The 53080-nt window shown below is 44.5% G+C and carries 51 protein-coding genes, 1 pseudogene and 1 CRISPR repeat array; of the genes and pseudogenes, 22 read left to right on the top strand and 30 right to left on the bottom strand.

Going from position 1 to position 53080, the window contains the following annotated elements:
* Window positions 1-294 precede the first annotated feature (294 nt).
* From JGK16_RS12700 to rsmH, 3 genes are all read right to left on the bottom strand, one after another.
* Entirely contained in the window at window positions 295-717 is a 423-nt protein-coding gene (locus tag JGK16_RS12700; protein ID WP_293150468.1) for an anti-sigma regulatory factor, read from the bottom strand.
* A gap of 877 nt (window positions 718-1594) precedes the next feature.
* On the bottom strand, window positions 1595-3268 hold the full coding sequence (locus tag JGK16_RS12695; RefSeq protein ID WP_293180644.1) for a SpoIIE family protein phosphatase: 1674 nt from the start codon (window positions 3266-3268) through the stop codon (window positions 1595-1597).
* 354 nt (window positions 3269-3622) lie between these two features.
* On the bottom strand, window positions 3623-4525 hold the full coding sequence (gene rsmH, locus JGK16_RS12690; RefSeq protein WP_293190700.1) for a 16S rRNA (cytosine(1402)-N(4))-methyltransferase RsmH: 903 nt from the start codon (window positions 4523-4525) through the stop codon (window positions 3623-3625).
* A 228-nt stretch (window positions 4526-4753) separates the two neighbouring features.
* Between rsmH and JGK16_RS12685 the strand changes: the two genes are divergently transcribed.
* Window positions 4754-5938: an NAD(P)H-quinone oxidoreductase subunit H gene (locus JGK16_RS12685; protein ID WP_293122540.1), complete on the top strand. Its 1185-nt coding sequence runs from the start codon at window positions 4754-4756 to the stop codon at window positions 5936-5938.
* A gap of 94 nt (window positions 5939-6032) precedes the next feature.
* Here JGK16_RS12685 and JGK16_RS12680 read toward each other — a convergent pair whose 3' ends face one another.
* Entirely contained in the window at window positions 6033-6704 is a 672-nt protein-coding gene (locus JGK16_RS12680) for a hypothetical protein (protein WP_293180638.1), read from the bottom strand.
* A gap of 247 nt (window positions 6705-6951) precedes the next feature.
* Here JGK16_RS12680 and JGK16_RS12675 point away from each other — a divergent pair, with 247 nt between their 5' ends.
* The gene (locus JGK16_RS12675) at window positions 6952-8166 is read left to right on the top strand and encodes a class I SAM-dependent methyltransferase (RefSeq protein ID WP_293180635.1); all 1215 of its coding nucleotides are present in this window, start codon (window positions 6952-6954) and stop codon (window positions 8164-8166) included.
* A gap of 265 nt (window positions 8167-8431) precedes the next feature.
* Here the strand turns inward: JGK16_RS12675 and JGK16_RS12670 are convergent, their stop codons facing one another.
* The 9 genes from JGK16_RS12670 to JGK16_RS12630 form a co-directional block, all read right to left on the bottom strand.
* Window positions 8432-9073 carry a transglutaminase family protein gene (locus tag JGK16_RS12670; RefSeq protein WP_293180632.1) on the bottom strand — a complete coding sequence of 214 codons (642 nt, stop codon included), beginning with the start codon at window positions 9071-9073 and terminating at the stop codon, window positions 8432-8434.
* Complete coding sequence (locus JGK16_RS12665) at window positions 9036-9593, bottom strand: O-acetyl-ADP-ribose deacetylase (RefSeq protein ID WP_293190699.1); 558 nt, start codon at window positions 9591-9593, stop codon at window positions 9036-9038. The genes JGK16_RS12670 and JGK16_RS12665 overlap by 38 nt, the downstream gene beginning before the upstream one ends.
* An 85-nt stretch (window positions 9594-9678) precedes the next feature.
* Entirely contained in the window at window positions 9679-10536 is an 858-nt protein-coding gene (locus JGK16_RS12660; protein WP_293190698.1) for a hypothetical protein, read from the bottom strand.
* Window positions 10537-10697: 161 nt separating this feature from the next.
* A complete protein-coding gene (locus tag JGK16_RS12655) occupies window positions 10698-10976 on the bottom strand; it encodes a type II toxin-antitoxin system PemK/MazF family toxin (RefSeq protein ID WP_293190696.1) in 279 nt (92 codons plus the stop codon).
* The gene (locus JGK16_RS12650) at window positions 10970-11218 is read right to left on the bottom strand and encodes an AbrB/MazE/SpoVT family DNA-binding domain-containing protein (protein WP_293190694.1); all 249 of its coding nucleotides are present in this window, start codon (window positions 11216-11218) and stop codon (window positions 10970-10972) included. Before JGK16_RS12650 ends, JGK16_RS12655 begins: the two co-directional genes overlap by 7 nt.
* 195 nt (window positions 11219-11413) lie before the next feature.
* Entirely contained in the window at window positions 11414-11638 is a 225-nt protein-coding gene (locus JGK16_RS12645) for a hypothetical protein (RefSeq protein WP_293180617.1), read from the bottom strand.
* Between the two features lie 22 nt (window positions 11639-11660).
* Entirely contained in the window at window positions 11661-11843 is a 183-nt protein-coding gene (locus JGK16_RS12640) for a type II toxin-antitoxin system RelE/ParE family toxin (RefSeq protein WP_293180794.1), read from the bottom strand.
* Window positions 11791-11961: a type II toxin-antitoxin system RelE/ParE family toxin gene (locus JGK16_RS12635; protein WP_293180614.1), complete on the bottom strand. Its 171-nt coding sequence runs from the start codon at window positions 11959-11961 to the stop codon at window positions 11791-11793. The genes JGK16_RS12640 and JGK16_RS12635 overlap by 53 nt, the downstream gene beginning before the upstream one ends.
* Complete coding sequence (locus tag JGK16_RS12630; protein ID WP_293190692.1) at window positions 11958-12212, bottom strand: hypothetical protein; 255 nt, start codon at window positions 12210-12212, stop codon at window positions 11958-11960. The genes JGK16_RS12635 and JGK16_RS12630 overlap by 4 nt, the downstream gene beginning before the upstream one ends.
* Before the next feature lie 380 nt (window positions 12213-12592).
* Here JGK16_RS12630 and JGK16_RS12625 point away from each other — a divergent pair, with 380 nt between their 5' ends.
* On the top strand, window positions 12593-14146 hold the full coding sequence (locus JGK16_RS12625; protein ID WP_293190690.1) for a radical SAM protein: 1554 nt from the start codon (window positions 12593-12595) through the stop codon (window positions 14144-14146).
* A gap of 93 nt (window positions 14147-14239) precedes the next feature.
* Here JGK16_RS12625 and JGK16_RS12620 read toward each other — a convergent pair whose 3' ends face one another.
* The 8 genes and pseudogenes from JGK16_RS12620 to JGK16_RS12585 form a co-directional block, all read right to left on the bottom strand.
* On the bottom strand, window positions 14240-14437 hold the full coding sequence (locus tag JGK16_RS12620; protein WP_293190688.1) for a hypothetical protein: 198 nt from the start codon (window positions 14435-14437) through the stop codon (window positions 14240-14242).
* The gene (locus JGK16_RS12615; protein WP_293190686.1) at window positions 14434-14808 is read right to left on the bottom strand and encodes a type II toxin-antitoxin system RelE/ParE family toxin; all 375 of its coding nucleotides are present in this window, start codon (window positions 14806-14808) and stop codon (window positions 14434-14436) included. Before JGK16_RS12615 ends, JGK16_RS12620 begins: the two co-directional genes overlap by 4 nt.
* A complete protein-coding gene (locus JGK16_RS12610; RefSeq protein ID WP_293190684.1) occupies window positions 14798-15082 on the bottom strand; it encodes a hypothetical protein in 285 nt (94 codons plus the stop codon). Before JGK16_RS12610 ends, JGK16_RS12615 begins: the two co-directional genes overlap by 11 nt.
* Before the next feature lie 92 nt (window positions 15083-15174).
* Window positions 15175-15519, bottom strand: a complete 345-nt coding sequence (locus JGK16_RS12605; protein WP_293190682.1) for a XisI protein — start codon at window positions 15517-15519, stop codon at window positions 15175-15177.
* Window positions 15520-15622: 103 nt separating this feature from the next.
* A complete protein-coding gene (locus JGK16_RS12600; RefSeq protein WP_293190681.1) occupies window positions 15623-16675 on the bottom strand; it encodes a DUF4435 domain-containing protein in 1053 nt (350 codons plus the stop codon).
* A 1-nt stretch (window position 16676) separates the two neighbouring features.
* Complete coding sequence (locus tag JGK16_RS12595) at window positions 16677-18098, bottom strand: AAA family ATPase (protein ID WP_293190680.1); 1422 nt, start codon at window positions 18096-18098, stop codon at window positions 16677-16679.
* A 171-nt stretch (window positions 18099-18269) separates the two neighbouring features.
* Window positions 18270-22865 carry a glutamate synthase large subunit gene (gltB, locus tag JGK16_RS12590; protein WP_293190679.1) on the bottom strand — a complete coding sequence of 1532 codons (4596 nt, stop codon included), beginning with the start codon at window positions 22863-22865 and terminating at the stop codon, window positions 18270-18272.
* 305 nt (window positions 22866-23170) lie between these two features.
* A pseudogene (locus JGK16_RS12585) lies at window positions 23171-24437 on the bottom strand (IS701 family transposase).
* On the opposite strand from JGK16_RS12585, the gene JGK16_RS12580 reads away from it, so the two are divergent.
* From JGK16_RS12580 to JGK16_RS12570, 3 genes are all read left to right on the top strand, one after another.
* The gene (locus JGK16_RS12580) at window positions 24436-25188 is read left to right on the top strand and encodes a glutathione S-transferase family protein (protein ID WP_293185624.1); all 753 of its coding nucleotides are present in this window, start codon (window positions 24436-24438) and stop codon (window positions 25186-25188) included. The pseudogene JGK16_RS12585 and the gene JGK16_RS12580 overlap by 2 nt on opposite strands.
* A gap of 126 nt (window positions 25189-25314) precedes the next feature.
* Entirely contained in the window at window positions 25315-26037 is a 723-nt protein-coding gene (sfsA, locus tag JGK16_RS12575) for a DNA/RNA nuclease SfsA (RefSeq protein WP_293190702.1), read from the top strand.
* A 59-nt stretch (window positions 26038-26096) separates the two neighbouring features.
* Window positions 26097-26306 (top strand): hypothetical protein, encoded by a 210-nt coding sequence (locus JGK16_RS12570; RefSeq protein ID WP_293185622.1) that lies wholly within the window; start codon window positions 26097-26099, stop codon window positions 26304-26306.
* Between the two features lie 173 nt (window positions 26307-26479).
* On the opposite strand, the gene ald is transcribed toward JGK16_RS12570, so the two are convergent.
* Complete coding sequence (ald, locus tag JGK16_RS12565) at window positions 26480-27568, bottom strand: alanine dehydrogenase (protein ID WP_293190677.1); 1089 nt, start codon at window positions 27566-27568, stop codon at window positions 26480-26482.
* 103 nt (window positions 27569-27671) lie between these two features.
* Window positions 27672-28517, bottom strand: coding sequence for a class I SAM-dependent methyltransferase (locus JGK16_RS12560; RefSeq protein WP_293185619.1), 846 nt, complete (start codon window positions 28515-28517; stop codon window positions 27672-27674).
* A gap of 108 nt (window positions 28518-28625) precedes the next feature.
* Between JGK16_RS12560 and JGK16_RS12555 the strand changes: the two genes are divergently transcribed.
* The 5 genes from JGK16_RS12555 (at window position 28626) to JGK16_RS12535 (ending at window position 33065) form a co-directional block, all read left to right on the top strand.
* Window positions 28626-30221 carry a DEAD/DEAH box helicase family protein gene (locus JGK16_RS12555; RefSeq protein ID WP_293185618.1) on the top strand — a complete coding sequence of 532 codons (1596 nt, stop codon included), beginning with the start codon at window positions 28626-28628 and terminating at the stop codon, window positions 30219-30221.
* A gap of 96 nt (window positions 30222-30317) precedes the next feature.
* Window positions 30318-31532 (top strand): DUF790 family protein, encoded by a 1215-nt coding sequence (locus JGK16_RS12550; RefSeq protein ID WP_293185617.1) that lies wholly within the window; start codon window positions 30318-30320, stop codon window positions 31530-31532.
* Window positions 31533-31716: 184 nt separating this feature from the next.
* Window positions 31717-32436 carry a DUF2786 domain-containing protein gene (locus JGK16_RS12545; RefSeq protein ID WP_293185616.1) on the top strand — a complete coding sequence of 240 codons (720 nt, stop codon included), beginning with the start codon at window positions 31717-31719 and terminating at the stop codon, window positions 32434-32436.
* A gap of 69 nt (window positions 32437-32505) precedes the next feature.
* A complete protein-coding gene (locus JGK16_RS12540; RefSeq protein WP_293185615.1) occupies window positions 32506-32706 on the top strand; it encodes a DUF2281 domain-containing protein in 201 nt (66 codons plus the stop codon).
* Window positions 32700-33065 (top strand): type II toxin-antitoxin system PemK/MazF family toxin, encoded by a 366-nt coding sequence (locus JGK16_RS12535; protein WP_293185613.1) that lies wholly within the window; start codon window positions 32700-32702, stop codon window positions 33063-33065. Before JGK16_RS12540 ends, JGK16_RS12535 begins: the two co-directional genes overlap by 7 nt.
* 60 nt (window positions 33066-33125) lie before the next feature.
* Here the strand turns inward: JGK16_RS12535 and JGK16_RS12530 are convergent, their stop codons facing one another.
* A complete protein-coding gene (locus JGK16_RS12530) occupies window positions 33126-34373 on the bottom strand; it encodes a tetratricopeptide repeat protein (protein WP_293185611.1) in 1248 nt (415 codons plus the stop codon).
* Window positions 34374-34381: 8 nt separating this feature from the next.
* Window positions 34382-35758, bottom strand: coding sequence for an ATP-binding protein (locus tag JGK16_RS12525; RefSeq protein ID WP_293185609.1), 1377 nt, complete (start codon window positions 35756-35758; stop codon window positions 34382-34384).
* 212 nt (window positions 35759-35970) lie between these two features.
* Between JGK16_RS12525 and JGK16_RS12520 the strand changes: the two genes are divergently transcribed.
* Window positions 35971-36126, top strand: a complete 156-nt coding sequence (locus tag JGK16_RS12520; protein ID WP_293185607.1) for a hypothetical protein — start codon at window positions 35971-35973, stop codon at window positions 36124-36126.
* A gap of 162 nt (window positions 36127-36288) precedes the next feature.
* On the opposite strand, the gene JGK16_RS12515 is transcribed toward JGK16_RS12520, so the two are convergent.
* From JGK16_RS12515 to JGK16_RS12495, 5 genes are all read right to left on the bottom strand, one after another.
* Window positions 36289-36849, bottom strand: coding sequence for a Uma2 family endonuclease (locus JGK16_RS12515; protein WP_293190675.1), 561 nt, complete (start codon window positions 36847-36849; stop codon window positions 36289-36291).
* Between the two features lie 252 nt (window positions 36850-37101).
* Window positions 37102-37818 (bottom strand): GUN4 domain-containing protein, encoded by a 717-nt coding sequence (locus JGK16_RS12510; RefSeq protein WP_293190673.1) that lies wholly within the window; start codon window positions 37816-37818, stop codon window positions 37102-37104.
* Window positions 37819-38051: 233 nt separating this feature from the next.
* The gene (locus JGK16_RS12505; protein ID WP_293185604.1) at window positions 38052-38624 is read right to left on the bottom strand and encodes a hypothetical protein; all 573 of its coding nucleotides are present in this window, start codon (window positions 38622-38624) and stop codon (window positions 38052-38054) included.
* A gap of 274 nt (window positions 38625-38898) precedes the next feature.
* A complete protein-coding gene (locus JGK16_RS12500; protein WP_293185603.1) occupies window positions 38899-39108 on the bottom strand; it encodes a hypothetical protein in 210 nt (69 codons plus the stop codon).
* Window positions 39109-39622: 514 nt separating this feature from the next.
* A complete protein-coding gene (locus JGK16_RS12495; RefSeq protein WP_293185601.1) occupies window positions 39623-39805 on the bottom strand; it encodes a hypothetical protein in 183 nt (60 codons plus the stop codon).
* A 390-nt stretch (window positions 39806-40195) separates the two neighbouring features.
* Between JGK16_RS12495 and JGK16_RS12490 the strand changes: the two genes are divergently transcribed.
* From JGK16_RS12490 to cas2, 10 genes are all read left to right on the top strand, one after another.
* Entirely contained in the window at window positions 40196-42826 is a 2631-nt protein-coding gene (locus tag JGK16_RS12490) for an AAA-like domain-containing protein (protein ID WP_293190671.1), read from the top strand.
* A gap of 83 nt (window positions 42827-42909) precedes the next feature.
* Window positions 42910-43248, top strand: coding sequence for a DUF433 domain-containing protein (locus JGK16_RS12485; protein ID WP_293185598.1), 339 nt, complete (start codon window positions 42910-42912; stop codon window positions 43246-43248).
* Window positions 43245-43607 (top strand): DUF5615 family PIN-like protein, encoded by a 363-nt coding sequence (locus JGK16_RS12480; protein ID WP_293185597.1) that lies wholly within the window; start codon window positions 43245-43247, stop codon window positions 43605-43607. Before JGK16_RS12485 ends, JGK16_RS12480 begins: the two co-directional genes overlap by 4 nt.
* Window positions 43608-43703: 96 nt before the next feature.
* Window positions 43704-44327 (top strand): Holliday junction branch migration protein RuvA, encoded by a 624-nt coding sequence (ruvA, locus tag JGK16_RS12475; protein ID WP_293185596.1) that lies wholly within the window; start codon window positions 43704-43706, stop codon window positions 44325-44327.
* Between the two features lie 296 nt (window positions 44328-44623).
* The gene (gene rpsO / locus JGK16_RS12470) at window positions 44624-44893 is read left to right on the top strand and encodes a 30S ribosomal protein S15 (protein ID WP_293134126.1); all 270 of its coding nucleotides are present in this window, start codon (window positions 44624-44626) and stop codon (window positions 44891-44893) included.
* 170 nt (window positions 44894-45063) lie between these two features.
* Complete coding sequence (locus JGK16_RS12465) at window positions 45064-45540, top strand: PAM68 family protein (RefSeq protein WP_293185595.1); 477 nt, start codon at window positions 45064-45066, stop codon at window positions 45538-45540.
* A gap of 221 nt (window positions 45541-45761) precedes the next feature.
* Window positions 45762-46277, top strand: a complete 516-nt coding sequence (locus tag JGK16_RS12460) for a helix-turn-helix domain-containing protein (RefSeq protein ID WP_293185594.1) — start codon at window positions 45762-45764, stop codon at window positions 46275-46277.
* The gene (locus JGK16_RS12455; RefSeq protein WP_293185593.1) at window positions 46278-47132 is read left to right on the top strand and encodes a transposase; all 855 of its coding nucleotides are present in this window, start codon (window positions 46278-46280) and stop codon (window positions 47130-47132) included. It abuts the gene before it with no gap.
* Window positions 47133-47470: 338 nt separating this feature from the next.
* Window positions 47471-48055, top strand: coding sequence for a CRISPR-associated endonuclease Cas1 (cas1, locus tag JGK16_RS12450; protein ID WP_293203132.1), 585 nt, complete (start codon window positions 47471-47473; stop codon window positions 48053-48055).
* A 143-nt stretch (window positions 48056-48198) separates the two neighbouring features.
* Window positions 48199-48480 (top strand): CRISPR-associated endonuclease Cas2, encoded by a 282-nt coding sequence (gene cas2 / locus JGK16_RS12445; protein ID WP_293185592.1) that lies wholly within the window; start codon window positions 48199-48201, stop codon window positions 48478-48480.
* A gap of 368 nt (window positions 48481-48848) precedes the next feature.
* Window positions 48849-52901: a CRISPR direct-repeat array (repeat unit 36 nt; unit sequence GTCGCAATTCACTTTTCCCCGCAAGGGGATTGAAAC).
* Window positions 52902-53080 lie beyond the last annotated feature (179 nt).

Genomic DNA, 53080 nt, shown 5'->3' with positions numbered 1-53080 from the left:
AAAAAGCCTCAAATGATTGCAGAGCAATTATTTGAGGTTTTGAGAATTCTGAATTCTTTTGAAATTAAATCCGATCGAATATCTGCGGAATGTGGGTTAGAGTCTGGTTAGAGAGGGACGAGATTGCAAGAAAAAGTGGCTGTCACCGCACGGTGCGACAGACAACCACTAGAATCAAAAACATTGTCAATCACTAATGACTAATGACTAATGACTAAACGGTGCGACAGACAACCACTAGAATCAAAAACATTGTCAATCACTAATGACTAATGACTAATGACTAATGACTAATTAAGATTTTTCCGGCAAACTCGCTTCCAACTTCAGACAGTTACGACCGTCTAATTGCAAAGTGTAGTCCACCCGATCCATAAGTCGGCTCATAATCAGCCAGCCATAGCCACTTTCTTGTTTAGCTTCCGGCCTCGGGGGACTGTAAGTATCCATTTCGTAACCTTTACCGTAATCCCAAATTTCTAAACCAATATCCCGATTTTTTAAATTCAAGCGAATTAAAACTGGCAGATTGGGTTGATCTTTGTGAGCATGGCGGATCACGTTAGAATAGGCTTCTGCTAACACCAAGCGCAAACGATTCGACTGACGCGGCCAATCGACGTGCTCTCCTAGCTCAACTTCCAAACTGCTCAGCAACCAATTTTCAACTATTGTTAAAAACCGCAAGTCGCTTGGCACATGAAGCTCAGTATTCATAAAAAAATCCCGTAAGTTTGAAAACCCTGTGTCTTCAGACCAGGTTTGACACTCGAGCGGGCTAAAGCCGCTGAGATTCTACTGACAGAATTAGACAAAGGGTGTGACCTAAATCTAATCTCGTTACGACCGTCAAGCGCCGTCTACTTAGTCACTCATCGTCAAGCGATAGTTACTAGCTAATGATTGTTGTTTCTAATGCTTTCAGAATCCATCACACTTGCCAAGACGCGGTACGCTCGACATCCTGCCATTATTAGCTCTTTTTGTGTTGCCTCTCACTCTTGCGTACTAAGTTGCAGGGATTTCTCCGATACTAGGATGTTTCAACACGTAGATGTTTTTGTTCTTACTCACAATCTAAATTGTATCATACTACGAAGAACACGGGGACTAAAGTCCTCCGCGTCGCTTTCCTAGGAAGGACTAAAGTCTCTGAGTTTCCCGCATCCCGTATTAGTTTTATGAAACATGACGCACCAAATTTATCTGGCGTTAATATTTGCCGCTACATAGAGGATACTCAATGGCGGGCGATCGATGCAATACAATTTTTTTGAAAGCCTCGATCGCAAAGCATCAGTTAAAAGTTAGGCATTTACCCCGCCCAAAAAACGGATACCGTGCCACTTACCACCGTCGTGGAGAGATCCAAATTTTAGAGGAAAGTTCAAGCTCCCGCGATTGAATGCGAGAGTCAAATCTCAAATCTCAAATCTCAAATCGACTGACGCGCTAGTTCTGTAACTTTTGCCGTTAGCGAAGCTTGCAGAAGAGCATCGCCCGCGTTCTCTGTATTAATCTGTAGGCCCTAAACTGACGGCTGGAGTTTTTGAGACCCAAAGCCCCCGACTCTTCGTCGGCATGACTGACAGATTCAGAGAACCTCCAGAGAGAGTATGGTTTGGTCGTCTTCCTGAACGGGATTGTCAGCTCGGATGTAAGCCAACAAATTGTCCAAGTTGAAAGAACCAGGCTCTTGAATCAAAAGTTGCCAAAGCCCTTCTTGTTGTAGCATAGAACGGGTTTCTTCGCCCCCTGCGACCGCCTTAGTGGTCACGCTAGCTTCAGTAATCCCGTCACTTGTCAGCAGAAATACATCTCCTGACTTTAATTCGATCGCACCAGCTTTACCTTTCCAGACTGGCAATATCCCCAAGGGAATACCGCGAGCTTTGAGGAAATTCGGCTCTGCTGGCGTTGCACCGCTAGCTGCTTGAGCTTTCACCTCTGAGTTAGACCAAACGATCGGATAAATGTGACCAGCATTAGCAAAAGCCAGGTGTCCTGTTGACGGAGTGTAACGAGCTACAACCATTGTAATAAAATGGTTGTTGCCGATCAGATCGTCAGCCATACTGCTGTTCATATTCTGCATCACTCTCTCGGGTTCGGGAGAAACTTCTTGAGAAAGTTCGCGCCGCATCACCGAAATCGCGCTAGCCATAAATAGAGCAGCCGGAACACCCTTACCGGAAACATCTCCCACAGCTATCCAAATATCCCCTTGAGAGTGGACGTAGACCTCAAAAAAGTCGCCGCCAACTTCCCGCGCGGGATAGCAACAAGCTTGCACCCTGACAGTTTCAAAATCCGGCCAACTTTGGCGCAACAAGTTTGTTTGGATTTGGCGGGCCACCTCCAACTCGTTTTGCATCTGATTGGCTAAATCCAGAGTGCGCTGATAGAGCTTAGCTTGAGACAGGGCGAGAGCAGCTTGAGCTGCTACACCTTCTATTAACTCTATCTCTTCTCCCGACCAAGGGTTAGTGCCACCTTGCTGACACAGGGCTAGTACCGCCAGCAAGTCTTGCTGATAAGTTAGGGGCACAGCAATCTCAACCGAGTTACCGTCAGCCCCACTGTTGGCGCTGACTTGAGTTTGGCGGCTGGCTACGGCTTGAACCAGCAAATTTTCATCAAAAGAAAAGCTGCTAGGTTCGGCGTTTTGGGCTTGGTAGGGAAAGGTACTGGGTAATAGTCGATCGACCTCTACCGGCCGCAGCATACAATAGTTGGCCTCAAAAGTTTGACCTACGGTTTGAACAATAGTTTGTACCATACTAGAGTAATCTAGCGACCCGCGAATCACGCCCATCACCTCATTAAACAGAGATTCCTTGCGTAAAGCGCGGCGCAGTGCAACGCTGCGCTGCTTGTAGTATTTGTAAGTTTCTGACGCTTGATTGATAACTGATTTGAGCTCTTCAGGATTCCACGGTTTGGTGATGTACTTGAAAACTTGACCTGCATTAATTGCTTCTACCAAGTCTTCAACATCGGTGTATCCTGTCAGCAGAATCCGAATCGTATCAGGAAAGCGATCGACTGTTTTCCCCAAGAACTCGGTACCATTCATTTCTGGCATCCGCTGGTCAGATATAATCACCGCCATCTCGCCCTGTTCGTCTAGAACGGACAGGGCGCTGAGGGCGCTATCTGCTTTGTAAACCTGAAAATCGCGTCGAAACGTCCGGTACAGCAAATCCAAGTTGTCGGGTTCGTCATCGACTACCATTAGTTTCAGTTTGCTTCCATCTCCCCGACTCATGCTATTCCCTACTCCTAGGCGAATTAATCAGGTCTAAAACTAGCTTGTCAAGTACCCTTGGCTGATTGGGCCGAGCCGAATCAGGATCAGGGGTTCGGGTTTCATAGGTCAGTGCCATGTTAGTGATACCACAAGGAAGTTCGGAACTTGCATCCGGTCGCGGCCTGACCAGAAAGAATTGGTTTAAAGCCCCAAGGTTGAGCGGGAGAAATTAAAATCAGACTATTCATTACTCCAATCCTCGGACTTCCTTCTTAGAGGTCGCCCTCAACTGTCAACTGTCAACTGTCAACTGTCAACTGAACAGACCTCGCCGCCTTTGAGAGCTCGTCCTTTATTCCCGTTACAGCCGAATCAAGTTAATTTTTCTGCCAGTCTGAGCTTAGCAGAACGAGAGCGGGGATTTCTAGCTAGTTCGTCGGATTGTGGCACGATCGGCTTTTTTGTCAGTACCTGCAAACACTCTGTTGCTCTCAACTGGTGCTTAACCGGCCTGTCTTCGAGACTGTGAAAAGTAATAATTCCAATTCTCCCACCGGGTTTTAACCATTTAGGCGCTTGGTTGAGGAAAGTGTCTAAAGACGCTAGTTCGGAGTTGACAGCTATCCTTAAAGCTTGGAAAGTGCGGGTGGCGGGATGGATTCTACCGTTGCGCTGCTTGGGTGGGAAGGTAGAGGCGATCGCACCTGCGAGCTCTGTAGTAGTTTCAAAAGGACGCGATTGCACAATCCGCCTCGCGATGCGCCGCGACAGTCGTTCCTCGCCGTACCTGTAAATAATATCTGCTAGTTTAACTTCTTCCCAGTGATTGATAATCTCTTCTGCGGTCAAAGATTGCTGCTGGTTCATACGCATATCTAGTTGAGCTGGATGGCGAAAACTAAAGCCTCGTTCCGGTGTATCGAACTGAGCAGAGCTAACGCCCAAGTCTGCTATAATACCATCAAATTTGGCATCAGGAGACTGATATTGGGCAAAATTGCCGTGCCAAAACTCGACGGGCGAGTTGGCAAATCGGGATTGGCAAAAACGGATGGCTTCTGTATCGCGATCGATCGCCACCACCGTCACATCAGGGGCCGCCGCCAAAATCAAACTCGTGTGTCCGCCGCCCCCAAGCGTCGCATCCAAATAGCGCCCGCCGGCACGCACAGCTAAACCCGCAATTAACTCACTTCCCAAAACAGGAACGTGATAGGTGTCAACACTGACATCCGATCCAGGGGTATCCTTTTCAGATAGCTCGATATCCTTCATAATCTATAAAAGTGAAACAAAAATCAACAATAGTCAGTTGTCAGTTGTCAGTTGTCAGTTGTCAGTTGTCAGTTGTCAGTTGTCAGTTGTCAGTTGTTCTCAGTTCCTAGTTAGAAAGTTTTTTTGCTAATGAGCAATGACCTGTTTGAGCAATTACCACTGACCAATGCCCAATGCCCAATGACCAATTACCAATGACCAATTACCTATTACCAATTACCTATTATTATGTCAAGAATTGAGACTAGAACCGAACCAATGGTGCTCAACATGGGCCCGCACCACCCATCCATGCACGGCGTACTCCGGTTAATTGTCACCCTGGACGGCGAAGACGTAGTGGACTGCGAGCCTGTTTTGGGCTATCTACACCGCGGCATGGAAAAAATTGCCGAAAACCGCACCAACGTGATGTACGTCCCCTACGTGAGCCGCTGGGACTACGCTGCGGGGATGTTTAACGAAGCGGTGACAGTCAATGCACCGGAAAAGTTAGCGAATATAGCTGTGCCCAAACGGGCGAGTTACATTCGGGTAATCATGCTGGAGTTGAACCGGATTGCTAACCACTTGATGTGGGTGGGGCCGTTTTTGGCAGACGTGGGCGCGCAAACTCCCTTTTTCTACACTATGCGCGATCGCGAACCAATTCTCGACTTGTGGGAAGCAGCCACCGGCTACCGCATGGTAAACAACAACTACTTCCGCATCGGCGGAGTCGCAGCAGATTTACCCTACGGTTGGGTAGACAAATGCGAAGATTTCTGCGATTACTTCCTTCCCAAAATTGACGAATACGAACGTTTAATTACCAACAATCCGATCTTCCGCCGCCGGATTGAAGGACTGGGTACGATTTCCCGCGCCGAAGCGATTAACTGGGGACTATCCGGGCCGATGTTGCGGGGTTCCGGCGTGAATTGGGATTTGCGGAAAGTTGACCATTACGAATGTTACGACGACTTCGACTGGGAAGTTTGCACCGAAGCTGCGGGCGATTGTTTAGCCCGCTACTTAGTCCGAATTCGGGAAATGCGCGAGTCAGTTAAAATTCTCTATCAAGCTTTGAAAGCACTCCCCGGCGGCCCTTACGAAAACTTGGAAGCCAAGCGCTTAGAAAGCGGGCCAAAATCTGAGTGGAACAGTTTCGACTATCAGTTTATTGGCAAAAAAGTAGCGCCAACTTTCAAGATTCCTAAGGGCGAACATTACGTGCGTGTTGAAAGCGGCAAGGGTGAGTTGGGAATCTATATTATCGGCGATGACAGCGTGTTTCCTTGGCGCTGGAAGATTCGCGCTGCGGATTTCAATAATTTGCAGATTTTGCCCCACATCGTGCGCGGTGTAAAGATTGCGGACTTGGTGGCGATTCTGGGCAGTATCGATATTATCATGGGTTCTGTCGATCGCTAGATGAAAAAGGGCGATCGTATTTTTGGGCTATTTGCTAAAAAGTGCGATCTCCCTTTTTTTGAATCCTCGATCGGCTACTATAAACTATGGAATCTCAACAATAAAAATCATAGCTAAAAATTACTTGAGATCCGCACTGCGTGCAAATATACTCACTAATATCCTCATCTACTCTTAACCAGCGCAAGTTTGTGCTGTTGCAGTAGGGGCAATACTCAGTTACAGATAAACTTTCAGGGGGGATACACTGCCATTTTGGTAAATTAACAGCTACCTCTGACTCTAGGGAAGTTAATGTATTAACAGGTAAACTCCATACCCTATCTAGTAATTCATTGACTTTGAAACTTAATTCATTAACATTTTCAATCCACAAATAGCCGCAGCGGACAGCACGACAGATCGAAACGTTTCTCTCTTCTTCAATAAATATAGAGTTTCCCTTGGGATCGATCGCCTCGCATTTCCACAATGTTAATACTATAGGAACTTCTTGTGAGTAATTCACTATCAAAGCCGGGATATCGTTTAGTTGATGTTCTGTAAAACAAGCCACCCATATATCGCCGGCAATTCTCTTGCATCTTTCTAAAGAAACGCAATTTTTCAAGAAATTATCGAAGGCGATGATATCTTTGTCTACTTCATCGTGACCTAAGTAATTATTGCGTCTTTTTGTGTCTGCAAGATCGAAGATAACTAAATAAGCTGGTAATAATAACTCGCTGGATTTTTTGAACTCTTCTAAAAATGAATCTCTCGACATACAGAAGGATTATATTTAAAAGCTAAGGCTAGCTTATCACAGCGAGCGAAAATTGCCAATCTCAAATCTCAATTTTGCGATCGGCGTCAAAATGATATAATAAATTTTGAAAAATAGAGATGTTACAGAATGAATGCCAAATTTATGAACATCAAAATTTCTCTCTTTTCTCTTCCTCTGTGTCCTCTGCGCCCTCTGCGGTTAAAAAATCTTTATTTCCTCAATAAAATAACATCAACTATAAACTATGACAGTCCAGCAATTAGATATTAACGATAGCAACCCCGAACTCTGCGCTTTAATCAGCGAAAGAATTGCCGCCAGTCCCCAGCAGCGCATTACCTTTGCGGAATATATGGATTTGGCACTATATCACCCGCAGTATGGTTACTATAATGGCGATCGACCGAACATCGGCAAACAAGGCGATTTTATCACGTCGCCTCATTGGAGTGCAGATTTTGCTGAGGTTTTGGGCGAGCAATTTGTGGAAATGTGGCAAATTCTCGGCAAACCTCATCCTTTTACTATAGTAGAAATGGGTGCGGGGCGGGGAACCTTTGCCACACATTTACTGCAATACCTGCAACGACAACATCCCGATTTATTTAAAATATTAGAATACATTATTGTTGAGATTTCCCCTGTACAGCAAGCGGTGCAGCAGCAAAACTTAGCTGAATTTAAAATAGTCAAGTGGTGCAAGTGGGATGAAATAGCTAATAACTCGATTGTCGGATGCTTCTTTTCTAACGAGTTAGTAGATGCTTTTCCAGTCCATCAATTTATCATCGAACAAGGGCAACTTCGGGAAATTTACGTTACCGCAAACGAAGAAAAAAACGAACAATCTGGAAGCAAGTTTATTGAAGTAGTAGGCGAGCTTTCAAATCCTAAGATTGCCGAATATTTTGATTTAGTAGGAATTGATTTATCGGCAAGTGTCTATGGGGATGGTTATCGCAGTGAAGTTAATTTAGCAGCTTTAGAGTGGATAAAAACAGTTGCAGAAAAATTGCAGCGCGGTTATTTGTTGACAATTGATTACGGCCATCCGGCGCACCGCTATTACAATCCGAGACGCACAGAGGGAACGCTGCAATGTTATTACCGCCACCGCTATCACAGCAATCCTTATATTAATGTGGGGTGGCAGGATTTAACGGCCCATGCTGATTTTACGGCGCTGGAAAAACAAGGTGAATTGTGCGGTTTGGAGATGATGGGTTTTACTCAGCAGGCTTGGTTTTTGATGGTGTTGGGTGTGGGCGATAGAATTGCTTCTCTATCTGCAAATGATGCACAAGTATTGGATTTGGCAACATTTTTACGCAGGCGGGAAGCGCTGTATCAATTGATCGATCAGATGGGTTTGGGGGGGTTTGGGGTTTTGGTGCAGTGTAAGGGGCTGAGTGAGGAGGAGAAAGGGGAAAAGCTTAAAGGCTTGAGAGTGCCAGATTAGCTATGTAGATTAGTTTTCTAAGTTGATATTTGGACTTGATTAGGTTACAAAATTATTGATTCACAGTCTAACTAATACTGTTTTATAATTTTCGGAAAATCGACCTTGACAACCCCGGATCAACGTGAAAAAGCTTCTCCAAAGCCTCAGCTTGTTGCTGAGGAATGAGAATAGCTTACAATTTTTATTGTTCTTGTGGGATGGGCGTCCCGCCCGTCTAGAAAGGACGGGCGGGACGCCCATCCCACAAATATGTGTAAATTATTTAATTCACTATCCTGAGTGATTTCCAGTCGATCGCAAGGCCGTATTTCTGTGCGGAGTCGAGAGAAACGTCTGGAAGATTGAGCAGCAGTTTATCCCATGTACTGTGATTTTGTAAAGCCTCTACAACTACTCGCAGCGGCTCAGATAAAATGGTTTGAAAGTCTGCTTCTTCAGGAAACTGAATTTTAAATGCTAATTGCTCTTGAGGAGGTGTGAATTGAGCATTAACATTGTCGCGATTTCCTCTTGCATCAACGCGATACCAACCTACATCTGGCAAATAAACTGCATTGAAACCGTGCAAGGTGTAGGGCGCACCTTTGTCATCAAAGCTCAATCTTTGGTAGCAAAAACCTGCGGGAATGTTGTTGGCCCTCAGCAATGCTGCTAATAGGTGACTTTTGGCAAAACAATAACCTGTTTTGTGCTTTAGTACATCGGATGCTCGACAGGTGACGGGATTCATCTGATAGTCGTAGCTGTGGCGAATTTCGTCTCTAACCCACTCAAAACTAGATTGGGCGATCGCCTCTGATGTATGATGTTGTGATGCTATCTTGTTCGCGAGTGCTAAAATTGCGGGATGATCGCGATCTATAATGTCAGTCGCTGCTAAATAGGTTTTGATTTCTGGAATCATTTTTCTGATAGCCTTTCTGCCTGAGAACTGCTACAATCTTCTCATAAACCTGATGATTCTCCCAATCGAAGCAGCAAAAAGTTATGTTTTGAGGAGCGCCGTTTTTTTGCATTTCTTCGTAGCAGATTTTGACTGCAATCTCACCTGCTAAATCCTTAGGATATTTGTAAATGCCGGTGCTAATGCAAGGAAATGCGATACTCTCGAACTTTTGCTCGATCGCGATTTCCATACATTTGCGGTAACATTGGGCTAAGAGTTCGGGTTCTCCGCAGTCGCCTCCTTGCCATACGGGGCCTACGGTGTGGATGATGAAGCGCGCAGGTAAGCGATATCCTTTTGTGAGTTTAGCATCCCCGGTTTTGCATCCTCGGAGCGATCGACATTCGTCAACAAGTTCCGGGCCTGCTGCTTTGTGGATTGCGCCATCTACTCCACCACCTCCAAGCAAACTGGTATTTGCAGCATTGACGATCGCGTCTACTTTCAGTTGTGTGATGTTGCCTAAAATAACTTGCATAAAAATAATTAAGCTTTAAAAGTCCATACCTATAATGATACAGAGAGAGTGGGTGCGATCGCAAAATGAACAATTTGGAATCGCATCAAATCCCAGATTCAGTACAAGCTAGATTCAAATCATCAATCAACCCCAATCGTTGCGCCCACTCTGTTAAGTAACCCCGATCCAAATTATCAGATTGGACTTTCAGAATTCCCAAAACATCATTCCATTGTTTTTGAGACTTAGATTGTTGCCGCCAGAGCAGTTTTGCCAACACAATATCTTCAGGAGAAGCAATCCAAAATAGTTCTACACCAGCTTCGTCAAGCGCTTCTAATCGTCGTCTTGCCATTTTTGAGCGATCGAACTCAGTATCAGAATTCAGCACGATATCGGCGTTTAATACGGAAGTCATGTGAGTGACACTCAACACCATCCCTCTGCCCTTTTGAATATCTTCTACCGAACCCGGAGGGCAGTAAAAACCAGCCGTTTCTAGTGCTTCAACTAATCGAAAAATATTGTCCCGGATCAATTCAATTACTAAATCTAAATCCCGTGTCGTTCTAGGATCGCCATAGACAGAAGCGGCAACGCCTCCTGTAATATAATAAGGAATAGATAATGTTTGAAAAATTGGGTGCAACAGTCGGGCGATGTGGCTGGGATCTTGCGTCCACATAGACGGTTCACTGGTGGGGGTTAAAATTGGCAGCCATTTGCTACGTAAGATCGATCGGGCAAATCGCTCTTTGTAAGTTGAGGGACAAGCTTTTTTCATGCCGCGCAAGCTAACAGTTTTTGCCCAACGATTTAATTTTACCCCTATTTGCCAGCGTTGGGAATTGGTGAGTTGTCGCAGTAGGTAGAAATCAATTGCATCAGCTTCAGGAGTTTTATCATCTGACTGGGGACGATATCCAGGTTTGATGGATATTTTCGGTATGGATTGAATCATTTTGCTTGTTGATTTCCCTAGTTCTATACATGATATCAGTTAACAAGTCTAACCACATAATTGCCGTATTCTTGATGATCAACTACTCATCAAGAATCATATTTTCAAACAAAATAGGTTCAATTCTCTTCAAGACTTCCTTAACTAAATCTTCTGGACATTCACCGATCGAACTTGCTTGCCTTGCGCGATAATCTTGCATAACGTAGTTGATCTGTCATAATTACACCTGTCACCGCTTCACCTTCTGGAATGGGAACATAAAACGGATTTTTTCGTTGTGTGGTGCTAATCGGACAGACAAACACAAACCCCATTTTTTGGTTAAATTTAGTTTGACTCACAACCAGTGCAGGTCGAGTACCCATTTGTTCGTGTCCGGCTTGAGGATCGAAATTGAGGCGAATAAAATGACCTCGTTCGGGGATGTAGTTTACCAAACTTCTTCTCCTTCTGGTTTCCCCCAAGAGATTTCTTCGCTGGGTTCTATTTCGCCTGCCAATAGTTCATCTAGGGTATATTTGGAAATTTTCTGATTTACAGGCTCTATGACCATTTTTCCATTTTCTATACTGCAAATTACGGAATCATCTGCTTTCAGATTGAACAATTTTACAATATAGTCTGGTATTGGCAAAGCTAAGGAATTACCCAAGTTGCTGAGGTGTATTTTTGCTGTCATACATTTGCGATTTTAATGCTCAGGTTTATCTATTATAACCGCTAGATAAGGTTGGGCGCGATCGGGCGCAGGGGTTCAGAAACCGGGTTTCTTCGTAAAATCTCGTGGGGAGGCGTCAATTGTCGCAGAAACCCGGTTTCTTGGATTTCGCGGGGGGACTCAGAAACGGGGTTTCTTCACAAACCTAGTCAACTATTAAAGTTGAAACAAGGGGAGGGTTTGTCCGGTAATTGCCTCATGGAAGCCTTGCTGAATCCCTTCGAGGACTGTTTCAATGGGGTCATCATCAGGATCGATGTCAGTATCTTCCGGTACTAAAACAATAATCCTAACGTGGCTGTGGTTGGCAAAAGCAAGGGGGCGATCGATACAAAGCATTCCTCGATCGTCAATTTTTCCAGTAGTTTCAATCGCTTTCATAATATCAGAAACTCGATACAGTTCACTCAGAGAATAAATCTTCTAAATCTCGGTAGCCGCTAACAACCCGCAGAACTTCAATTCCTGCTTCGATCGCACTGTAGAAAATTAGGTAATCATCGATCGGAAAACTCCGTACATTTTCCATTAACTCATCCCGATTGCGTCCCAGAAGGAGGAAACTTCGAGAGAGTTTGACACTTATTGTTAATTCTGTCCAGAAAGCTTTCTGCTGCATCAAAACCGCTGCGATCGGCAATATAGTCCATAATGTTTTCTATATCCCGACTTGCCGGAACTGTAAATCTACAAATCTGATTCATCTATCTGCTTGCGTGCGACGTTGTTGCAGCTTTAAGCGCAAACTCCGAAACATATCTTCAGCATTAATTACTTCACTTCGATCGGCCGCATCCATTCCCAGACGAATTTCTTGCTGGAGTTCTTTGAAGCGTCCTTTATAAATATGCTCCCATTTATCTGACTGCAAGAGTTTGATGAAAGCTAAGACTTCTTGTTGCTGGTCTGGCGATAAGACCTTCACATTTTCCAAAATGGCTTGTTCGACGGTCATAATTATCCCTTTTTTTTGATTGTTATTCTACAATCTAGTAACAACATTATATCGCACGGGTGGCTTGACAGCAATTCAGGGGTGAGTTCAATTGCGATCGGTTGTCGATCGCTCAATTAAATCGCAAATAACTTCCAGGTAGCGTCGCAACTGCTACAGTATTTCCCAACAAATCGAAAAACTAAATGATTAATAAAATAGTCAATTTGACTCATCTCATCTAGATTAATCTATTTTTATGCTATCGTCTGATTTTATTAAAGAGTAGCTCACCGACTTGTGCTACCGTCTAGGGGTTGCGATTGGCTTCCCTGGTGTCGCAGGCGATCGCGAGCCGGAAAAAATCCCATCCTCTTATCCCACATTCCCAATCCTCCATTATGATAGCTAAAAACTCTCCCACAATTGGACTGATTGAACCTCCAGCAACGGGACTCTATGATGCAGAAGGTAAAAATTGGACTTCTTTATACAGACATCGTTCCTTAATCAGCAAGCAAGTTTTGATTCCTGACTTGCAAGCAGGAGGATTTGATGCCCGATTGGTCAACCTCAGAGACGACAATTATAGTGAAGAATTTGGGGAAATTGTCTGGAAAGGGATGACCCTGCGGAAAACTTACGTTGGGGGCAAAATTGCTGCCCTAGATCCCCAGGCCTTCGATGCTTGGGGCATTACAGTGAATTTCTCCCAAGACCGTCAAGTCACTTGTATGGTGATTGAGCATCTGGCTAAGGGAGGTCGTCCCATTGTCGTTGGTGGGTCGGATGCTTTCGCTGAACCGCACCACTACTTGAAGGCTGGCGCAGCAGCAGTCGTTCAGGATAAATCTGGGGCAGCGAATTGGGCTATTTTTGACTATGTACTGGGAAAAACCCCACGAGAAGAACTCACGGGTGTCATTCTCGCAGATGGTAGACAGTATCCCAGGAAGGCTAAAGCCAAAAGTCCAGAGGAGTGGGCACTACCATCGGTGGAAGTGGCGCGGGAGTGTTTAGGGACACTGCCCAATGTCCAGGGAACTGTTCCAGTAGGTTCGTTGGTAGCTGACATTGGTTGCGATCGCACCTGCGATTTTTGCATGACACCTACCTACGGCACTGGCTTTCGGAGAATGTCTCCTGAAACATCCCTCAAATGGTTGGCGATTCAGAAAGAAGCGGGGGCTCGATCGATCAATATCGGTTCCGATCAATTCCTCGCCCGTGGACTCTTTCCTGAGGGGCGACAAGAGATCCTCGACATTACCAATGGTGCGCGGGAGATGGGAATAACTCTGATGTGGCCCAATGGTTTAGAACTGAGGAAAACAACTCTCGGCGCTGGGCGTAACTATGAAAGCAGCGACCTCAGACCTGACGAAGAACTGATTGAAGCACTGTTTGGCTGGGACGGCAAAGTCGGTTGTCCTTTGGCTTATATCCCTGCCGAACGTCCCGTTTTTGGACGAGAAGCTTACAAGAAGCTCCTTCCTTGGCAAGAGCATTGTACCTTGATGAAATCTGTGGTCAGAACTGGTGTACCTGTGATTGCTTATGGGATCATTATCGGGCTACCCGACGATGACCATGAGGACTTGTTACTTCTTGAGGAAGCCATCTCAGAATTGGTCGATGAACTGGTAGAGATTAACCCGCAATTGGAATTTCAGACTTCGTGCTACAGCATTATTCCCTTGCCCGGAACTCCGCAATCTTATGACTTACGGAAATCAGGAATGCTACAGTTTGAAGACCCCTGTCTTTGGGGGGTATGGACAACGACTTCCAATACTAAGCACCTTACCTACGAGCAGGTTTCCGATTGGCAAATTCGTCTATCTAAGATTCGGAAATCTCCGTCTGAATTTACCAACTATAACGGCGAATATTCAGCGATGGTTAGTGACGCTTCCTCCGACGACTCAAAGGTTGTGTTGGCAAATTTGAACTAAACACCGCTCGTGGGAGATTACATCGGCGAATTTGCGAGCGAGGATGAAGAAAATGAAGAGGAATCTGAGGTATAATCAATGCCTTTTTGACGCTTAGCAGAACGCTCGATTTCCCAAGGTACAAGCGATCGCCCAAAACCCGGTTTCTCGGATTAGCGTGCGGGGTTCAGAAACCGGGTTTCTGTGACAATTCAAATTGCGGGCGATCGCAAATAACTTCCAGGTAGCGTCGCAACTGCCTTCAGGAAGGTTGCACAGCAAGATGACATCTGAATAAAGTTGATAGTTCATAATTCTTCTGATTCGGGCAATTGTTGCTCGTATTGGCCTAGAATTTCTCGAACTGTTTCGGCCGCGATGTCTGATAGATCTGATTTAGAATAGATAGTCACCAAAACGATGGAATCGCTAGTTTTGAGGTAATAAATAGCACGGTAGCCAGCGCTTTTGCCTTTTTGAATGTCGCTGTTTTTAATTCTGACTTTGAAAATTTCGTACTCCATTCCCGGAATGCGATCGCCCGGAAGTTCCCCCGCTTGAAGTTGTTCGATTACAGGCTGAATGTCTTTGCGAATGTTGCGATAGCGTTTGCCTAAAGTTCGCAAGTCTCTTTGAAATCGGGGGGTGAGTTCAATTGCGATCGGTTGTGGATCAATTGTCATCAATGCCATCCCACAGTTGAGACAATGGGAGAGTTTGTCCGGTAATTGCCTCATGGAAGCCTTGCTTAATCCCTTCGAGGACTGTTTCAGTAGGGTCATCATCGGGATCGATGTCAGTATCTTGACGAATTTCTTGTTGCAGTTCTTTGAAGCGTCCTTTATAAATATCTTCCCATTTATCGGACTGCAAGAATTTGATGAAAGCTAAAACTTCTTGTTGTTGGTCTGGCGATAAGACCTTCACATTTTCCAAAATGGCTTGTTCTACGGTCATAATTATCCCTTTTTTTGATTGCTATTCTACCATCTAGTAACAACATTATATCAAACGGGTGGGTTGACAGCAATTCCAAGTTTCATAAACTGCTAGGAAACTACTGCAAAATCCGTGTACTGTCGCATTCCAGGCTCATGAAATGCTAACACAATATCTTCCTTGGGAACTCCTGCACGCACTAAATCCGTTGCAATCCCATCTTCTGTCCAGTCTTCCTCAATCCAGAATTTGCGATCGCGAATCCGAACGTAAACAGTCATCCCGGTAATACGTTCTCCCTTTTGCCAGCCCAGATTCATCCACATATAATGACCGTTTGGTTCGTCGGTAATTAAGAATGTTTCGATGCCTGGTTGAGGACGGCGATTAGACAATTCGACATACTCGGTTAAAATCTGTTTGATTAGCTTGGGATACTCGGTTAGTTTATCCATTGTACAATTTCCTCTACTTCTGTATTGACGACAATTAGCGGAAGTTGATGTCTGTTTACAATTAATTGATTTGTGAAGCGTCCAACAATTCAGTACGGCCCAATCAATCGTGTTTTCCCGGTATAATTTCAGTTTCGCCGTCACAGGAAAGTTCACTCATTAGTTTTTGTTGGATTGCTTTTATATATTTATCTTCAATAGCATAAATAATATATAGAAAGCTATCACCTATTTTAGTCTTGATATCTTGTTTGGAAGCATTTTCAATACGGCTGATTGTATTATTTCTATCATTTTCTGAAGCTTGGCTTAGTTCCTGTCTAACCTCCTCTATCCTAGATTTTTTCAACAAGTCAGTAATTTTTATCGTAAGTGGTTCGACAAAGTTTTCTAAGACACCATGTCCGTAAAAGAATGATAAAGTTTCTTCTGGATGTATCTCGTACCGATCAATTAATTTTGTCCTGAGTTGGAGAACCTCATACTCTATAACTGATTCATACCATCCTTCACCCATTGATGCTTCAAGATTCTTTAATACACGATCTACTCTGTCTTTAATGGTCTGATATAAGTTGATTTCATCTTCTAGGCTATTATATTGAATATCTTGAAAGTTCAAAATCTTACGAAACTGTTCATTGTTGATAATTCCATCAAAACTAGAATAATTTCCAGTCTCTTTAAGATGTATCCAAATGTAAAATAGAGGAGAAATTTCTTGAGAAATACGTTCAAACAAAGTTTTAAAATCATACCTTTTGTCAGCTATTTGCTTGCAGATCTCATTTAATGACAAAGGGTTGCACTGAAAATTTTCTCTACTATGAACAATAGTATGGTAGATATATCTGTCAATATACCAAACATTATTTTCATATAAATATTCGCAATCACTATCAACGCAGATAATCATTTTTTTATTAACGTAGTTCTTGAATTTTTTCAAAATATCCTTTCCACGTGTTCCTTTTGGATGCGGATTTGGAAAATCAAGTTTATCTTTTAAACTTGGCTCGGCGTGTTCAATAATACATCGCCAAAAACCATTGTCATACATATCTTCACACAACACAGAAAGATTGCAACCCCTCTGAAAGGCATCAGCCACCATTCTTTCAGAAATCTCTTTATAAGTTAGATCGTCTACCATCATGCTACCTCTTGGAACTTAGTTTGTTTAAGTAAATATCATTGGCTTTTACTCCGTAGTAGTTTCGCACTTCTTCCAACAATTTAATTTCATCTGCATTTTTTGCTTTTCCCAACAAGGTACTAAAAGTAATAATGTCGGGATATAGCTGTAGCTTTCCATTAGCACTTAGGGATTGAATCAAATCAATACCTTCTCTAACCCCATTAACTTTTTTAATTAAGGTATTTAGGGTGATATCATTAGGTTTAACGAGATGCAATCTCGTGTAAGTTTCTGATTCCATTAAATCAAAAATCTCTTTTGCATCTTCATAGTTATTCAATTTTGAGATGAGAGTTGTAAATGTTATTACATCAGGGTAAATCGCCCGATCCTTCAGGAAATCTAACAATAAAATAGATTCATCTTTTGTGAATGATGTATAGGTATTAATTTTACGGTTGAATTGATAAAGCTGAGCCAGTTTGTTACCTGATAAGTCATTAAATTCATCTTTTATGTTTTGTACACGTTCTTTTGAGTGGAAAGTTTTTTCTTCTAAAATCTCACTAGCTACGACCAAATTTGAAGGAGACTGAATCTCCTCGATTCTACTAACCTTTTCAATCCAGCCTTGGTAATAGGTAGTTGGTGAATGGGTTGCCATAATGATTTGGCAGATCGGATTTATTTGTCTAATATGTTGAATTAAGCTCCGTTGCCAATCAATATGTAATGATATTTCTGGTTCATCCATTAGTAATATGTATGGCTTTTTATCCTGAAGTAATGTTGTGAATAGAATAATCAAAATTTGTTTTTCACCAGATGAAAGACTTTCAGGTGAAATTGGATTGTCACTACCCATCTCCAAAAAATTAAATGCTTTTTCATCGAATTTTTTTCCTGTTTGGTTGAAAAGTTCAGATAAAATTTTTAAAAAAATATTTTTCGGCTTATAGATAGATTCAATTTCCTCTAGTTTATCATTTCTTGATTCGCGATCGTAGTCACTTGTAAGTATTGCTTCAACTTGATTTAGCAAGTCTCTTTGATAGATAATGAATTCTTGTTTTAATTTATTGAGGTGGAAATCAAGTAATGTTGTATTGGGATCGGAACTCTTTTCGACAACATCGAATGTATTGATCAAGTTTGTCTTTAAGTGATAACTCGTATCTCCTTGGTTGCCTGTTATACTTCTACTTGCACTATCAACTACGATGACAATATCGTTTTCCAACTCAATAATCATTTTATCGATCGGGTCAAACAATCTAAAATTAAGTCTACTATCTTCAGGCCATACTGCCTCATTAAGCATTCGTAGGATTGTTGATTTGCCTGAACCATTCTTGCCAATCAAAACATTGACATCTGTATGAAGTATCCAGGAGAAATCATTTCCCCGAAAATTCTTGATTTCAATTTTACGTATATACATAGTCCGCCCTTCATTGTTTTTTGGTTATTGATGAGGAATAGGCAATTACTGCTTAATAACAGCCATTACCCATTCCTCATCTTAAACTCTAACTTCCACCAATCCTAGCCACATCGCGAGTAATCGCTTCGTGGGGATTCCAAGATTGTCGCATAAACCCGGTGTCTTGGACTAACTACCCCCAATCCGGGCCACATCGCGAGCGTTTTCTTCAAATGCCGCCGTCAGCGCATCATCACCGCTTAAACCCGCAGCGATCGCCCTTTCAATGGCCTGCAACACCCGCTTGTAATCCTTCGGCATTACCTTCACAAACACCGGCAACATCGCATCCCAATTTGCCAAAACCTTCGATGCGATCGCACTTCCAGTCAAATCGAAATGAGTCTGAATTAATTGCCGCAAATCAGCAATTTCCTCAGCATCCTCCAGTTTTTCCAGCGCCACCATCGACATATTGCAGCGAGTTGCAAAATCACCCGCCTCATCCAAAATGTAAGCAACGCCGCCACTCATTCCCGCTGCAAAATTGCGCCCGGTTTCACCCAAAACCACAACTTTGCCACCAGTCATGTACTCGCAACCGTGATCGCCCACACCTTCGACTACTGCGTTAACGCCGGAGTTACGCACCCCAAAACGTTCGCCGGCCAGCCCTCGGATGAAAACCTCGCCAGATGTGGCTCCGTAAAGCACTACGTTGCCGACGATCGCGTTTTCCTCTGCGACAAAGGTGGAAGCTAACGACGGGTACAAGATGATTTTGCCGCCGCTGAGGCCTTTGCCCAAATAGTCGTTGGCTTCGCCTTCGAGCTCTAGGGTGACTCCTTTGGGTACGAATGCGCCAAAGCTTTGTCCGGCGCTGCCTTGGAAGTGCAGGTGCACCGTGTCATCGGGCAAGCCTTCCCAGTGGCGTTTGGTGATTTCGTTGCCGAGAATTGTGCCGACAACCCGGTTGATGTTGGTAATTGGGAGTTTGGCGCGGACTGGTTCGCCGTTTTCGATCGCACTTTTGCACAAATCCAGCAGTACACTAAGATCGATCGACTTTTCCAAACCATGATCCTGCGCCATCTGACAATAGCGCCCAACATCCGCCCCAACTTCCGGCTGATACAGGATGTTCGAGAAGTCCAAACCCTTAGCCTTCCAGTGTTCCACCGCTTGTTGCGCTTCCAAAACATCGGTGCGCCCGACCATTTCATTCAGCGTGCGGAAGCCCAACTGCGCCATGATTTCGCGGACTTCTTGGGCGATGAATGTCATAAAGTTTACCGTGTGTTCAGGATCTCCGGTAAAGTTTTTCCGCAACAGGGGATCTTGTGTCGCAACGCCGACAGGGCAAGTGTTCTGGTGGCAAACACGCATCATAATGCAGCCCAAAGTCACCAGCGGCGCGGTGGCAAAACCGAATTCCTCAGCACCCAGCAGTGCAGCAATTGCTACATCGCGGCCGGTTTTGAGTTGTCCGTCGGTTTCAACGGCGATTCGGCTGCGGAGATTGTTGAGTACCAGGGTTTGGTGGGTTTCGGCCAATCCCAACTCCCAAGGTAATCCGCAGTGTTTGATCGAAGTTTGGGGCGACGCGCCTGTACCGCCGTCGTAGCCTGAGATCAGCACGACATCGGCGTGGGCTTTGGCGACACCTGCTGCGATCGTCCCAACTCCCACTTCTGACACCAATTTGACGCTAATCCGCGCTTCCCGGTTGGCATTTTTCAAGTCGTGAATCAATTCTGCCAAATCTTCGATCGAATAAATGTCGTGGTGAGGCGGAGGCGAAATCAAGCCCACACCGGGAGTTGAGTGCCGCACCTTGGCAATCCACGGGTATACTTTTTTACCGGGTAACTGTCCGCCTTCTCCGGGTTTTGCCCCTTGCGCCATCTTGATTTGGAGTTCCTTCGCTTGGGAAAGATACAAGCTGGTAACGCCGAAACGCCCGGAAGCAACTTGTTTGATCGCACTATTTTTTGAGTCACCGCGATCGTTTGTCCAAGTGTATCTTTCTGGATCTTCGCCACCTTCACCAGTGTTCGATTTGCCACCAATGCGGTTCATCGCTACGGCTAGAGATTCGTGGGCTTCTTGGGAAATCGAACCATAACTCATCGCCCCAGTTTTGAAGCGTTTGATAATAGATTCGATCGGTTCAACTTCCTCAATCGGAATCGATTCCCGCTGCTTGAATTCCAGCAAACCGCGCAGGGTGAAATGCTGTTGACTTTGTTCGTTAACCAGCCCGGAATACTGTTTGAAAAGCGGATAACTTCCCTCGCGCACGGCTTTTTGCAGGGCGTGAATGGTTTGCGGGCTGAACAAGTGGGCTTCCCCTTCCTTGCGCCATTGATATTCGCCGCCGACATCGAGGGTGTGTCCGCTGGATGGGCGATCGGGGAATGCGTGGGTATGGCGTAAAATCGCTTCTTGGGCGATGACTTCGAGGTCTACTCCTGCAATTCGCGATGCTGTCCAAGTGAAGTATTTATAGACTACGGATTTGTTTAAGCCGATCGCCTCAAATATCTGGGCACCACGGTAACTTTGAATTGTGGAAATCCCAATTTTCGACGCAACTTTGGTCACGCCTTTGGTTGCGGCTTTCACGTAGTTTTTGCAAGCTGTCTTAGTATCAACATTTACCAGCAGACCTTCGCGGATCGAATCTGCGATCGTCTCGAAGGCCAAATACGGATTGATCGCACCGCAACCGTAACCGATTAAAGTCGCAAAGTGATGGACTTCGCGCGGTTCACCGGATTCGAGCACCAGTCCCGCCCGCGTGCGCGTACCTTTGCGGATCAGGTGGTGGTGCAAGCCCGCAACTGCTAGCAATGCGGGAATTGGAGCGTTTTCGGCATCGATTCCCCGATCGCACAAAATCAGAATATTCACCCCAGAGGCGATCGCGCGATCGGCTGCTGCGAAAACATCTTCTAGCGACTGTTCAAGACCTTTTACACCAGTTTTGGGGTCGAACAAAATCGGTATCGTAATCGACTTGAAATTGCCTTGGGAAACGTGTTTGAGTTTAGCCAATTCTTCATTGCTGAGAATTGGTGTTTTCAACTCAATCAAATGACAGCTTTCTGGTTCCGGCTTGAGCAAATTGCGTTCAGATCCGATTGTCGTTTCCGCAGAAGTGACAATCTCTTCGCGGATCGAATCAATGGGCGGATTCGTAACTTGGGCGAACAGTTGCTGGAAATATTCATAAAGCAATTTTTGCCTGTTCGATAAAACAGCAAGTGGCGTATCCGCGCCCATCGCGCCGACAGCTTCCACCCCATCCCGTGCCATCGGTGCTAACAGCAACCGCAGTTCTTCAAAGGTGTAACCAAAAGCCATTTGCTGCTGCAATAAATCCACTGCCTTCTTGGGAGAGTTGACTGAATCTACGGGCGCGTCTGGTAGCTTGGCGATTTCGACCATGTGCTGGTCAATCCACTCGCGGTACGGATGTTCGGAGGCGATTTGATGTTTAATTTCCTCGTCAGAAACGATGCGGCCTTCTGCGGTATTTACCAGGAACATCCGGCCTGGTTGCAAACGGCCTTTTGAAAGAATTCGTTCCGGCGCGATCGGCAAAACACCCGCTTCCGATGCCATAATTACTAAGTCATCTTTGGTGACACAGTAACGAGAAGGACGCAAACCATTGCGATCGAGTACAGCCCCGATCGATGTACCATCCGTAAACGCGATCGAAGCCGGGCCATCCCAAGGTTCCATCAAGCAGGAATGGTATTCGTAGAAAGCCTTTTTCTCGTCACTCATCGACTCGTGGGCCGTCCAAGGTTCGGGAATCATCATCATGATAGCGTGAGGCAAAGAACGCCCGGCCAAAGTCAGCAATTCTAAAGCATTATCAAAAATAGTTGAATCGCTACCTTCGACATTGATTAAATTGGGGATTTTCTTTAAATCATCGCCGAATAGTTCCGACTCGAACATCGATTGCCGCGCGTTCATCCAATTGATGTTGCCGCGCATCGTGTTAATTTCGCCGTTGTGGGCGATGTAGCGGTAAGGGTGCGATCGTTCCCAACTTGGGAAAGTATTGGTGCTGAAGCGCGAGTGAACTAGGGCTAAAGCGCTTTCCATGTCGGGGTCGTGCAGTTCGGGATAATAATCTCCAACTTGCACGGGCATCAACATTCCCTTGTAGACGATCGTCCGGCATGACAGTGTGGAATTATACCAGTATGGGTCTTTGTCTGTCCTGCGAATCGCATTGTGGGTGCGTTTGCGGATCACGTAGAGTTTGCGCTCAAAACCCGCCTCGTCCATACCTGGGGCGCGACTCAGGAACACTTGCTGCATAAATGGTTCGCTAGCTTTGGCGGTGTCGCCCAGAGACGAGTTATCTGTGGGGACATCGCGCCAACCGAGCACGGGACATCCTTCTTCGGCGGCGATTTCGGCAAAGATGCGTTTGCCATTTTCCCGTTGAGTCCGATCGCGCGATGAGTAAATCGCACCAACACCGTACTCGCCGGCTGCTGGAAGTTCGATGTTTTCGGCTGCGGCTGCTTTCTTCAGAAACTTGTGGGGCACTTGCATCAAAATGCCCGCGCCGTCTCCGGTATTGGCTTCGCAGCCGCACGCACCCCGATGGTCAAGATTTAACAGGATTGTCAATGCCTGTTCAACTATTTCGTGGGATTTGTTACCCTTGACGTGTACAATAAATCCGACTCCGCAAGCATCGTGCTCGAACTGCGGATCGTACAGCCCTTGTTTTTGTGGCAGTCCGTTGTTGTTCATTTTGATGTATCTCTCAAAGTGGCGAAAAGATTTTGATCTAGAGTAGAGCGTGGGATGGCGATCGACCTAGTATCCAGGGTAAGCGCACGTTAAATAGTAGCTCAGGATACAGATTAATAAGCCAGATACTGAAGTTAAAGGTGCAATGCTAAAGGTTTGTGAGATTTCCCCGCTTCGAGGCTGACACAAGGTGACACTCTCTGGGTGTTCCCACCTCTTGGTTCCCGTTATGTCTCAAGGATTTGCGCCCGCTGTTGAACTGACCACACAGGAGTGCGGTTCCCTTAGCGGGACTTAAACAAATTTTAAGCCCAAACAAGGCCTAAACTGGCTTTATAAGCGGAGAATACGTCCCAATTTTGGTTCAACCATTTCACAAATCTAAAAGATATGGCTGTCCGAAATGCTTCGAGTGCATCATTAAAAGTGTTTAAAGGTTTGTTTGCCCATTGGCGCCTTAATCCTCCTGTTAAGGTATGCCAGAGAATGAAAGTGTAAGCACAAAACACCATAATGAAATGTCTTTTTAGGCTGATTTCATCTCTGACTTGATATTCATTTAAGCCCAACCAGCCCTTGGCTTCCCGATAGAAAACTTCAACCCAATTTATGAGTGAATAAGTTTTTACTATCCACTCCTTTGTCGCTGTTGATACGTCAACATTACCGATCAAATAATCTATTTCAGTGGCGGTATCGAAAGTTTCTGCATTCATGACGATGGCCATTACTTTCTTACCCGTGCATTTTGATAATTCGACGAATTGAATTGCTACCCATACTGTTCTAGGTCGTTCTAAAGAAAGTTGAATTTTTGTGAAAGCCTCTACAGGTAAGGCTTTAGCTAAATTATCTACTCGAATCTCTTCTGTTTCATCTACTGTTTTTTGAATTATTACTTTACGATTCTTGGCAAGTCCTCCGATATATTTTAGTTTTCGGTTTTCCAATTCTTGTAAAAAACTGGTGTTATTACCATACCCTGCATCCATCAAGACTATTCCTGGTTTATAGCCTCTCGCTAAGGTCTTGTCGATTAAATTTATGGCTATTTCTGGCTTCTTTTTGAAGTCTGGGTCATCTTTTCCTTTTGGTAATGAGTCGGCTTTTTTATATAATTCAATATCTAATGGCAGGCTCTTCTTACCATCATATAGATGACTGGTAACTACTACTACCCCATTATCAGTTTTTCCGATTTGTCCGATGTATTGTCTGCCTACAGCGTCGGTAAAGTTACCACTTTTTCTATGTCCTGAATCATCTATTATCAGGCTAAATCCTCGACTAATCTTGGCGCAAGTTGCACTGATTCATTACGTCTAAGCGACGTTCGTTGAGTTCATTGAATGACCAAGGCGCTGTTGTTAAAAAATGATGTAATTTGTGGTAAGTTACTCCGACAGCGTTTTCTGCCATCTGTGACAGGTTTTTTCGTTCGCTTTCTCCCAATAATCCCCCTAAATAGTTCCTAAACTCTCGTTTTTGGGCAAGATGACCAAAAATATCGTCAAATCTTTGACACCATCTATCGAAGCAGGGGGGCATCGCGGCAGGGGTTGTCTCTTTCATGGGTCATTTTTTAACGTTATCTGCTTGCTATGTAAGCATTATAACCTATTTTTATCGTATTTTCTGTTTAAGTCCCGCTAATGCCCGTCGCGTCTGGATTGCTTTGCTAGAAAAAGAGATTGAGTTTGAATTGGTGTCGATGAAATTAAACGGCGATCAGTTTCAACCAGATTTTTTGGATATTAGCCCTTTTCACCACATTCCGGTTTTGGCTGATGGCGATTTTCATTTAATAGAAAGTCTCGCTATGCTTGATTATCTGGAAGCTAAGTATCCGACGATCGCACTATTGCCACAGAATGCTCGGGATTTGGCGATCGTCCGCATGGTACAAATGGTAACAGTCAACGAATTGACACCAGCGCTGAGTCCCTTTGTCCGCCAGACTTTCGGCGGCGCAGGCGAACCGGAGAATCTGGAAAAATCTGCGCTGCAAGTGGCGGCGGTACTCAGATTTTTTGAGGAGTTGTTGGGCGATACACCTTTTTTTGGCAGTAACACGATTACCCTGGCGGATGTTGTGGCTGGTGTTTCCGTGCCTTGGCTGCCCGAGTTAGGCTTGTCTTTGGAGGAATACCCCAAATTGGAGGATTGGTGCGATCGCTTAAATTCCCGCGCTTCTTGGAAAGAAACACAAGCCAGTCCGGAACTGGTGGAAGCTTTTAAAGCGCAGATGAAACAGTTGATGAAAGGTAAACAACAGCAGCCTTTAAATGATGAAATTAATGAGCTTAGAAGAGAAGATAAATAAGTGATTTATGGTTGGGTGGGGGCGGGTTTTTGAGATTGTCAATTATTGGCACGTATTGTTGGTGAACCCGCCCCTACAGCAATTATGTCTATTTACCAATGCCCCATGCCCCATGCCCCTATCCCCATGAACGACTTAATTTACAAATATCCCCCTCTCTTACCCGGCACTTTAATCAAGCGGTACAAACGATTTTTCGCAGAAATCGAACTGGCTTCGGGAGAAATTATCACCGCGCACTGTCCGAATACTGGCCCGATGACTGGTGTTTTAATTCCCGGCAATCCAGTGCTAGTATCTCCCAGTGACAATCCCAAACGCAAGTTAGCTTATACTTGGGAATTAATTAAAGTTTGCGATACTGTACCAACCTGGGTGGGAGTTAATACCGGGCTGCCAAATCGAGTAGTTAAATTAGCTTTGGAATTGCAATTGTTTCCTGAATTGGGAAATTACAGTTTGATTCAGCCGGAGGTTGTTTACGGAAAAGATAAAAAAAGTCGAGTGGATTTTTGGCTGACTGGTGGGGAAAAACCGATTTTTGTGGAAGTTAAAAATACAACTTGGGTTAAAGATACATTAGCTTTATTTCCCGATACAGTCACAGAACGGGGACAGAAACATTTGAGAGAATTGATCGAAGTGGTGCGGCAGGGTTCGAGGGCTGTAATGCTGTATTTTATTAATCGCGGCGATTGTACGGATTTTGCGCCTGGGGATAGTGCCGATCGCATTTACGGACAATTGTTCAGACAGGCCATCAGTGAAGGTGTGGAAGTTTTGCCTTGCCGCTTTGACGTAACTCCCGAAGGTGTCCGGTATTTGGGTTTGGCAAAACTGGATATTTGACAGTTGACCGCTTGACAGTTTGAGAGCAACCTCTACCTAGAAGGAAGAGGATTGGAGTAATGAATAGTCTGACTTTAATTTCTCCCTCAAATGATTCCGGCTTTCAACCAATTCTTTCTGGTAACTGTTGCTTTGAGGATCGAAAATCCGTGAACCGAGTAACTCCCGTCGTCGATGAAAAAGCAAACCGGATCGATTACCTTTTTTGTTTAGAAACAGGCAAGATGCCCGTTCCACAATATAGCCTTTCTCACAAAGATGAGGTATGACTGACAGCTTACATAACCTCCCAGACAAAGAGGGCTCTCTTCCCAACAACGTCCGCGAATCTTTCTGAGAACCACAATACATGAATTTTCTTGTGGGGAGTAGGGGTTGGGCATCCTGCCCGCGCCAAAATACAATTTAGATGCGGGACAACTTACTTAAAAAAAGAGGCAATTTAATCTGCCAAATCTGGGAAAACTTCCCGGACGGCCGGATGCACCAGTCGGTGATTCTGCACGTTCAATCCCTTCGCCAAACTCGGATTCATTTCCAAAGCTTTAATCCCGTTATTTGCCAACTGCAAAACATAAGGCAAAGTGCTGTTATTCAAAGCTTGAGTTGCAGTCCAAGGCACTGCACCGGGCATATTTGGTACGCCATAATGCACAACTCCTTCCTCTACATAAGTAGGATTTGTGTGAGAAGTTACTCGCAAAGTTTCGACACAGCCACCTTGATCGACGGCTACGTCAACAATTACAGAACCGGGCTGCATTTTGGCGACAAATTCGCGCGAAAGTAGCACCGGAGCTCTTTTTCCTAAGACTAAAACTGCACCGATTAATAAGTCAGCATCGGGAACAACTGCTTCTATTTGCAAAGGACTGCTGTAAAGGTATTCTACTCTGGAACCGAATAAAGTTTCCAAGTAGGCTAGCCGATCGACATTTACATCTAAAATCTGCACCCTAGCGCCCATTCCGACAGCAATGCGGGCTGCTTCTGTGCCGACGATTCCGCCGCCCAAAATTACAACTTTGCCCGGTCTTACCCCCGGTACGCCCCCCAAAAGTACGCCTTTGCCGCCTTGCTGTCGTTCCAGAAACCGAGCACCGAACTGCACGGCCAAACGCCCTGCAATAATGCTCATCGGGGTTAGCAGGGGCAATTTCCTGTCGGGGAGTTCGACGGTTTCGTAGGCGATAGCCTGGACTCCGCTGTTGATTAAGTGCTCGGTTAATGTGCGATCGGCTGCCAAGTGCAAATATGTAAATAGCAACTGCTCTTTTTGGATCAGCGGATACTCAGTAGGTAATGGTTCCTTAACTTTGACAATTAGTTGCCGGTTCCAGACATCTGAAGCCTTCGAGACAATCTTCGCCCCGGCTTCAATGTAGTCCTCATCAGCAAAACCAGCCCCAGCCCCAGCATTCGTTTCGACGAAAACTGTGTGGCCTTTGTCCGAACAAGCCCGCACGCTGGTGGGACTGAGTCCGACTCGAAACTCTAAATCCTTGATTTCCTTGGGGACGCCTATTTCCATCTATAACCTCAAATTTCAGGCTTATGTCGATCGAATTTAACGCAAAAATCAGCCCTAGCGGGACAATACCATTGGAGATTTTAGATTTGGGAATCGGGCTGGGCTAGGAGAATATTTGTTTGATTTTCAGCCATTGCGATCGCAATTTCCAAAATTTGTCATTTTCCATAAGGTCGATCGATCTTTTAGCCTGCTCCAACTCTAACTCAAGCTGCTGCATCCGAGCTTGCGAACTCTGCAATTGGGACTTAACCTCCTGCAACTGAATTCGCACCTCCTTTTCCCCAGTATTTTTCTTAATCGCAATATCGTGATAGCCTAGGAACTGAAGCGCCAGAAATACTATTTCCCAGTCATTCGCAATACAAAACTCATTAACTGCTTTCGCCACACCGTAAGGCATGATTTCGCATACAGACCAATTCGTATAATCGTTAAAAACCATCATCCCGTCAGATTTCACCTTTGTATAACCTCGATTGATATCTTTGCATACACCTTCATAAGAATGATCGGCATCGATGTAAATCCAATCAAAATACTCTTCTGGAAAACCGCCTAAAATTGTCGATGAATCACCTTCGTGAAGTTCGACAGTCCCATTTTCTATCCCTGCTTGCAATAGGGGATTTTGTTTGCGATCGATTTCCGCTTTAAATGCCTCGAAATTACCATCAATTAAATGCAGCTTTTGGGGCTGGGTAATAGCAAGTATTTTCTCGGCAAATCGCCCATATTGAGTGCCAACCTCTGCAACCACACTATTTTTAGGTAAACATTCCAATATTTTGATGCGACTTTCAACCAGGCGACAGTTTTTGACATGGCAATTTTGCAGTGTTGGCGAAACAAGTACCAATGGATTGTCATTAAAATTATTCCATTTCTCATTATCCCAGCCTTCAGTCGCTGCTAAAAAATTTTGTTTGTATTGCAGAAAGTCAAACATACGATCGCAAAAGTAAGAGAACTTTAATTTGAAAGTAAAGACTTCAGTCCTTACTTTTCCTATATCCTATATAATTTAACAGCAACGATTCACCGCGTCTCAAAAAAAATGCCACGCATACCTACATTAACATTCGATCGCGGAACGCTCCTACTGCACCCACCGCCCAGAGGCCGAGACTGGGCGGACTTTGCCACGTGGGACGATCGCGTGGAAAAATTTCGCATTCGAGCAATTCACTACCGCCCGCTGGTAGAATCGCTTCAGGCCGACTGCACTAACTTCACCGACGACGCCCGCGGATACGAACTACTCGAACTCGTATCCAGCGTGGCAATGCAGCCTTACCCGCACCAACAAGAAGCCCTAGCAGCTTGGCAAGAAGCAGGAAGCCAAGGAGTAGTCGTCCTCCCCACGGCTTCGGGCAAAACTTATGTGGCCCAATTAGCCATGCAAGTCACAGGCCGCAGTACATTAGTCGTAGTACCAACTCTCGATTTAATGCACCAGTGGTACGCTAATTTGAAAGCAGCTTTTCCCGACATCGAAATTGGATTGTTAGGCGGAGGTTCGCGGGACAAAACGCCAATTTTAGTAGCAACCTACGACAGCGCCAGCATTCACGCCGAAACCTTGGGAAATAAATACGGCTTGCTGGTGTTTGACGAATGCCACCATTTACCAACGGACTTTTATCGAGTAATATCCGAATATGCGATCGCGCCTTTTCGACTCGGACTGACAGCAACACCCGATCGCACAGACGGACGCCACAGCGACTTACACTTCCTCATCGGCCCCACAGTATATAGCAAAAAACCCGAAGATTTAGCAGGCGACGCCTTAGCCGACCATAAAATAGTGCAAATCATGGTCAAACTGTCAAAAGAAGAAACCGATCGCTACAGCGAAGCCATGAACATTCGCAACGACTTCCTCAAACAGTCCAACATCAAAATATCCAGCCTCGAAGGATGGAAACAGTTTATCATGGCCAGCGCGCGATCGCCCTTAGGAAGGCGCGCCATGATTGCCCACCGCCAAGCCAAAGAAATCGCCCTTTGTACCGAAGGAAAACTGCGAATCTTAGCTCAAATTTTAGCCGAACACTCTCCCCAGCGCACCCTAATCTTCACCGGAGACAACGCCACAGTCTACCGAATTTCCCAAGAATTTCTCATCCCCACAATCACCCACCAAACCCCAGTCAAAGAAAGGCACGAAATCCTCGATAAATTTCGCAGCGGCGAATACAAAACCCTAGTCGCATCCCACGTTCTCAACGAAGGAGTGGACGTACCCGACGCCAGAATTGCTATTATACTGTCAGGTACGGGAAGCGAACGCGAATACATCCAAAGATTGGGTCGAGTTTTGCGAAAAAGCAGCGATGTAAATAAACTAGCAATTCTCTACGAAGTCGTCACCGAAGACACCACCGAAGAAAGAACATCCCAGCGCCGCCGAGGCGGAATGCAAGTTCACAAACCCCAACCAAAAACACCAATAGAACCACCACCAGCAGAATATCCGAAATTAGAAACAGTCAAACCAACACCGATTTACGGAGTCAACCGAGAGACAACCAAAAAAGCAGCAGAAACACCAGCAAAATGGGGAGATGATGATGACATTCCCAAGACAACCAAAAAAGCCGCAGAATCACCCGCAAAATGGGGAGATGATGATGACATTCCCTGGTAGCACGCCTAAATTATTCCTTCTTCCTTCGATCAACTGTCAACTGTCAACTGTCAACTGTCAACTGTCAACTGTCAACTGTCAACTGTCAACTGTCAAATGCTACCAACCGATCTACTAAGCCACCGTCAAAACGGCGAATCAATCATCCCGCTACGCCTCAAGATAGATGCTAAAAATCTCGATGCGGCTACCGAAACGATCGCCTGCTTCCAGGAGTCGATCGGCAAAACCCAAGGCGAACTCGACGGACGCTTGCTAGAATTAGAAGGCGACAGCCCCGACTATCGGCTGAAACGGGGATTAGCGCACCTCCTCAAAGGCGGTTTCTCTACTTTGGAAGTTGTTAGCCCCCTAGAACCATTGGAGTTGAGACAGCGCGTATTTGCCTTGTCAGCGCGATCGACACCCAGCCCACAATCCACCCAAATAACCCTCGAAACAGTAGCCACAGAGCTCAGCCAAGACTTAAACAGAGAAGTTTTTACCCACGAAATCAAAACAGGTTTATACGCCGATTTAAACGAAAACAAAATCCTCACCGAATTTGACGCACCAACACCCGAAAACTTACTTCACAGATACAACCTTTCCCAAGTCCAAGGCATATTTTACCGAGCAAGTCAAGTTCAATTAACCGCGCACCGCAACGATCCAGGAGAATACAAACTCCTCTTTCGCTATTTAAAATTATTTCAATTAATGACCTACATCGAAGGCGATGCAGACCACGGATTTACCCTCACAATCGACGGCCCCACAAGCTTGTTCAAACCCAGCACCCGCTACGGCTTAGCCCTCGCCAAAATGCTGCCCGCACTCCTACACGTCACCAAATGGAGTATGCACTCAACTCTGCAAACCAAAGATGCTTTCAGCGGCGTTGTGAAAACAGGTAAATTCACCCTAAATTCCGACTGCGGTTTAGTCAGCCACTATCCCCCAGGCAAACCCTATGATAGTATGTTAGAAGCAGCATTTGCTGGCAGGTGGGATAGCTTAAAAACCGAGTGGAAACTCGAACGAGAAGTTGACTTAATCCCAATTCCAGGAAGCGTGATGATTCCCGACTTTCGGTTAGTCCATCCCGACGGACGAGTATTTATATTAGAAATAGTCGGCTATTGGCGGCCGGAGTATTTGCAAAAGAAATTTGCTCAAGTACACAAATCTGGATGCGACAACTTGATTTTAGCTATTTCCGAACGGCTGAATCTGGAAAAAGCTGGGGTTAATGTAAAAGAAGTTCCTGCAAAAATAGTTTGGTTTAAAGATAAATTGCAGCCAAAATCAGTCCTAGAAATCCTCGAATAGTACACCAATCAGTAGCAAACTTCTCTCTCCCTCTCTTCCTCTGCGGCCTCTGCGGCCTCTGCGGTTCAAACCTCTTAAATTAAATTATCCTAAAAGAACGATCGCACATTCCAACATTCTAGTAAAATAGAAACATCCCCAAAACCTTGCCACCGCGTAGTCTCACCCCCAAACCAATCAAAAAATGGTAGAAACAAGCATTGTCGAAAAAATCAAAAAGCTGTTAGCCCTCGCCACCTCATCCAACGAAAACGAATCAACCGCTGCGGCAGCAAAAGCTTCCGTTTTACTGGCGCAGTACAATCTCAGCCTCGCCGATTTAGGCCCCAATCACCAAGAAGAGATCGATCAAAGCGGAGTTGAGACAACATCCAAATTTGTCACTTGGAAAATGATCCTGTTTTCGGGAATTGCGGAAGCCAACGGTTGTACAGGTATGCGGAACAATTATAGTGGTAGTATGTTTTTGGTGGGAAGCTCTACAAATCTGATTGTTTGCAAGCACCTGTATGAATATTTGAGTTCTGCGATCGAGAAACGGGCGAAATATCGCAAAGGAAGCGGCCGGGGACTGGCGTATCTGAACGCTTTTCGGGTGGGATGCGCCACAAGGTTGCGACAAAGGCTGCTGGAACAAAAGCGGGAGATGGAGGAGTCGGGGATTCCGGGCTCGGTTGATACAGCGGCTACTCCTGCTATTGTAGTGCGATCGATGTTTGAGAAGAATGAACAGGCGATCGCAGATTATTTAGAAAGCCAAGGAGTTAAAGTCAAAACCCGAGCCGGTGCTCAAATCAGCAGCGAAGTCGGTTTTAATTCCGGTTATGAAGTAGGCGACAAAATTAGCTTGCAGAAGCAAGTGCAACCGGAAGGAGAACAAAAAAAACTTAATGAATGTGTTTGAGTTCTGGATTAAAAAAACTGCTTCCTAGGCTATAATTGAAAGAAGTGAATAAGATAGATAGGTAAAAATATGACTGTTTATGAGGCAACTATTTCTAAAATTAGCCAACTACCAGAGTCGCTTGTTCAAGAAGTGAATGATTTCATAGACTTTTTGCTTCTCAAATACAACAGTGAATTGCCACAGCTTACTGAATCAGACTTTTCGGACTATTTAAAGAATTTAGAAGTCTACGAAGAAAAGTTAGCCCGTGGAGAAATTCAATGGTAGGAGCTTCATCAGTAAATACAACATATACAAGAGGAGATGTCGTGTTATGCGATTTGAATCCGGTAGTTGGTACAGAGCAAGCTGGTATCAGACCTGTTGTCATCTTACAGATCGATCGCGCTAATGCAGTCAGTCCTCATACTATTATTGCACCATTTACTACGAAAATTCGTCGCGCTCTTTTACCTTCTCATGTATTTGTTCCATCTGGAGTTGGGGGTTTAAATCAAGATTCAGTAATACTTTGCGAACAGATTCGAGTTATCGACAAATCTAGGATTATTAGGGTAATCGGTCATTTAGATGAAAATTATATGGATGAGCTGGCAGTAGCCATGCGTGCGATTTTAGGCTTGTGAGCGATCGCTTTTCGTCGTTTTGAGGAAGCTCGCATCATAAATCAATAGTTTTAGCTACTATTACGTTGATTGGATAAGAGCCAAATGCTGCTGATTGTACTCTATTGCTTTGTCATACTTTCTTAAAGCACGGAAAGCTTTGCCTAGATTAAGTAAAGCCCGCTCTTGTGCATGGCGTTGTCCGATTTCCCGTACAATAGTTAAACTCTGTTGGTGATAGTTGATGGCTTCGGCATATTTTCCTAGACAATAGTAAGCAAATCCTATATCTGACAGTGCGACTCCCTCACTGTTGCGAGCGCCTATTTTCCTGGAAATGATTAAACTTTTTTCGAGATACTCGATGGCTTGGGAATAATCTTTTAGCAAACCGCAAACAAGTCCTAGATTTCCCAGGGAAATTCCCTCACCGTTGCGATCGGCAATTTCCTGGAAAATAGTTAAACTCTTAAGGAAATAGTCAATGGCTTTGGGATAATCTGCCAACAAATTGTAAGCCTTTCCCAGATTTCCTAGTGCGTTTGCCTCACCGTTGCGATCGTTAATTTCCCTTGCAATGGCAAAACTTTCTTCGAGATACTCGATGGCTTTGGTATAATTTCCCAACGAATTGTAAGCATCTCCCAGACTTCCCAACGCGCATCCCTCACCGTTGCGATCGCCGATTTTCCTTGCAATACTTAAACTCTGTTCCTGATACTCAATTGCTTTAATATAATTTTCTAGCGAATTATAAGCATTGCCCAGATTTCCCAGTGCCATTCCCTCGGTTTCGCGATCGTTAATTACCCGCGCAATGCTTAAACTCTGTCGATAATAGTCAATTGCTTGGAAATATTTTCCTAGCCCATAGTAAGCATTGCCCAAATTATTGCTAAGATTTGCGATAAAAATAGCATCCTGATTAATGCTTAATTTTCCCGAAAGTTGGTTGTAAAGCTCAATCAGTTCCCTATAGTAACCCCAGAGTAATAATTGATGATGCAATTCCTTATTCGTAGGTGTATCGAGTCGAGTTGATATAATTTTGGTACTTCTTATCCAATCTTCCACCTGACAAAGATGGTGAAATGCTTCCAAATACCCCTTAACTTTCTCTAAATTGGAAGCATCCCGCTTCGGTTTGTACCTCGTCAGCCAATTTTTAACCGCTCTGTATTGAGCGCGTTTACAAGGGGGCAGTTCCCTAAACTCCGGTGCTGCTAGATCAATTCCCAGATTAGCCAGCATCCACTCTCCCGGTGGCATAATGTCAACTTCCAAACCATTTTGACTTTTAAAATCAAATTCCGCAAAATTACTGCTCATATTGTCCACTACCTCACTGTCAAATTTTTTAAATGCTCTAATGCTACACTGCGAATTAAATTGTGTTGTCGCAAATGTATCTCATCGTCAATTAATTCTTCTTCTACCAAAAAGCGATCGCGCAACGCATTTAACGCTAACTCTTGTTTCTGCTCATCACAATCCCAATCCTCCAAATGACTCAGCCAAAACTCCTCCGGTACTCTACAGCGATACACAGAAGCTTCACAAAGCAATCGATAGGCATTCAAAACATCTTTTTTTAATCTCTCAAACGTTTTTTCCAGCCGCAATCGCACATTTTTTCGCAGTCCGCGAGTAGATCGATCGAGTCGCCAATTGTCACCGGCGGATGCGGTTATTCCTTTGGTCTTAGCTTCCTCAATTGCTTTCTCGACTTCTTCAATTTCATGCCCGTATTTATTCCAATAACCCGCCACATTGCCATAAAAAGGCTGACTGCCAATTTCCCCAGCAATCACCCGCAAAGCCAATGGATGCCCCTCATAAGCAGCCCCGATTCGTTCTAAATAGGGTTTGTTTGGTGAATCTATTTCAACATCTAATCCAGTTTTATCGAACAACTCTAACTGTTCAGATGCTGTCAGTCCGTTCAATTTTTGACAATCCCAAAATTTTTGATAACGAGCCGGAATTTGCTCTGGTAAATCCTGCGATGTTACGATTATCAGACTTTGGCAAGATTCTACTACCAAAAAACTATCAAAAAAATTGGCCCACCACTCATCCTGAAAACCATTCCAACCTGTTTCTTCATTTCCTTTTAAAATCAGTTCCAGAGAATCTATCACCACCAAATACTGATTTTCTCGCAATCGCTTGACCAATCGATTCAGCAAGCGCTGTGTATCTTTGCGGTCATCTGGCGTAATGCGTTCTCCCCACTTTTCCAACCATCGAATCGCCACACTAGCAAAATCAGAAGCTTGCTGCTGGTTTTCAAAATTCTCCTGATGAAACTTACGACCGTCGTCTTGCAACTCCACCATTAATCTTTCAGCTAAAGCCGTTTTACCAATTCCCGATATGCCAAGAAGAATTAACAGGCGACACGAACCATTAACTTTATCTGTGAGTTGAGCAATCAGATTCTTTCTGCCAACCCAAGCACCATCAAAAGCAAAAAACTCTGCTCTCGAATCTGTCTGAATTGGACTGTCATCAACAATTTCTTCCCATTTCTCTATACCAACCGCTTTACAAATCTCGATAAAGGCATCTCGATCGATTGGTATGGCAGACCAAAAGCGCTTCAAGTTATACTCTTTAGCCCAGATATTAGCTTGTTTATTCCAACCCTTTTTTCTCCTAGCCCGATCGACTATTTCCAACCCTGATTCCGATGCTCTCAGACTAGCTGCCATGCTGATTTTTTAACCTTCATTAACGATATTTAACTTATAACATCTGCCAATCTGTGGCGCGGCTCAATTTTGGCTCACTTTTGGAGACAGCGCCAGAAGTGCTTTGAAATAGAGCCGTCAAGCCTTTGCTGTTCAAGCAATATAGAGATGTGGGAAGTAATTAGGTGATATAGACCTCTTCCCAATTCCAACTCGCACTATGGATTAAAAAAATGCACGAGTACAAACAATTGACATTCGCTGACGCAGTAATCGCAGAACTTCAAAAATTACTCTCTGAACCATTCCGTAGTATCGAACAAGCTGAAAAATCACGCCTAGAAATTCGCGCACTTCTGGAGTTGCAAGAATTCTTTAAGCTGGTGTGAAAAAAAATTAGTTTTACTCATGAAAAAATATTAGTGGTTTCAGGAAACCATTATCAGCGCTCTCTTTGCTCGCGTGCGGTGCGTGACAATCAATAGTCCCACCGCCGCGAGTTAAAGTTTTCCCGCTGTCACGCACCCTACGACGGATATCTTGCATTGAATTTAATCAATCAACTCCGCTTCTTCAAAAATCTGTCGAGTCGTCAACTCCAAACCGGGCAACAACTCATCCACGATCGCCATTTTATCCGTATACACCTGACTAGAACCATCAGGGAAAAAACTTCTAATTAAAATCAATTCTGGATCGATTACCCAAACTCGCGGAACCCCCGCCGCCAAATAATCCTTCGCCTTCTCTTCAAAATCCTTCATACTTTGATCGGGAGAGATAATCTCAATCACCAATTCAGAAATTGCAGGACAAGCTTCATTCCGCCGCCAACTTTTCGGCAGACGTTCATAGGAAATATACGTCAAATCAGGAACAGGTGCCCAATCTTTACCCTGACGCTTTAACAGAATTGCCCATTCTGGAAGCACTCGCCCGCGACTTTTACACCATACACGAATCAGGCGACACAAAGTTCCCTGTAAACTGGAATGAAAAAATTTTGGAGACACTTTAGGAACTGCTTCACCATCTACAAACTCATAATATACGTCTCCGTCGGGCAAAGCTAGAAATTCTTCTAAAGTCAGTTTGGTTCCGATTCCTACCATGACTCCCAGCCCTCTTGCTCATTAATTCAAATATCAATTATACAAAATTTCCCAACATTCCTCAAAAAAGACCCGGCGGTTGAAACCGCGGCTATACAAACAAAACCCGCCTCCGCGGGTTGAAGAATAGGCGGTTAAAATTACGTTTTATATTATTCTCTTGAGTCCGCGGAGGCGGACATTGTTTGTGTAGATGCGGTTTCAACCGCCGTCCGATCTTTGTTTGTGTAGACGCGGTTTCAACCGTACGTCTTACTTCACCCAAGCCCGATGAGCCATCAAAGCCGCAAATGGCTGCACTCCCCGCAACTGATTCGACAGCGGCAAATGACCCCTCGGCGCGCTCAAATCCCAAATAAACTCTTGCGGATACCGCGTCCAATTATTCCCCTTCTTCCAGCCAATTAACGGCCACAACTTATCCCAATTCTTGCCCGAACTCAGCCAAATTTCCCGCTGTACCGAAAAGCCAAATTTGTTTTCGGAATGAACTTTCCACAGGGTATTAATTGTTTGTAAATCTGCCATAGGCAAACTTTCAACTTCCGTAAAATACAACCACTTTCTCGCGGCAGCAGTCTCGCCCGCCAACCCACAAAGTTTGTTTAAAGTCAATAAATCGGCTTCTTGAAATTCCTGTAGGGCCAATAATTGTTGCAGCGGAGTGTAGTCAATGTTAGAGTCCGATCGCAATTGCACTACTCCAGTCGGAAAATTCGCCTGCAAAAACTCCCTCGCTCTGGCAGAATCCGCACAATAAAGAATTTGGTAAGCCTTACCCATTACCGCCGTCGGTTCCTCCGACTTGCGCTCTAATAAAAATTCCATCAATACGTCCCAGCCCGCATCTGCTATGTGTTGTTGCAGCAGTTGCAGTTGAGTTTTCTCTGAACCCGACCTCAACTGTGAGCGGAGTTCGGCTGTATCGGCGGCCGAGTCTAATGGAGAAGTAGAAATCGAGTCAGTCATGGGAAACTATCAGCTATCAGCTATCAGCTATCAGCAATTAGCTGAAGCCCTGGTTTTCCTCCATTGTACAATGCTACTGACTCCGATTTACTTCTCTGTACTCCGATGGTTGTGCGCTGCACGACGAGCTAACCTCGCCGCGATCGCACATTCCTCGTCAATAGGAGCGATCGCAAATAGCTTTACCCTCAGATTTTTGCGATCGCTCCCATGTAAAAGAGTTTTTCTTGAACCTAGTCGTCCACGATGGAAACCCATGCAGAGAACGAAGGCGGAAAAAAGTTGATGTCATATTCCGAGTCTTCCCACTCTTTCACCCACAGCGGTACAACGCCCGGGCGAGGAGTTTCCGCAAAGATCCGTTCCTTGGATTCGATCGAGTGAAATAGCTGTTTCAAAGTATCTCCCCGATCCAAAGCTTCGCTGAGGATGTCGTCCAACTCAGGATCGACCCGTTTGACGCGGTTTTTGTCCTCTTCAAGCCACAGAAGTTTCAAAGACTTCAGATCCCTCGGACTGAGAATGCTCTTGTAGTACACGCGCTTGAGCGTCGCTACGGGTTCCAACGAGCGTTCGATCCGGCGAATTTGCTGAACTCGCAGGTAGTGCCATTCCGCTAAACGCTTCCGTTCCGAAGGCGCGAGAGTTTCCTTCCCCGCTGAGTGTTTGTAGTCATAGTTAATCAAACTGCAAGCCATATTAGCCAGCAGGTGAATTAACTGTTTTTCTTTGGGTGTCGCCTGACGCCGTTCCTGGGTTCTTGTCAATACGCGCTGTCTGCGGGTAGTTTCGAGAGTATTTTCCATTGGGTTTTTACGAGATGAAATACGATTGTGCCAGATCCGAATCCCGAACATCAGAAGGTAAGGAAGTTCCTAGGCGGGGAAACTCCACCGACAGACTCGCCTTACCTGTTTATTTTCCCATTCACTTTGTTGAGACTTCAACTCCCCGGATTAGGTGGACTGATATTCGGCCCGAGTTTTCACCCCCTTGAGCCAAGGTGGTGGCGACAACAAATACACCACAAACACGATCGCAATCACAACCGCAGCGCCGGCGAACCACTCAGAGGGCTAATTATTTCCGGCCTTTGCCTGTCTTTACCTCTTCTTGCTCTCCATCTTCATTCGTTCCAGTGTAGTTAATGTCGGGACGACTCTCAAGAGCAGTCAAACTGCTGGTTGATGAAGATTGTGGGACGATCGCAAAAGCGCTGGCCCTGCTTGTATGGAATAAGCCGATGCCACCGGAGGCAATTACTGCTAATACTAAGATGCTGTTTTTCATGTTCGATGACCCTGATTTAACGTAGATAGACACCTTTTGGCTAACCCGATCTGTCAGAAGTGGGTTGATGCAATAGCCCACTTGTCTTCTGATAAATCTGCCTGCCATAATCAATACAGACAGGCACACCCGAAGAGCGATCGGAAACGCCGGAAGTGACGTGTTACTTATGTCCACGATCATCCACCAACCAGATTTTTTTGGGTAGTGGGGCTAAGGCCATCAGGGCGTCGATCCATCAGGGAGTTATGCCATCAGGGTGCTCATCTATCGGGTAGTTAATTCATCAGGGCGCATCTTCTACTACAATTAGCCACAAACTTAACTTTAATCGTTGAGCCAGTGGCTAGCAGCGCACTGACAGCGCTTTTAAGAATTAAACTTTTTGTGGATTTATCCCCAAAAGTTTGTTCTTAAAAATTCCCCCACGCGAAAGCCGGGGAAGTGTCAGCGGCATGGAATTCCATGCAATCTAAGTCAACTAAAAAAAACGCAGATTAACGATATCTCCCACTCAAGCAGTCCTCAGCCAAACGCTGGGGTTTTTTATTGGTAGCAGCCATTCCAGTGCTTTGACTGGACGGCATTCGGTAGCCAGCCCCCAAGGCAGAACCTTAGGCAGAACCTTAGGCAGTACCTTAAAGGCGCTGCGGTTATGAGTTTCCCTGGCAACATCATACCATCGGGTGAAATTCAAAGTATGATTGTAAAAAAATGTGAACCCAATGGCGTTTGGGCATTTTCAATCCGGTTGAGTAAAAATTCAGATGAGGATGCGAACGAGTACAAACAAAAAAGTGCCGGAGTACGATCGCCCTCCTGGCTGGATTTACGGTTGGTTGCAAAGATACGGTAAAGATTGACAATGACAACGCTGAGTTAGTAGACAATAGAGAAAGAGTCACAAAAATTTCAACCACAGTAACACCAGTTCAAAAAAAGAACGCAACTGTAGGTAAACTCCAAACCCTTATTGAATCAGTCATTGACCAATCTCAAATCTAAAATAGTATGAGCTGGCAATAATTGCAATTTGTAACTTTTCCATCGCACAGCATAGGGGCGCAGCATCTTGATGAATTCGCAGATGACAGCAGAAGTCCACTCAACCAACCAATATCAAGTCGGAGGATATTTGCCTGCCGGTGCGCCCACCTATGTCAGGCGATCGGCAGACAGCGAACTCTACCAAGGACTCAAAGCCGGACAATTCTGCTACGTATTGAGTTCGCCACAAATGGGAAAGTCCAGCCTGCTAGTGCAAACGGCCAAAAGGTTGCAAGCAGAAGGTACAGCTTTTGCCGCCGTCAACTTGAGAAGCATTAGCACCCCAGAAATTTCCCTGGAAAAGTGGTATGGTGCGATCGTCCACCGCATCGCCAGCAGCTTGCGCCTCACAAACAGGTTTGATGCCCTCAAGTGGTGGAACGATCGCGAAGTGCTATCGCCGGTGCAGCGATTGGAGATATTTATCGAAAAAGTTTTGCTCAAGTCACTGCGGCAAAATTTAGTCATTTTGATAGATGACATTGACACCACCAACATCCTCAATTTCAGTACCAGCGATTTTTTTGCCTCAATTCGAGGTTGTTATTCTAAGCGGGCAGAGCAACCAGAATACGATCGCCTGAATTTTGCGGTTTTCGGAGTAGCAGCCCCGTCACAATTGATCCGAGATCCAAGCTGCAACCCTTTTAATATTGGACGACCAATTAATTTAAGTCGATTGCAACTAGACGAAAGTGTGTCACTAACAAAAGGATTGGCACTCAAAGCTTTTCGTCCCCAAAAAGTGCTCCAAGAAATATTTACTTGGACGGACGGTCAACCTTTTCTGACTCAAAGACTGTGCCAATTGGTGCTTGAATACGGGTCTTTTATTGGCAGAAATTGCGAAGCCCAGCAGGTGGAACAACTGCTCAAACACAGAATTATTAAAAATTGGGAAGACTGGGACGAACCCCCACATTTGACAGCAATTCGCGATCGCATTTTCTACAGCCGCTGCGATCTCACCAAGCTGTTAACGCTGTACCAGAAAATTTTGCAACCGCCCGACCCCAAAAAACCGGAAGAATTGCCAGGAGTTGCTGTCGATTATTCTCCCGAACAAATCGAATTGCAACTGTCAGGATTGGTGGTCAAATCTCATGGTAAATTAATAGCTGCTAACCTAGTTTATCAATCTGTTTTCAATCAGTTTTGGGTGGAAAAAGAACTGGGAAATCTGGCTCCCTACCGCGAGGCCTTGGCAGCATGGCTGGCTTCGGATCGCGAAGATAAGTCGCAGTTATTGACGGGGGAAACTTTGCAGTCAGCCTTGGATTGGGCGGCAAACAAACAATTAAGCCAAGAACACTATTGGTTCTTGAATCCCGGAACTTTTCAGAAAAAACCGACAGTCGCTGTCGCACAAGTTGTACAAAGCAGCCCAGACATCGGTGCAGAGAGAATTCTCACCCCGCCCTCAGATACTTTTCTATCGGGCAGCAACGAACAGGTATTGTACGATCACATCGTCTCCTGCGTCGAACAAGAATCCCCCGCACAGATAATCGAGCGGTTCCGCAAACTATTTATCGACGGTATGGGCTACCCCGATCGCGAAATAGAAGCAACTTTGTACAATATAATCTCCGTCAAGCGATCGGATCGGGAGTTTAAATATATCATCCACCGCTGCTGTTACATCCCGATCAACCGCTGGCAATTGCACTCACAGCACAAATTGAGTATTGCAAATTTAGTAGCTTTATTTAAACAGACTTCTCCCCGATTCGGGATGGAATTTTACATAGTCAAGCGCTTGCAAGAACAAATAGAATTCTTTACTAAAAGTGCAGAATTCCAGACCCTAGAGCGCTTAGTAAAAGCAGTAGAACAAGAGCCACAACCGCAGAAACAAGATAGTCATGCTCCTTTGGGCGAATTGATTTGTCGCTATCCTTATTTGTACGGGCATTCTTTGCTGAGCAAGGAGAGCGTGGAGGAAGACCAGCAAACCATCAAAAAGCTGGAAATTCAAAGACAGCGACTATTTGAAAAAAACTTGTCTCAATATTTAAATTATTTGGTTGAGCCGAGAAATACAGAAATAGGAATTGTACAGCCGACGCCAAATCCCACACTTTTGAACGATGCGGAATTGCACTTAGCTGTTAGGGAATTTGCCGGGAAAGTAACAGACGATCGCAGCCACAAAGAATCGGCTCAATTTTTTTTGAGAGATGCCAGGAAAACTCAATCCTACAGCTCATTTAAAGTGGATTTATATGAATATTTGATATCATCGGTAGAACCAGAATATGGCGGTCGTCAATTTAATGATAAGTTGTACAAGTACATCAAAAATACATTTCCGGAAAACGACTCGGCGAAATTAAATAATATATTGTTAGCTCAGACTTGCAACCAGTTATTCAACTTTTTAGTAGTGGAAAATTCCCAACATCCCAACCACTACATTTTTTATGACTTAGTATACAACCTCGGGCCCAGCAGGACAATGGGTTTGCTGCTGAAAATATTACTGCTTTCTGGCAAAGTTAAACCTGAGTTGGAAAAGCGATTTTCTATTTTGTTCAATCACTATGAAGGTAAAGCTTCTGATGAAATTATGTGGTTTATAAAATCATTGGAAAATTTAAATGTGGCCTTAGTGGTAAATTTTGGGAAGACGGATTTGTCTTTGGTTAAACAGCATCTTATTTTGAATTGAAAGATCAGCATAGCGGTTTACTTCAAGTTCTATCGGGCAAATATCAGTGATATAATAAATTATGTTGAGTATACAGCAAAATTATGCCAACCCAAACGCTCACAGATTATTTCAACTTTCTCACTCCCAGCGATATTCGACTGAAAGGGACAAGAATTGGCATTGAAACAATTCTTTATGATTACATCGATTGCGGTCGCGCACCTGATGAAATTGCCCAAACTTATCCTTCCCTCACCCTCGAACAAGTTTATGCGACAATTCTGTATTATCTCCAAAATCAAGAACCTGTGAGTGATTACCTCAAAAATTGGATAGAACACGGTCACAAAATGAGAGAAGAACAGCGCCTTAATCCCCCGCCTGTTTCTGAAAAGCTCCGCCAACTGAGGGCAGAAAGAAAAGCCAAAACTAGCCCATGAACCTGCAATACCTAATTGATGAAAATGTCAATCCAATTTATCCCAATCAAATTAGGCAACGAGAACCAGATATTGCTGTCAAAGTAGTGGGAGAACCGGAAACACCGCCGAAAGGAACTCTCGACCCAGAAATTCTCTACTGGTGTGAAGATAATAACTGTGTTTTGGTGACAAATAACCGAACTTCTATGCCAGTGCACTTAGCCGAACATATGGCGGTAAATCGTCACATTCCAGGGATTTTTATCATCAATCCTAATTTAAGCATTGGCGAAAACCTAGAAGAATTGATTTTAGCGGCTCTGGCATCCCAAGAAAATGAATATCAAGATAGAATTGTTTTTCTACCTTTCCCTTAGCAGTTATTAATGTATTCGGGAGGAAACGATTTTTTTTGCATTAGTCCGATCGCAATTTTAAAAGGCGCGCTACCCTATCGGTGTACCATTAACTATATGATCAGCTATCTCAAAGGCACAGTCGCCAATATCGCCAAAGGCAGCAACCGCGTTATTCTGACTCTCGAAGTTAGTGGAATTGGCTATGACATCCAAATTTTGCCGCGCGTGACTGGCCAATTACCAGCATCCGGCGAAGTCGCCCAAATCTTTACCCACCAGCAAGTTAAGGAAGACCAAATCGTATTGTACGGTTTTGGCAGCACGGCCGAACGCGATTTGTTTCGGCAGTTGACGAGTGTTAGCGGTGTGGGTGCTCAACTGGCGATCGCCCTTCTTGATACTCTAGGAATGCAAGATTTAGTTCAGGCGATCGTCGGCGGTAACACTCGCATCCTCGCCAAAACCCCCGGCGTGGGTACAAAAACCGCCGAACGCCTCGCCCTGGAACTCAAAAGCAAACTCTCGGAATGGAGACAGGAAGCAGGTTTGACAACTTCCGTGGCCGCCGGAGTCCCCGCAGCGATTCAAGAAGAAGTGGAGATGATTTTGCTGGCGATGGGATATACTGCGACGGAAGTCTTGCAAGCGCTGCAAACCCTCAGTCAAGACAGCAACTTGGCAAACAAAGCTAATGCGGATGATTGGATTCGTGAGGCGATCGCCTATTTGAGCCGATAATCGGCCACCCAATAGACTTCTTGCAAAATTTATGGCTAACACGGGCAAGATGCCCATCCCACAATTTTTTTCCTGTGGGATGGGCTGGAATAAACACCATGGAGGGGCGTCCCGCCCATCCGACATTTTTTTTCCTGTGGGATGGGCGTCTCGCCCGTCCTAAGTAGGGCTTGCAATTGAAGTCTATTCAGCTCAAGAAAACAACCCATCCGTGGCGAAAATTTTGCTCCTTCACCGTTCCCCTGTGATACTATATTGGATTGTGACAATCGTACAAAAAAAACTAAACTCAATTCATGGCTCTTACACAACAGCGCAAACAAGAAATCATGGGCGACTTTCAAACCCATGAAACAGATACAGGCTCAGCAGATGTCCAAATCGCCATGTTGAGCGATCGCATCAGCAAACTCAGCGCCCACCTGAAAATCAACCAAAAAGACTTCGCCTCCCGGCGCGGTTTGATGATGATGATCAGCCGCCGCAAGCGCTTGCTGGCCTACCTGCAAAAGGAAAATGTCGATCGTTACAAAGCATTAATTGCCCGTTTAGGCATTCGCGGCTAAACAGCACAGCGAAAATTTGCGACAATATTCAAGAATCTTGGACAAACGCCAGCAGGATTTACGCACTGATAACAAATCCGTTTCAAACCGTTGATTAACCATCAGAGTTGCGTAAACCCTCGCCAAGATTTCTTTGATAATTGTTCGAGATTTCAGGTTAAACAAAAAATATGTCCTCCGAACCACCCACCCAGCGCTTACCCTTTGAACCGGCCTCAAATCGGAAAAAAACCGCTAAAAAGCCTCCAGAAGCCGAAGCAAATCCAGTCACAGAAGAACCAAAATCAGACAAAAAGCCCAAAGCCACCAAAAAAACTGGCCCCCAGGCGCAATCCATCCCAGAAGCAGTCAGCAAACGCATGATTTCCCGCATTGCGGTATTCTGCGGCGCCCCCACACTCCTGGGAATTTCCACATTTTTTGTGAGTTATTTGATAGTCAGCAAAGGCTGGTTTGACTTGCCCAACACAGCAGTATTATTGGTAAGCATGGGCTGTTTTGGTCTAGGCGTACTGGGATTAAGCTACGGAGTCCTCTCGGCTTCCTGGGATGAAGAAAATTCAGGAAGCACTCTCGGGTGGGAAGAATTTAATACTAATTTTGGACGGATGCGAGAAGCGTGGCGCGATGCGAAATCTAAAAGTTAGTCAGTAGTTATAGAAAACATTCGGTAAGCGGAAAACTCAGAGGCTTCAGCCCTGAGATGCAAGCGACACGGGCGGTTTTAACCGCCGTGAATCTTTTTCTCAAAAAGGTGAGGTATGACTGACAGGTTATATAACCACTGAAACCAAGAGGGCTGAAGCCCAACAACGTACCTCATCTTTCTGAGAACCGCTATAAGATATAAACAAGGAGGTGAGCAAGATTGTTGACAAATTACGCTTATAAGTTGCGTCCCAATCAAACGCAAGCATTAAAAATGTCGAACTGGGTAGATATGCTGCGAAGCCTGTATAATTGGTGCTTGAATGACAGAATCTGTCAGTACAATCAGCAGTTTATCCAAGGCGATTACTGTGACATTAGAACGAAAGGCGAAGCTTCACCATTGACCTGCTTCGTAAGTAAAAGTGGCGCAACTGGAAATCCCTGGAAAAACTCTAAGATTGACAAAGAAGGTAAAGCTAGAAATCCTCGCCGAAGTGCTGGTGATATTCAAATAACAGCATTACCTGAGTTAAAAATAGCTAGACCTTGGTATTCCCAACTAGATTCAACCGTTTTACAACAAAATGTCAAACGCTTAGATATTGCCTACAAAAACTTCTTTGAAGGTAGAGGATTTCCGAAATTCAAAAATCGGAGTAACTTTACTTCTTTTACCTTCGCAATGGGAGTGAAAATCAAGGGCAATAAAATTTACCTACCAAAACTGGGCTGAATGAGGTTTTACAACTCTCGCTCAATCCCAAGTGGTTTTACTATCAAGGCTTGCACAGTTAGAAAACGCCAGAATGGCTGGTATGTTTCTATTAGAATAGAGGATAAATCTGTACCTGAATACAGCCCCAAAGCTCTCGGCAACAATCCCAAAGTAATCGGTTGCGACTTGGGACTCACTAAACTGGTTCACCTTTCTGATGGCTACCAAATTGAGAACCCTAGATTTTCAACCAACAAAAAAGCTAAACGCACTCTGAAAATTAGACAGAGACGAGTTAACCGCAAAACAAAAGGCAGTAAAAACCGCAAAAAAGCAGTCATCAGAGTTAGCAGATTCCATCAAAAGATTGGTGATAAACGCCAAGCGCACCAATGGAAAACTGCGAATTTAATAGTATTTCGTAATATTGATGTAATCGCCTTAGAAGATTTGAACATCTCTGGGATGATGCGTCGATGTAAGGTAAAAACTGATGAGGAAACCGGGAGGTTTCTCAAGAATGGGCAATCCAGAAAAAAAGGATTGAATCGCGCTATCTCTGATGCAGGCTGGGGCGACTTAGGATTAAAGATTGAGTATCTAGCTGCAAAGCAAGGAAAAATCGTAATCAAAGTTAATCCTAAGCACTCTAGCCAAGAATGCAGAAGTTGTGGACACATCGACAAATCAAATAGAGATGGCGAAAAGTTCATCTGTGTTGAATGTGGCTATCACGAACACGCCGACATTGGCGCTGCCAAAACTATCAGAGATCGAGCATCGAAAATGGTACGCGGGGACTCCGCGAAACCTGGTGTTGAACACCTAAACGCCCAAAAGATATCAGCACGCACTTGCGTGCAAACGTGCTGAGTTTGGGAACCCTAGCAGTAGGGATATTAAGAATGAAATTTCTTAAGAATCTCAGTCGCTTCAGCGCTGAGAGTGTCAATAGTCATGAATCAATAGCTTTCTTCGTCGGAAGAGGACACGGCAATGCCGTGTCCTGATATTACTTAGACACTACTAATAGTAGTCAGGTGCCCACTTCACACCCTACCAATAGAGTTTATACGTAATTTCTAGTTAAATTGACACCAATTCTACGTAAAATTCCCTACAAAATACTATTTAAGTTTTGTGAACAATTGGTTTTTTGCATAAAACTACTTAGTTGAGCTTGATATAAATAAAGTAGTCCTCAATAATTTTTGCAGTTGATATCCCCGACAATTTTTGCGAAGTCGGGGAAGCGCTTAATGGGATTGGAAGGAGCCGGGGCAGCTAGTTATTTTTCGGCATTTGGCGAATGTTTGTCGGTTCCCGAATTTGTATTTGTTTTCCGTTCCCGCCGTCCGCCAGGGAATCCGGTTAACGCCATGCTTAGCTTCGGATATCAAATCCTGTGGAATCATTTACTTTGTTTGATTGAGATCCAAGGACTCGATCCTTATCAAGCTTGTTTGCATCAAACTTCCGAACGTCATGCTGCTTTAGCTTCTGATTTGATAGAAGAGTTTCGTGCTCCGATTATCGATTCTTTGGTGCTGTGGCTGATTAATTCAAAAGTCATGGATGCCACCCTCGACTTTGTTTACCGCAATAGCGGCTGTTTCTTGAACGATTCCGGCAGAGCAAAATTTCTCCATGCTTTTTTACGGCGTATGGAAGAAGAAATTCAGACTGATTCGGGCGAAAAACAGCCGCGCTGGGATTTGTTTGTGCAGCAAGTTAAGGCTTACAAGCAGTTTGTTTACAATCCACAAGTGCTGTACAAGCCTTATCGAAGTCATTAGATTTCAAGACTAAAAACGTATTTCTGTCATTGCGAGGAACGAAGCAATCGCCAGGTTTTGCGATTGCTGAGTGACCCTCGCAATGACATGATGGCGTTTATTTATTGCGTAATTCCTGACTTTTGGTCAAGCGGAAATTAATCATGCACTTGTACGTTGTTGTCTATGATATTCCTTGTGACAAGCGTCGCAAGAAAGTTTTTAACTTGCTTTCCGGTTACGGTACTTGGGTGCAATATTCGGTTTTTGAGTGTGCCCTATCTCAGCGTCAATTTGAGGAGTTGCGCGCTCGCCTGCGGGGACGGGTTAATTTGGATGAAGATAATATCCGTTTTTATGTTTTGTCAACGCGGGCGATCGGGCAGGTGGAAACTTGGGGTTCTGGCCCGCCGGTGACTCAACCGCCGACTTCGGTCATTGTTTAAAGTATTTTTTTTAACACTTGACAGCCAGGGAAATCTAGGTTATTATGCTTCTATTGCTAGATTCTAGCTGTAAATCCACACAAGCCAGTACAAACTTGTCGTGTTAATTACTACCTAAATCTGTAGCACCAGTACCTAGAAAATTAAATAGATTAGAGTAGTGTTTTAGCTGTTCAATCATTTAGCTATCCGACCGCCTCGCTAAATGGCTGAAACACCGATTCTCTCGTTTAGGCGGCCGTTCGCTTGTCCCGTAAGGGTTTCAGCGATTTTTGAGAGCTGGTTTTCGGCTCTAAGTGAGCTGAGCATCAGAGGTGGTCGGAAACGGCTTCTAGAGCCTTTACTGGGCACGGCTTTCACAACGAGGGGTCGCAATTCACTTTTCCCCGCAAGGGGATTGAAACTTGAATAGCGCCAACTTTTTGTTTGTTTTCAGTGTCGCAATTCACTTTTCCCCGCAAGGGGATTGAAACGCTGTTGTATGTTGCTCATGCTCATATATTTCTGTGTCGCAATTCACTTTTCCCCGCAAGGGGATTGAAACTAGATACGCAGCAGTTGCAGAGAATCGTACTTTAGCAACGTCGCAATTCACTTTTCCCCGCAAGGGGATTGAAACTTGAAAAGTAAAGACATTGCCTTCTAGGTCGAGAAAGGTCGCAATTCACTTTTCCCCGCAAGGGGATTGAAACAGGGTGGAGCGGTAAAACCAGCTAGAGGAATGGTTAGTCGCAATTCACTTTTCCCCGCAAGGGGATTGAAACATAAAGATAAAAAGAGTCAATTCTTAGTAAAAGCAGTCGCAATTCACTTTTCCCCGCAAGGGGATTGAAACATCCCAAAATTTGTTCGGATTCATAATCAACCCTCGTCTGAATTTACAGTCGCAATTCACTTTTCCCCGCAAGGGGATTGAAACACCTCTTGGAGAGACGGGTACCATTTGATACACTCCAAAAGAGTCGCAATTCACTTTTCCCCGCAAGGGGATTGAAACAATTGACTTTGCTAGAAAATTCATTTTTTTTCTCTCCAGTCGCAATTCACTTTTTCCCGCAAGGGGATTGAAACATCTGAAATTCTTTAGCTGTATACAAGACAACTTTGGAGTCGCAATTCACTTTTCCCCGCAAGGGGATTGAAACTAGAGATAATAATTCTTCGTAAAGAGCTAATATTTTTGGATGTCGCAATTCACTTTTCCCCGCAAGGGGATTGAAACATCGAGTAGAGCTGGAACCGCTCGTGAAATTGGAAGTTCGTGTCGCAATTCACTTTTCCCCGCAAGGGGATTGAAACGTGCTTTTAGTACCCACACCCTTTCTGATTCTGCTACTAGCTCTAGTCGCAATTCACTTTTCCCCGCAAGGGGATTGAAACTAAGTCGTTTGGCAATGACAAGGAGTCAATGGAAAAAATTTGTCGCAATTCACTTTTCCCCGCAAGGGGATTGAAACCCAAAGTAGTCGCCCGAAAATCCGCTGCGTGTCACGCCGCTGTGTCGCAATTCACTTTTCCCCGCAAGGGGATTGAAACTATACTCAGACTTAGATAATACCTCTATCTCAATGGTGGTGTCGCAATTCACTTTTCCCCGCAAGGGGATTGAAACCAGTAATCCATACCCTTTCTGTAGGTACCACAAACCCGCTGTCGCAATTCACTTTTCCCCGCAAGGGGATTGAAACACAATTAGTTTTAGTACATCTACTAATTTTCCTAAAGTCGCAATTCACTTTTCCCCGCAAGGGGATTGAAACAGTAATTCGTAATTGTTAAAGTCTCTCGAACCTGCAATTATCAATTTAAGTCGCAATTCACTTTTCCCCGCAAGGGGATTGAAACTCCTGGGTTAGGTTCTGCACCCTCTCCTGATCTGTCTTGTCGCAATTCACTTTTCCCCGCAAGGGGATTGAAACATTAGAGATTGTATGGTTACGCTAGCACTAGATGCACCATAAGTCGCAATTCACTTTTCCCCGCAAGGGGATTGAAACTATAGAAACCCATCCCATTTGCCCCCTGCAATGTATTAGTCTCGTCGCAATTCACTTTTCCCCGCAAGGGGATTGAAACGTTAGTTTGATTTCTGATCTCTGCCACTCTTTCTGGTCGCAATTCACTTTTCCCCGCAAGGGGATTGAAACTTAGCAGGGGTAAACTTTTTCCCATTGGTCATGTTTTGTTGAGGTCGCAATTCACTTTTCCCCGCAAGGGGATTGAAACCTTACATCACTTTTGAAGTTTTCGGCAGTCCCTAACACCTCTTTAACTGTCGCAATTCACTTTTCCCCGCAAGGGGATTGAAACTCAGCTTGAATTTCAGCAGAAGTTGGTTCAGCCATGTGAAATATAGTCGCAATTCACTTTTCCCCGCAAGGGGATTGAAACTTTACTTTGTGTAACCCTATGCCTGGGAATTCAGCAAGCATTAATGTCGCAATTCACTTTTCCCCGCAAGGGGATTGAAACCTCGAATTGTCTCGTCTCCATTAACTAGATTCTCCAAGTCGTCGCAATTCACTTTTCCCCGCAAGGGGATTGAAACTAAAAGGCGATAATGATTCAAATTTTGGATCAAGTTCAACAAGTCGCAATTCACTTTTCCCCGCAAGGGGATTGAAACTGGACCAAAGCCCTTTCTACATTGCTCCAGACTAAGACCTCTTGAGTCGCAATTCACTTTTCCCCGCAAGGGGATTGAAACTGGCAGATAAATTGGCAACTATCCTAATCCAATCATAGTCGCAATTCACTTTTCCCCGCAAGGGGATTGAAACAATTGATTATGAATTGGAATGAAGTTTTTTTAGTTTGAATGTCGCAATTCACTTTTCCCCGCAAGGGGATTGAAACCTGTTGGTTTTCTCAATATGGTCAGCCAGAGCTTTTTTAAAGTCGCAATTCACTTTTCCCCGCAAGGGGATTAAAACTTAAGAATTCCAGACCTTCGTTAGGACTTCTTTGATATAGAGTCGCAATTCACTTTTCCCCGCAAGGGGATTGAAACTCTTGAGCACCGACTGCATCTGTTCCTTTTGGTGTTTCTGGTGTCGCAATTCACTTTTCCCCGCAAGGGGATTGAAACCCAAATTGTTTTTTTATACGCCCTAAGTTGTTTAATAATAGTCGCAATTCACTTTTCCCCGCAAGGGGATTGAAACATGTGAAGGTAATAAGTTGTAGAATGGTAATCTCGGTTATTATGTCGCAATTCACTTTTCCCCGCAAGGGGATTGAAACTTCTGCTCAAGAAATTCAGCTCTAAGAGTAATTTGCAGTCGCAATTCACTTTTCCCCGCAAGGGGATTGAAACAGAGTTTACTAGATTGATGATACAAGGTACGTTACTTAAGTCGCAATTCACTTTTCCCCGCAAGGGGATTGAAACAGAAGGAATTGAATCACTTTCGCTGTATTTTCTTCAGTCGCAATTCACTTTTCCCCGCAAGGGGATTGAAACATAATGCTATATTGGTAGACGTAGATTGAACCAACAGTCGCAATTCACTTTTCCCCGCAAGGGGATTGAAACATCTTGGTAAGGGGTTATTTTGCATAATAAAAAAACAGTCGCAATTCACTTTTCCCCGCAAGGGGATTGAAACTTTCCACCATTCTTGTTCTTACAAGCTCTGCTAAGTCGCAATTCACTTTTCCCCGCAAGGGGATTGAAACACGATATTGGTCAATTGTATGCTTAACCAAGTAGTTAGTCGCAATTCACTTTTCCCCGCAAGGGGATTGAAACTCTCCATCTTTGTATTTTGTCCCTTCATTTACAATCACAGTCGCAATTCACTTTTCCCCGCAAGGGGATTGAAACTAAAATGAATATAACCAGACACGCAAAACCAGCAAGTCGCAATTCACTTTTCCCCGCAAGGGGATTGAAACATTGTTTTGACCATCACAGTGAACAGAACCGGTCCTTTACGTCGCAATTCACTTTTCCCCGCAAGGGGATTGAAACTGACATAAGATTTTTCTCGATATTCAGGAACAATTAGTCGCAATTCACTTTTCCCCGCAAGGGGATTGAAACTCACCAGAAGGCTCTGGAAGTGGTGGCTCAGGGTCGTTTAAATTAAGTCGCAATTCACTTTTCCCCGCAAGGGGATTGAAACTTTTTTAGAATTAATTCTAAGGTCGGCTAATGACTTCAATTAAGTCGCAATTCACTTTTCCCCGCAAGGGGATTGAAACAGGATAGCAAAATTTCCCAATGACGAATCAAGGTAGTCGCAATTCACTTTTCCCCGCAAGGGGATTGAAACAACCTCCTAGAGGAGCTTGAGTTAAAACAAAAGTCGCAATTTACTTTTCCCCGCAAGGGGATTGAAACATTTCTTTTCGTACTGCCAAATCAGTCAAATACAAGTAAGGTCGCAATTCACTTTTCCCCGCAAGGGGATTGAAACTTGAAACAAGAAGTTTCTTGCTCCCAACTACCAGAAGAAAACCTATTCAAGTCGCAATTCACTTTTCCCCGCTGAATCTTTCGCGCTGAGTCCGAGAAACCGGGTTTCTATGGCAATTGACGTATTTTCACGAGATTTTACGCAGAAACCCGGTTTCTGAGTCTCTCGCGCTGAGTCCG

It is taken from the genome of Microcoleus sp. PH2017_09_SFU_O_A (assembly GCF_020738625.1).
In the GTDB taxonomy this organism is placed as follows: domain Bacteria; phylum Cyanobacteriota; class Cyanobacteriia; order Cyanobacteriales; family Microcoleaceae; genus Microcoleus.
Note: the sequence above shows the minus strand (reverse complement) of the source record. Positions and strands in the feature narration are given on the sequence as shown.

Excerpts from the sequence above, each read along its gene's own strand:
- JGK16_RS12695 (WP_293180644.1), bottom strand. The coding sequence starts at position 3,268 with ATGAGTCGGGGAGATGGAAGCAAACTGAAACTAATGGTAGTCGATGAC.
- JGK16_RS12490 (WP_293190671.1), top strand. The coding sequence starts at position 40,196 with ATGACAGCAGAAGTCCACTCAACCAACCAATATCAAGTCGGAGGATAT.
- JGK16_RS12620 (WP_293190688.1), bottom strand. The coding sequence starts at position 14,437 with ATGAACTATCAACTTTATTCAGATGTCATCTTGCTGTGCAACCTTCCT.
- JGK16_RS12525 (WP_293185609.1), bottom strand. The coding sequence starts at position 35,758 with ATGGCAGCTAGTCTGAGAGCATCGGAATCAGGGTTGGAAATAGTCGAT.
- JGK16_RS12630 (WP_293190692.1), bottom strand. The coding sequence starts at position 12,212 with ATGACCGTCGAACAAGCCATTTTGGAAAATGTGAAGGTCTTATCGCCA.
- JGK16_RS12580 (WP_293185624.1), top strand. The coding sequence starts at position 24,436 with ATGGGTCATTTTTTAACGTTATCTGCTTGCTATGTAAGCATTATAACC.
- JGK16_RS12455 (WP_293185593.1), top strand. The coding sequence starts at position 46,278 with ATGAGGTTTTACAACTCTCGCTCAATCCCAAGTGGTTTTACTATCAAG.
- JGK16_RS12570 (WP_293185622.1), top strand. The coding sequence starts at position 26,097 with ATGAATAGTCTGACTTTAATTTCTCCCTCAAATGATTCCGGCTTTCAA.
- JGK16_RS12545 (WP_293185616.1), top strand. The coding sequence starts at position 31,717 with ATGGTAGAAACAAGCATTGTCGAAAAAATCAAAAAGCTGTTAGCCCTC.
- JGK16_RS12555 (WP_293185618.1), top strand. The coding sequence starts at position 28,626 with ATGCCACGCATACCTACATTAACATTCGATCGCGGAACGCTCCTACTG.
- JGK16_RS12510 (WP_293190673.1), bottom strand. The coding sequence starts at position 37,818 with ATGACTGACTCGATTTCTACTTCTCCATTAGACTCGGCCGCCGATACA.
- JGK16_RS12520 (WP_293185607.1), top strand. The coding sequence starts at position 35,971 with ATGCACGAGTACAAACAATTGACATTCGCTGACGCAGTAATCGCAGAA.
- JGK16_RS12610 (WP_293190684.1), bottom strand. The coding sequence starts at position 15,082 with ATGACCGTAGAACAAGCCATTTTGGAAAATGTGAAGGTCTTATCGCCA.
- JGK16_RS12670 (WP_293180632.1), bottom strand. The coding sequence starts at position 9,073 with ATGATTCCAGAAATCAAAACCTATTTAGCAGCGACTGACATTATAGAT.
- JGK16_RS12500 (WP_293185603.1), bottom strand. The coding sequence starts at position 39,108 with ATGAAAAACAGCATCTTAGTATTAGCAGTAATTGCCTCCGGTGGCATC.
- JGK16_RS12595 (WP_293190680.1), bottom strand. The coding sequence starts at position 18,098 with ATGTATATACGTAAAATTGAAATCAAGAATTTTCGGGGAAATGATTTC.
- cas2 (WP_293185592.1), top strand. The coding sequence starts at position 48,199 with ATGCACTTGTACGTTGTTGTCTATGATATTCCTTGTGACAAGCGTCGC.
- JGK16_RS12505 (WP_293185604.1), bottom strand. The coding sequence starts at position 38,624 with ATGGAAAATACTCTCGAAACTACCCGCAGACAGCGCGTATTGACAAGA.
- JGK16_RS12560 (WP_293185619.1), bottom strand. The coding sequence starts at position 28,517 with ATGTTTGACTTTCTGCAATACAAACAAAATTTTTTAGCAGCGACTGAA.
- JGK16_RS12465 (WP_293185595.1), top strand. The coding sequence starts at position 45,064 with ATGTCCTCCGAACCACCCACCCAGCGCTTACCCTTTGAACCGGCCTCA.
- rsmH (WP_293190700.1), bottom strand. The coding sequence starts at position 4,525 with ATGAAGGATATCGAGCTATCTGAAAAGGATACCCCTGGATCGGATGTC.
- rpsO (WP_293134126.1), top strand. The coding sequence starts at position 44,624 with ATGGCTCTTACACAACAGCGCAAACAAGAAATCATGGGCGACTTTCAA.
- JGK16_RS12600 (WP_293190681.1), bottom strand. The coding sequence starts at position 16,675 with ATGATGGTAGACGATCTAACTTATAAAGAGATTTCTGAAAGAATGGTG.
- ruvA (WP_293185596.1), top strand. The coding sequence starts at position 43,704 with ATGATCAGCTATCTCAAAGGCACAGTCGCCAATATCGCCAAAGGCAGC.
- ald (WP_293190677.1), bottom strand. The coding sequence starts at position 27,568 with ATGGAAATAGGCGTCCCCAAGGAAATCAAGGATTTAGAGTTTCGAGTC.
- JGK16_RS12685 (WP_293122540.1), top strand. The coding sequence starts at position 4,754 with ATGTCAAGAATTGAGACTAGAACCGAACCAATGGTGCTCAACATGGGC.
- gltB (WP_293190679.1), bottom strand. The coding sequence starts at position 22,865 with ATGAACAACAACGGACTGCCACAAAAACAAGGGCTGTACGATCCGCAG.
- JGK16_RS12530 (WP_293185611.1), bottom strand. The coding sequence starts at position 34,373 with ATGAGCAGTAATTTTGCGGAATTTGATTTTAAAAGTCAAAATGGTTTG.
- JGK16_RS12605 (WP_293190682.1), bottom strand. The coding sequence starts at position 15,519 with ATGGATAAACTAACCGAGTATCCCAAGCTAATCAAACAGATTTTAACC.
- JGK16_RS12635 (WP_293180614.1), bottom strand. The coding sequence starts at position 11,961 with ATGAATCAGATTTGTAGATTTACAGTTCCGGCAAGTCGGGATATAGAA.
- JGK16_RS12645 (WP_293180617.1), bottom strand. The coding sequence starts at position 11,638 with ATGAAAGCGATTGAAACTACTGGAAAAATTGACGATCGAGGAATGCTT.
- JGK16_RS12480 (WP_293185597.1), top strand. The coding sequence starts at position 43,245 with ATGAACCTGCAATACCTAATTGATGAAAATGTCAATCCAATTTATCCC.
- JGK16_RS12650 (WP_293190694.1), bottom strand. The coding sequence starts at position 11,218 with ATGACAGCAAAAATACACCTCAGCAACTTGGGTAATTCCTTAGCTTTG.
- JGK16_RS12535 (WP_293185613.1), top strand. The coding sequence starts at position 32,700 with ATGGTAGGAGCTTCATCAGTAAATACAACATATACAAGAGGAGATGTC.
- JGK16_RS12700 (WP_293150468.1), bottom strand. The coding sequence starts at position 717 with ATGAATACTGAGCTTCATGTGCCAAGCGACTTGCGGTTTTTAACAATA.
- JGK16_RS12485 (WP_293185598.1), top strand. The coding sequence starts at position 42,910 with ATGCCAACCCAAACGCTCACAGATTATTTCAACTTTCTCACTCCCAGC.
- JGK16_RS12675 (WP_293180635.1), top strand. The coding sequence starts at position 6,952 with ATGACAGTCCAGCAATTAGATATTAACGATAGCAACCCCGAACTCTGC.
- sfsA (WP_293190702.1), top strand. The coding sequence starts at position 25,315 with ATGAACGACTTAATTTACAAATATCCCCCTCTCTTACCCGGCACTTTA.
- JGK16_RS12625 (WP_293190690.1), top strand. The coding sequence starts at position 12,593 with ATGATAGCTAAAAACTCTCCCACAATTGGACTGATTGAACCTCCAGCA.
- JGK16_RS12660 (WP_293190698.1), bottom strand. The coding sequence starts at position 10,536 with ATGATTCAATCCATACCGAAAATATCCATCAAACCTGGATATCGTCCC.
- JGK16_RS12550 (WP_293185617.1), top strand. The coding sequence starts at position 30,318 with ATGCTACCAACCGATCTACTAAGCCACCGTCAAAACGGCGAATCAATC.
- JGK16_RS12540 (WP_293185615.1), top strand. The coding sequence starts at position 32,506 with ATGACTGTTTATGAGGCAACTATTTCTAAAATTAGCCAACTACCAGAG.
- JGK16_RS12680 (WP_293180638.1), bottom strand. The coding sequence starts at position 6,704 with ATGTCGAGAGATTCATTTTTAGAAGAGTTCAAAAAATCCAGCGAGTTA.
- JGK16_RS12515 (WP_293190675.1), bottom strand. The coding sequence starts at position 36,849 with ATGGTAGGAATCGGAACCAAACTGACTTTAGAAGAATTTCTAGCTTTG.
- JGK16_RS12615 (WP_293190686.1), bottom strand. The coding sequence starts at position 14,808 with ATGACAATTGATCCACAACCGATCGCAATTGAACTCACCCCCCGATTT.
- JGK16_RS12665 (WP_293190699.1), bottom strand. The coding sequence starts at position 9,593 with ATGCAAGTTATTTTAGGCAACATCACACAACTGAAAGTAGACGCGATC.